This is a genomic window from Gordonia asplenii (assembly GCF_012933505.1).
Taxonomy (GTDB): domain Bacteria; phylum Actinomycetota; class Actinomycetes; order Mycobacteriales; family Mycobacteriaceae; genus Gordonia; species Gordonia asplenii.
The window spans coordinates 115,344-173,014 of sequence record NZ_JABBNB010000002.1; the positions used below are offsets into that span (position 1 = coordinate 115,344).

The 57,671-nt window shown below is 67.2% G+C and carries 45 protein-coding genes (2 of these 45 cut by a window edge); 29 read left to right on the forward strand and 16 right to left on the reverse strand.

Annotated features, from left to right (window positions below; all coding sequences use genetic code 11):
* From HH308_RS02555 to HH308_RS02565, 3 genes are all read right to left on the reverse strand, one after another.
* On the reverse strand, nucleotides 1–234 hold the 5' portion of the coding sequence (locus tag HH308_RS02555) for a cutinase family protein (protein ID WP_170192612.1). 477 nt of this gene lie to the left of the window's left edge; only the first 234 of its 711 coding nucleotides appear in the window; its start codon is at nucleotides 232–234; its stop codon lies beyond the left edge, outside the window.
* A gap of 509 nt (nucleotides 235–743) precedes the next feature.
* Nucleotides 744–1,325: a GNAT family N-acetyltransferase gene (locus HH308_RS02560; RefSeq protein ID WP_312870301.1), complete on the reverse strand. Its 582-nt coding sequence runs from the start codon at nucleotides 1,323–1,325 to the stop codon at nucleotides 744–746.
* Nucleotides 1,315–2,334, reverse strand: a complete 1,020-nt coding sequence (locus HH308_RS02565; RefSeq protein ID WP_170192614.1) for a pirin family protein — start codon at nucleotides 2,332–2,334, stop codon at nucleotides 1,315–1,317. Before HH308_RS02565 ends, HH308_RS02560 begins: the two co-directional genes overlap by 11 nt.
* 103 nt (nucleotides 2,335–2,437) lie before the next feature.
* Here HH308_RS02565 and HH308_RS02570 point away from each other — a divergent pair, with 103 nt between their 5' ends.
* From HH308_RS02570 to HH308_RS02590, 5 genes are all read left to right on the forward strand, one after another.
* Complete coding sequence (locus tag HH308_RS02570; RefSeq protein WP_170192615.1) at nucleotides 2,438–4,183, forward strand: PAS domain-containing protein; 1,746 nt, start codon at nucleotides 2,438–2,440, stop codon at nucleotides 4,181–4,183.
* A 56-nt stretch (nucleotides 4,184–4,239) separates the two neighbouring features.
* Complete coding sequence (locus HH308_RS02575; RefSeq protein WP_170192616.1) at nucleotides 4,240–4,905, forward strand: response regulator transcription factor; 666 nt, start codon at nucleotides 4,240–4,242, stop codon at nucleotides 4,903–4,905.
* Between the two features lie 16 nt (nucleotides 4,906–4,921).
* Entirely contained in the window at nucleotides 4,922–6,106 is a 1,185-nt protein-coding gene (locus HH308_RS02580; RefSeq protein WP_170192617.1) for a sensor histidine kinase, read from the forward strand.
* Nucleotides 6,103–7,185: a DUF8320 family protein gene (locus HH308_RS02585; protein ID WP_170192618.1), complete on the forward strand. Its 1,083-nt coding sequence runs from the start codon at nucleotides 6,103–6,105 to the stop codon at nucleotides 7,183–7,185. The genes HH308_RS02580 and HH308_RS02585 overlap by 4 nt, the downstream gene beginning before the upstream one ends.
* 152 nt (nucleotides 7,186–7,337) lie before the next feature.
* Nucleotides 7,338–7,694, forward strand: a complete 357-nt coding sequence (locus HH308_RS02590) for a response regulator transcription factor (RefSeq protein WP_170192619.1) — start codon at nucleotides 7,338–7,340, stop codon at nucleotides 7,692–7,694.
* Between the two features lie 10 nt (nucleotides 7,695–7,704).
* On the opposite strand, the gene HH308_RS02595 is transcribed toward HH308_RS02590, so the two are convergent.
* Nucleotides 7,705–8,430, reverse strand: coding sequence for an acetoacetate decarboxylase family protein (locus tag HH308_RS02595; RefSeq protein ID WP_170192753.1), 726 nt, complete (start codon nucleotides 8,428–8,430; stop codon nucleotides 7,705–7,707).
* Nucleotides 8,431–8,562: 132 nt separating this feature from the next.
* Nucleotides 8,563–9,546, reverse strand: coding sequence for an alpha/beta hydrolase (locus tag HH308_RS02600; RefSeq protein WP_246284180.1), 984 nt, complete (start codon nucleotides 9,544–9,546; stop codon nucleotides 8,563–8,565).
* A 314-nt stretch (nucleotides 9,547–9,860) separates the two neighbouring features.
* Here HH308_RS02600 and HH308_RS02605 point away from each other — a divergent pair, with 314 nt between their 5' ends.
* The 12 genes from HH308_RS02605 to HH308_RS02660 all read left to right on the forward strand — a co-directional run bounded on the left by HH308_RS02605 (nucleotide 9,861) and on the right by HH308_RS02660 (nucleotide 19,103).
* A complete protein-coding gene (locus HH308_RS02605; RefSeq protein ID WP_170192620.1) occupies nucleotides 9,861–10,169 on the forward strand; it encodes an urease subunit gamma in 309 nt (102 codons plus the stop codon).
* A complete protein-coding gene (ureB, locus tag HH308_RS02610) occupies nucleotides 10,170–10,538 on the forward strand; it encodes an urease subunit beta (RefSeq protein WP_170192621.1) in 369 nt (122 codons plus the stop codon).
* A complete protein-coding gene (locus HH308_RS02615) occupies nucleotides 10,539–12,242 on the forward strand; it encodes an urease subunit alpha (protein ID WP_170192622.1) in 1,704 nt (567 codons plus the stop codon).
* A 77-nt stretch (nucleotides 12,243–12,319) separates the two neighbouring features.
* The gene (locus HH308_RS02620; RefSeq protein WP_170192623.1) at nucleotides 12,320–13,009 is read left to right on the forward strand and encodes an urease accessory protein UreF; all 690 of its coding nucleotides are present in this window, start codon (nucleotides 12,320–12,322) and stop codon (nucleotides 13,007–13,009) included.
* The gene (ureG, locus tag HH308_RS02625) at nucleotides 13,002–13,772 is read left to right on the forward strand and encodes an urease accessory protein UreG (protein WP_376767154.1); all 771 of its coding nucleotides are present in this window, start codon (nucleotides 13,002–13,004) and stop codon (nucleotides 13,770–13,772) included. The genes HH308_RS02620 and ureG overlap by 8 nt, the downstream gene beginning before the upstream one ends.
* Nucleotides 13,772–14,545 (forward strand): urease accessory protein UreD, encoded by a 774-nt coding sequence (locus tag HH308_RS02630; protein WP_170192625.1) that lies wholly within the window; start codon nucleotides 13,772–13,774, stop codon nucleotides 14,543–14,545. The genes ureG and HH308_RS02630 overlap by 1 nt, the downstream gene beginning before the upstream one ends.
* A 148-nt stretch (nucleotides 14,546–14,693) precedes the next feature.
* Nucleotides 14,694–16,424 (forward strand): purine-cytosine permease family protein, encoded by a 1,731-nt coding sequence (locus HH308_RS02635; RefSeq protein WP_211188110.1) that lies wholly within the window; start codon nucleotides 14,694–14,696, stop codon nucleotides 16,422–16,424.
* 121 nt (nucleotides 16,425–16,545) lie between these two features.
* On the forward strand, nucleotides 16,546–17,364 hold the full coding sequence (locus HH308_RS02640) for an endonuclease domain-containing protein (protein WP_170192626.1): 819 nt from the start codon (nucleotides 16,546–16,548) through the stop codon (nucleotides 17,362–17,364).
* A gap of 286 nt (nucleotides 17,365–17,650) precedes the next feature.
* Nucleotides 17,651–18,019, forward strand: coding sequence for a 50S ribosomal protein L14 (rplN, locus tag HH308_RS02645; RefSeq protein WP_170192627.1), 369 nt, complete (start codon nucleotides 17,651–17,653; stop codon nucleotides 18,017–18,019).
* Nucleotide 18,020: 1 nt separating this feature from the next.
* Nucleotides 18,021–18,338 (forward strand): 50S ribosomal protein L24, encoded by a 318-nt coding sequence (gene rplX / locus HH308_RS02650; protein ID WP_170192628.1) that lies wholly within the window; start codon nucleotides 18,021–18,023, stop codon nucleotides 18,336–18,338.
* Nucleotides 18,338–18,916: a 50S ribosomal protein L5 gene (gene rplE, locus HH308_RS02655; RefSeq protein WP_170192629.1), complete on the forward strand. Its 579-nt coding sequence runs from the start codon at nucleotides 18,338–18,340 to the stop codon at nucleotides 18,914–18,916. The genes rplX and rplE overlap by 1 nt, the downstream gene beginning before the upstream one ends.
* A 1-nt stretch (nucleotide 18,917) precedes the next feature.
* The gene (locus HH308_RS02660; protein ID WP_020791084.1) at nucleotides 18,918–19,103 is read left to right on the forward strand and encodes a type Z 30S ribosomal protein S14; all 186 of its coding nucleotides are present in this window, start codon (nucleotides 18,918–18,920) and stop codon (nucleotides 19,101–19,103) included.
* A 522-nt stretch (nucleotides 19,104–19,625) separates the two neighbouring features.
* Here HH308_RS02660 and HH308_RS02665 read toward each other — a convergent pair.
* On the reverse strand, nucleotides 19,626–20,798 hold the full coding sequence (locus HH308_RS02665; RefSeq protein WP_170192630.1) for a hypothetical protein: 1,173 nt from the start codon (nucleotides 20,796–20,798) through the stop codon (nucleotides 19,626–19,628).
* 691 nt (nucleotides 20,799–21,489) lie between these two features.
* Here HH308_RS02665 and HH308_RS02670 point away from each other — a divergent pair.
* The 6 genes from HH308_RS02670 to HH308_RS02695 all read left to right on the forward strand — a co-directional run bounded on the left by HH308_RS02670 (nucleotide 21,490) and on the right by HH308_RS02695 (nucleotide 29,969).
* Nucleotides 21,490–21,723, forward strand: coding sequence for a hypothetical protein (locus HH308_RS02670; protein WP_170192631.1), 234 nt, complete (start codon nucleotides 21,490–21,492; stop codon nucleotides 21,721–21,723).
* A gap of 334 nt (nucleotides 21,724–22,057) precedes the next feature.
* Nucleotides 22,058–22,372, forward strand: a complete 315-nt coding sequence (locus HH308_RS02675) for a hypothetical protein (RefSeq protein ID WP_170192632.1) — start codon at nucleotides 22,058–22,060, stop codon at nucleotides 22,370–22,372.
* Between the two features lie 363 nt (nucleotides 22,373–22,735).
* Nucleotides 22,736–23,698: a DUF559 domain-containing protein gene (locus HH308_RS02680; protein WP_170192633.1), complete on the forward strand. Its 963-nt coding sequence runs from the start codon at nucleotides 22,736–22,738 to the stop codon at nucleotides 23,696–23,698.
* Between the two features lie 30 nt (nucleotides 23,699–23,728).
* Nucleotides 23,729–24,376: a MarR family transcriptional regulator gene (locus HH308_RS02685; RefSeq protein WP_170192634.1), complete on the forward strand. Its 648-nt coding sequence runs from the start codon at nucleotides 23,729–23,731 to the stop codon at nucleotides 24,374–24,376.
* Nucleotides 24,376–28,014, forward strand: coding sequence for a helicase HerA domain-containing protein (locus tag HH308_RS02690; protein ID WP_246284154.1), 3,639 nt, complete (start codon nucleotides 24,376–24,378; stop codon nucleotides 28,012–28,014). The genes HH308_RS02685 and HH308_RS02690 overlap by 1 nt, the downstream gene beginning before the upstream one ends.
* Nucleotides 28,011–29,969, forward strand: a complete 1,959-nt coding sequence (locus HH308_RS02695; RefSeq protein ID WP_170192635.1) for an ATP-binding protein — start codon at nucleotides 28,011–28,013, stop codon at nucleotides 29,967–29,969. The genes HH308_RS02690 and HH308_RS02695 overlap by 4 nt, the downstream gene beginning before the upstream one ends.
* Nucleotides 29,970–29,981: 12 nt before the next feature.
* Here HH308_RS02695 and HH308_RS02700 read toward each other — a convergent pair whose 3' ends face one another.
* The 9 genes from HH308_RS02700 to HH308_RS02740 form a co-directional block, all read right to left on the reverse strand.
* Nucleotides 29,982–31,457: an SDR family oxidoreductase gene (locus HH308_RS02700; protein ID WP_170192636.1), complete on the reverse strand. Its 1,476-nt coding sequence runs from the start codon at nucleotides 31,455–31,457 to the stop codon at nucleotides 29,982–29,984.
* A gap of 24 nt (nucleotides 31,458–31,481) precedes the next feature.
* Nucleotides 31,482–32,261, reverse strand: coding sequence for an anti-sigma factor (locus HH308_RS02705; RefSeq protein ID WP_170192637.1), 780 nt, complete (start codon nucleotides 32,259–32,261; stop codon nucleotides 31,482–31,484).
* On the reverse strand, nucleotides 32,258–32,824 hold the full coding sequence (gene sigK / locus HH308_RS02710) for an ECF RNA polymerase sigma factor SigK (protein ID WP_170192638.1): 567 nt from the start codon (nucleotides 32,822–32,824) through the stop codon (nucleotides 32,258–32,260). The genes HH308_RS02705 and sigK overlap by 4 nt, the downstream gene beginning before the upstream one ends.
* A 105-nt stretch (nucleotides 32,825–32,929) precedes the next feature.
* Entirely contained in the window at nucleotides 32,930–33,712 is a 783-nt protein-coding gene (locus HH308_RS02715) for an ABC transporter permease (RefSeq protein ID WP_170192639.1), read from the reverse strand.
* Nucleotides 33,702–34,724, reverse strand: a complete 1,023-nt coding sequence (locus HH308_RS02720; protein ID WP_170192640.1) for an ABC transporter ATP-binding protein — start codon at nucleotides 34,722–34,724, stop codon at nucleotides 33,702–33,704. Before HH308_RS02720 ends, HH308_RS02715 begins: the two co-directional genes overlap by 11 nt.
* Nucleotides 34,702–34,971 (reverse strand): MbtH family protein, encoded by a 270-nt coding sequence (locus tag HH308_RS02725; RefSeq protein WP_170192641.1) that lies wholly within the window; start codon nucleotides 34,969–34,971, stop codon nucleotides 34,702–34,704. The genes HH308_RS02720 and HH308_RS02725 overlap by 23 nt, the downstream gene beginning before the upstream one ends.
* Nucleotide 34,972: 1 nt before the next feature.
* Nucleotides 34,973–48,394, reverse strand: coding sequence for a non-ribosomal peptide synthetase (locus HH308_RS02730; RefSeq protein WP_170192757.1), 13,422 nt, complete (start codon nucleotides 48,392–48,394; stop codon nucleotides 34,973–34,975).
* A 189-nt stretch (nucleotides 48,395–48,583) separates the two neighbouring features.
* Nucleotides 48,584–48,823, reverse strand: coding sequence for a DUF5652 family protein (locus tag HH308_RS02735; protein ID WP_170192642.1), 240 nt, complete (start codon nucleotides 48,821–48,823; stop codon nucleotides 48,584–48,586).
* 92 nt (nucleotides 48,824–48,915) lie between these two features.
* Entirely contained in the window at nucleotides 48,916–49,536 is a 621-nt protein-coding gene (locus tag HH308_RS02740; protein ID WP_170192643.1) for an LppX_LprAFG lipoprotein, read from the reverse strand.
* Between the two features lie 376 nt (nucleotides 49,537–49,912).
* Here HH308_RS02740 and HH308_RS02745 point away from each other — a divergent pair, with 376 nt between their 5' ends.
* The 5 genes from HH308_RS02745 to HH308_RS02765 all read left to right on the forward strand — a co-directional run bounded on the left by HH308_RS02745 (nucleotide 49,913) and on the right by HH308_RS02765 (nucleotide 56,678).
* The gene (locus HH308_RS02745; protein ID WP_170192644.1) at nucleotides 49,913–51,409 is read left to right on the forward strand and encodes a fatty acid desaturase; all 1,497 of its coding nucleotides are present in this window, start codon (nucleotides 49,913–49,915) and stop codon (nucleotides 51,407–51,409) included.
* Between the two features lie 262 nt (nucleotides 51,410–51,671).
* Nucleotides 51,672–52,799, forward strand: a complete 1,128-nt coding sequence (locus tag HH308_RS02750) for a type III polyketide synthase (protein ID WP_246284186.1) — start codon at nucleotides 51,672–51,674, stop codon at nucleotides 52,797–52,799.
* Between the two features lie 22 nt (nucleotides 52,800–52,821).
* Nucleotides 52,822–54,738: an ATP-binding cassette domain-containing protein gene (locus HH308_RS02755; protein ID WP_170192646.1), complete on the forward strand. Its 1,917-nt coding sequence runs from the start codon at nucleotides 52,822–52,824 to the stop codon at nucleotides 54,736–54,738.
* Between the two features lie 123 nt (nucleotides 54,739–54,861).
* Complete coding sequence (locus HH308_RS02760) at nucleotides 54,862–55,293, forward strand: MarR family winged helix-turn-helix transcriptional regulator (protein WP_170192647.1); 432 nt, start codon at nucleotides 54,862–54,864, stop codon at nucleotides 55,291–55,293.
* The gene (locus HH308_RS02765) at nucleotides 55,290–56,678 is read left to right on the forward strand and encodes an MFS transporter (RefSeq protein WP_170192648.1); all 1,389 of its coding nucleotides are present in this window, start codon (nucleotides 55,290–55,292) and stop codon (nucleotides 56,676–56,678) included. Before HH308_RS02760 ends, HH308_RS02765 begins: the two co-directional genes overlap by 4 nt.
* Nucleotides 56,679–56,824: 146 nt before the next feature.
* Here HH308_RS02765 and HH308_RS02770 read toward each other — a convergent pair whose 3' ends face one another.
* Nucleotides 56,825–57,586 carry a DUF2127 domain-containing protein gene (locus HH308_RS02770; RefSeq protein WP_170192649.1) on the reverse strand — a complete coding sequence of 254 codons (762 nt, stop codon included), beginning with the start codon at nucleotides 57,584–57,586 and terminating at the stop codon, nucleotides 56,825–56,827.
* A gap of 54 nt (nucleotides 57,587–57,640) precedes the next feature.
* Here HH308_RS02770 and HH308_RS02775 point away from each other — a divergent pair, with 54 nt between their 5' ends.
* Nucleotides 57,641–57,671 carry the beginning of an EthD domain-containing protein gene (locus HH308_RS02775; RefSeq protein WP_170192650.1) on the forward strand. Its footprint extends 647 nt past the window's final position, so the window shows 31 of its 678 coding nt (coding positions 1–31); the start codon lies at nucleotides 57,641–57,643; its stop codon lies off the right edge, out of view.

The window sequence follows — 57,671 nt, forward strand, 5'->3', positions numbered from 1 at the left end:
GGCATACGGGACGCCGTAGGACACGACGGATTTACCCGGCACCTGCCCCCGCAGGGCTTCGGTGTACGCCAGTCCGGTGAGCCCGACCGGCGGAGCCGATTCGACGGTGCCGCGCGCCCACACCACCTCGACGTTCGGGCAGCCCGGCGCCGCGCTCGCGGCGGGAGCCGTAGCGACGAGCGTCGCCGCCACCGCAATGAACAGGCCCGACACGATCGCAAAGATACGCTTCATGCCAGGAATGCTACCGGTGATGGCCGACACTCACACGAGTGCTGAACTACTTGGTGCGCGTTGGAGCGTCAGACCCGGGCGGGTGGGCGGCAGCGGAGGCGGTTCCGCAGCTGGTTGAGTCGGGCCGGAGCGCCATCGAAGGCCCGTGTCGAAACCACGTAGGCCGAAGCTCCCAGCGCGCCTGTCACCGAACCGGCTCTATTCGCGAGTTTCGACTCGTTGCGCTCACACTGTAGCCAGCGGGGTAGTGCGCTTGGTTGATCAACGAATCGTCGTTACATGTGGCCCGCTCCTGGTCTCAACACGAAAACTCACCGTCAACACGGTTGGAATGGTGTTGAGCGGTACATGAAATCTGTTGTGTCGCCGTGGTTTCGACACGGACCTTCGCTAGCGCTTCGGTCCGGCTCAACCAGCGGGGATGGCGCTTCGGTCCGGTTCAAACGGCAGGGACTGCGCCTCGGCCCCGGCTCAACCAGCGGCAGCGCGGCGTCGGTCGACGAGAAGCCCTACACGACCTTCCGCATCACCAGTCGCGGCAAGCCGCCCGCGACCGCGCGTGTCGTCCCGACGACCTCGAAGCCCGCGGCGTCGAACATGGGCTTCACTCCAACGAAGGCCATCGTGAGGTCCATCCGGCCGGGCGGATCCACCGGGTACACCTCCACCGCGGGCGCGCCGCGGGACGCCGCGTATGCGACGGCGCCGTCGATGAGGGCGCGGGTCACGCCGCGCCTGCGGTATCCGGTCCGCACGATGGTGCACACAATCGACCACACGGGAGTGTCGTCGACCGGTGTGATCAGCTTCGACGAGTTCAGCCGGGTGATCGATGCGCGGGGGCCGATGTTGCACCAGCCGACCGGGACGTCGTCGACGTAGGTCAACACGCCGGGCGGTTGCGCCGACGCTGCCAGTGCCCGCATCGCCTCCTCCCGCCCGCCGTATGCGTCGATCTCCTTCGGCGACAACCGGTGGGTGGTGCACCAGCAGTGGGTGGTGCGGCGATTCTTGTTCACGACATCGGCGAAATCGTCGAACCGGTCGGCGGTCAGCGGATGGGTGTCCCAGGAGCCGGCGTCAGTGCTCACGCGCGTTGCCCGGCACATTCTCCCGTGACTTCAACCTCGTTCCGGGCAGAACCGGCGCGGGCAGATGCTGCACATCGCCCTCGTAGCCGTGCACCTGACCGAACCGCTCGGAGCGGGCCATCCACTCCTCGCGGGCGGCGACGATCTCCTCGTGGGTCCGGCCGACGAAATTCCACCACATGATGATGTCCTCGCCGAGGGGTTCGCCGCCGAGAACGATCAGGCGGGCCGGTTCGTCGGCGGTGTTGGTCAGCTCGATCGCCTCGGCACCCAATCCGATGTAGGCCATCTCGGTGCGCGCGACGTCGAGCGGCTCGGTGGCGTTGTCGATGCGCAGTGCTCCGGCGTCGACGAGGATGCCGTGCTCGAACACCGGGTCGACGTCGAGGGTGATGCTCGCCCCGGCGTCGACGACGAGTTCGGCCCCGAGCAGCGGACTGAAGGTGTCGACGGACGAGCGCGAGCCGAACAGTTCGCCCAGGAACACTCGTGCGGTCACGCCGACACGCTCGACGGGAACCGGCACGTAGTGGGCGAAGTCGCGGTGCGTACCCGCGGCGTCGGCCGGCAGTGCCACCCACAGTTGAACCCCGTGCAGCACAGTGGTTTGCGGTGTCGACACCTCGGTGTGGGCGATGCCGTTTCCCGCGGTCATCAGATTGAGCTCGCCCGGTCGGACCATCGCATGCACGCCGTTGGTGTCGCGGTGCTCGATCTCGCCGCTGAACAACCAGCTGACGGTCTGCAATCCGATGTGCGGGTGCGGCGGCACATCCATTCCGGGCACGTCACCCACACTGACGTCCTGCGGACCGTAATGGTCGGCGAAGCACCAGCCGCCGATCAACGACCGATCGCGCTGGGGGAGCGTGCGATGGACCGTCATCGCGCGTGGACCGCCGAGTGGGACGTCACGCGAGGTCAGCAGTTGCACTTTCAGGCCGGCGGCGTCGGTGGCCGCGGTGGGGCAACAGGTCATCTCGACGGGGGCTGTTTCGAGATTGCTCATGCCGATCAGGGTAGTCCGGTGAATTCGGCCGATACCGGTTGATCGGGGAACGGCGGCGTCGCAGCAGGTGGGTATCGCGGGGCTCTTCCATTAACATTACAAAGTGCTTCTCAGCTCTCTCAAACAGCTCGCGGCGAAGGTGTCGCGACGTGCGGCTGCAGACACCGACATCGCGCGGATGATGGAGCATTCGGTATTCGCGGTCGGCATCGGCGACGCGACGGGCACGGTGCTCAGCGCCAACCCGGCACTCGCCCGAATTCTCGGGATGCCGCGCGAGGACATCATCGGGCGACACATCGACGATCTGCTCGCTGGGAATCGTGATCGCGGGTATGCGGTCGAGACCTACTCCCGTCTCGTCGAGGCCGGATCGCTCACTACCCGAATCGAAGTGTTTCACCCCGACGGCGACAAGTCCGGCCGGTGGGTCGTATGGACCCTGACCGCGATCCCGGCCACTACGACAACACCGGTCCGTGTGCTGGGAATCGGCGAGGACGTCACCGAACGGCGGATGGTGAACGACGAATTGCGGCAGATGGCATTGCATGACCCGCTGACCGGATTATCGAATAGGGCGGGATTACTCGATCTTCTCGGCGACACCGACGAGAACAACCAATCGGCGTCGGATCTCGACGGCGAAATCGGCGCGCTGGCCTATTGCGATCTCAACGAATTCAAAGCGATCAACGATACCTACGGCCACTCGTTCGGTGACACGGTATTGCGGACGGTCGCGCTGCGCTTTCAGCGCTGCATCGGACCCGGCGATCATCTGGCTCGCATCGGCGGCGACGAGTTCGTCGTCGTATCGTCGACGCCCGACGCCGAAGAACTCATCGCGAATCTGCACCTCGGGCTGCGCAGTCCGGTTCTCACGCCCACCGGTCAAGCGCTGCGCGTCACCGCGACCATCGGCGGAACCGCCTTGACACGCAACGATACTCGCGGCATCGATGACCTGATTCACGACGCCGACATCGACATGTACCGCAGACGGGGTATCGATGTGGGCGCGCAGGTCCGACGCGACCGCCCACGTCCCGATTTCGGCGTGGTGGAGTCGCTGCGAACGGACCGGGCGTCGAAGCCGACCGTGGAAATGCTGCAGCAGATCATGGATGCGGCGCCGGATCTGATCTTCGTGAAGGATCTGCACGGTCGATATGTGTTTCTGAACAAAGCCGCCGCGCGGGTCAAGGGGCGTCCGGTGAATGAAGTGATCGGCCGTGACGACACCGCATTCTTTCCACCTGAATTCGCCGCGATACTGCAGCGCAATGATCGCAGCATCATGGAGAGTGGGCGCGCCGTCGAATTCATCGAGAACCCCGTCGTCGGGGGAGAGCTCCTGACCTATGTATCGAATAAGGCGCCGTACTTCGACGAACACGGGAAAGTGGCCGGAATCATCGGAGTATCGCGGAATGTGACCGCGGCGCATGCGACCGAGAGTGCACTGCGTCGGACGCAGGCGCGCTGGCAGGTCGCCATCGACTGCTCCGGCGTCGGGATCTGGGACTGGGACGTGCGCAGCGGCGAGGTCTTCTACTCACCGCGATTCGCCGAACTGCTGGGCTATTCCGACGACGAGATCGGTACGTCCATCGAGGAGTGGGCCGACCGGATCCATCCGGACGAGGTCGACGACTGCTGGTCGCATATCGCCGCGCACGGCGGCGGGGCGGGCACCGATTTCGCCTTCGAGCATCGTCTCCGGACCAAGAGTGGGGACTGGCGCGGCGTGTGCTGTCAGGGGCGGGTCATCGAGCGCGACGCGGACGGCAGCCCACTGAGGTTGGTCGCCACGCTGTCGGCGGCGGACATTCACGTCCAGAACTGAATTCGTGAGTCTTGCTGACTATATTTCTGAATCGGGTGCGACCTATCCTGATAGACATGCTAGGGGCGAGCGAGATCCGAGTGGGGATGGTCGAAGACCATCGTGCGCCGGTGTGGGGAATCGAGCGGATCTTCGAGGAGCACGACGACCTGTCGCTGGTCGCGTGGGCGCCGACGGTCACCGAACTGCTCGCCATCGTCGTCGACCTCGACGTCGCCATCCTCGACCTGCGCCTCGGCGACGGCACCACGCCGATGGAGAACGTCGCGCACCTCACCGAGGCGGGCGTCAAGACCATCGTGTACACCTCGGGCGAGCATCCCGCGTTGCTGCGGTCGGCCGCGAAAGCGGGCACCCTCGGGGTCATCCTCAAGTCCGCACCGCAAGACGTCATCGTCGACGCCGTGCGCGCGGCCGCCGCCGGACGTGAAGTGCTCACCACCGAATGGGCCGCCGCCGTCGACGGCGACCCGAACCTCGACGCCGTCGACCTGACTCCGCAACTGCAGCGTGTGCTCGCCCTCTACGCATCGGGCGGGACGTCGGCGAGCGTCGGGCACACGATGGGGCTCTCGGCCGACACCGTCAACGAATACCTCAAGCGCATCCGGCAGAAATACGTCGACGCCGGGCGGCCGACGCAGACCAAACTCGACCTGTTCAAGCGGGCCGTCGAAGACGGGTGGCTGCCTATTCCGCGGCGCAATCGGCCGACGTCGTAGACCGACCGTGCCCTCGTTGACCTCTCAGGCGCGTCGTCGACGCCGAATGATGGCCCGCTTCGTCGGGAGCGGTTACGTCGTGTTCGCGTTCGTGGCGATACCGCAGTTCGCGGTGTCGGCGCCGGCCGTTGCCAGCTGGTTCGACCCGGTCGCGGCGCTCGCGGTGTTCGGCCCGGGCTTCGCCCTGCTGGCGGCGACCTTCTACGGGTCGATGCGACCGCTGACCTGGTTGTCGACCTGCTGCGTGCTCGGGTACTTCGTGGCGATCGGGCTGTGGTTCGTTGCCTTCACCGGCAACCGCGGCGTCGACCCCGAAGTTGTGTCGTGGCTGACCAGTATCACCGACCTGCCGCCGCTGGTGGCGATCCTGTCCCGCCCGTTCTGGCAGGCGGGGGTGGTGCTCGCCGGTTCGGTGGGTGGGCGCATCGCGATACTGGCGGTGGGCCGAGGCGGCGGATTCGACGAGCGCGGGATCATCGACTCGCTCAACGTCGGCGTCTTCGGAGCATTCTTCATCCTCGCTTTCGCGATCGCGCTGCGCAGCGGCGAGATGTTCGACGACTCACGCATCGAGGCGCTCGCGGCGTCGTCGCGTGCGGCCGCGGCGACCGCTCGCAACGCCGAGCGGGCCCGCTTCGACGGCGTCGTGCACGATTCGGTGATCGCGGTGCTCAACGCGGTGCGCGCGGACACCCATGATCCGCGGCTGCCCGCCCAAGCGGCGGCGGCGATAGCAGCGCTCGACGCGGTGGCCGCCCCGCAGTCGAGCGAGCAAGCGGTACCCCGGGCCGAGGTGCTCGCGCGGCTGAGGACCATCGCGACCTCGGTGGACGAGCGCATCCAGTTGCAGGTGTCGCAACGCAGCCCCGACGAGACGACGAGTGACTTCGTCGAATTCGGATACCCGTCGGACATCGTCCAGGCGATCGTCGAGGCGGCCGGCGAGGCGCTGCGCAACAGTGTTCTGCATGCGGGCGAGCAGGCATCGCGCGCGATGCTGGTCGACACCGACTCGGACTCGGTGTGGGTGTCGGTGGTTGACGACGGCGACGGGTTCGATCCGGATGCGGTGGCACCCGAACGTCTCGGTCTGCGGGTGAGCGTCGCCGAACGCATGGCCGGAATCGCGGGCGGCAGCAGCACCGTCACCAGCGCCCGAGGCGAAGGCACCGTCGTCGACGTGATGTGGACGCGGCCATGAGTGCGCGCCGGTGCAAGTCGAAGTTGCCCGCGACCACCGTCGAGGCGCTCGGTCGTGCCGACGGCACCACGGTGATCGGGCTGGAATCGGCCTGGACGTGGCTGGCGATGGCGGCGTTCTGGGCGTCGAACGTGATCCTCGCGATCGCCGGTGGTGCCGTCGCGCGGCCGGTCCCGTATGCGGTGTCGGTGTTGCTGATGGCGCTGCTCTTCGTGGTTCTCAACGCGGCTCGCGGTGATCGACTGCCCGGCTGGGCGACGACGCTGGTGATCGTGTTGCCGCCGCTGATGACGGTGCTGGGAATCACCGCGGTCGACTACGCCCAGCCCGGCATGGCCTACTACTTCATCACCCAGGGGACGTCGGTGATCTTCGGATTCGCCTGCCTGCGCGGGCGGATTCCGGCGGCGCTGATCGGATTCGTGCTGTGCACCGCGGTCACCGTGCTCGCCAACGCGCGGGAGTGGATCGCCCCCGACCAGTTGATGCGCGGATACGTCAATGCGCTCGCGGTGATGGCGATCGGTGTCTTGTTCACGGTCACGGTCGGTCGCGCCGCCCGCGGCATCTACCAGTTGCGGGTCCGCACGCTGGCCGAGGTGTCGCAGCGCGCGGCGCAGACGGCGATTCTGGCCGAGCGCGACGTGCAGTTGCGCCGGTTGGACGCCACCGCGAGGCCGATTCTGAAACTGATCGCCAGTGGGGCGGCGCTCGCCGAGTCCGAGGCGCTGCGCGCGACCCTGATCGAAGGGCAGCTGCGGGACCAGATGCGCGCGCCGGGACTCGACACGCCGAGGCTCGCCGACGCCGTCGCCTGGGCCCGGGCCCGTGGGGTGCGGGTCACGCTGCTCGACGACTCGGTGGCGCGCGAGAGCCCGACCGAGACTCCGCCGGACGATCCGGCGTGGAATCAGGTGATCGAACGGGTCGCCACGGTCGCGATCGCGGAATTGGCCGCGGCGCCGGAGGGGACGTCGATCACCGTGCGACTCCTGCCGCGCAATCGGGAATCGATCGCAACGATGCTGGTGAGCGACGGTGTGCACGTTACACATCGAGAATTCAAGGCTCCGCAGTAGTCTGTTATGGCCTCGTGACGGTTCCGTGGTCGTCCCGTGTCCCCACAACTGGGACTACCAGTCTCAAACGGAACCGCCGAGAATCTTAGCTGAGTGAGCGAAATGGTCGCTTTTGTGTAGAAGGCAGATCATGTCGGAATTGGAGCGGGGTCATGACAGCAAGCGTTGAGCACATTGAACTGGACCTGGGGACGTCGAACGTACTACCGATGCCGCCGCGCGTCGAACTGAGCGTCGTCGACGATTTCGCGATCGACGACGTCGTCGTCGTACGCCGGGTGCCCCGGCCGTCGCTGTCCAAACGGGAGGTGGAAGTGCTCCTCGCGTGGCTGGCGACCGAATCCAAACGCGACGCCGCCGAGGCGCTGTTCATCTCGCCCGCGACGGTGAGCACTCACGTGTCGCGTATCCGTGACAAGTACGCCGAGATCGGTCGTCCCGCGCCGACCAAGGCGCACCTGCTGATTCGTGCGCTGCAGGACGGATTCACCGCCATCGAAGACTGGTGATGATCTCGGACTAGCGACTCGGGGTGATGATCTCGGGCTCCTCGAACGTCATCGCGAGGTGATCGACGGACGAGGCCAGTAGTGCGTGCCGGGACAGTTTGAGGGCGCGCAGTTCGTCGGCGATGGGCCCGGAGCCCAGTTTCAGCGCTGCGCCGCCGATCCGCGAGCGCGTCCCCGACGTCGCGCTCAGCCGCCAGTCGGTGCTGCGCGTGACGCCGTCGAGATGTGAATAGGCGTGCAGTACGACGTCGTCCGACGACGGCGAGTCGGGTACCGGAATGCCTTTGCGTACCTTCAGATCGACGACCAGTCTGCCGTCTTGATGCACGACGCCGTGCTTGGTCTCGGCGTCGTGGGTGACGCTGAACTCGGCGAGGGTCTTGGGGAAACCCCAGATTCCGCGCCCGGCGGCGAGGGTGAATTCGCCGTCGACCGGTAGGTGGTGAACCAGTGCGCGGGCGTCGCCCGCGATGAGCGACCGCAGCGCGGACCGATCCGACGCGGCGTCGTCGGGCGAGTCGACGAGGAAACACACGCCGAACTCGTTGTACGGTCCCAGATCGCCGTCGATGTAGTCGACGAAGACGAGCATGCACATGGTGCGGCCCGCGCCGGTCAGTCCGGGTCGTATGCGCAGGGGAGTCAATCCGGTGTGCGCGATCGCGGTAGCCACGGCCCGGGCGTCGGCGGTGAACGCCGCGACGAAGCAGCGGGCGTCGCGGATCTGCACGGGCATGGTCACCGTGGTTCCGGCGATCCGATGCTCGACGGGGGTGAACGGCACGCGGAGACTCCTGTGGCTGCGGTGTGAATGATCCGGCGTCAGCCTACAGGTAGAACGAGAACGAGTTCTAGTTCGGGTGGTGTTTCAGCTCGCCAGATCGCGTGCCAGGTAGGGCCAGGTGTTGTGCAGATCGTCCTGCCAGTAGCCCCACGAGTGCGTTCCGGTGGGTCGTTGGGTGACGTGCGCGGGGATGTGCAACTGGGCCAGCCGAGCCGCCATCTGCCTGGTGCACTGGTCCATCGCGACCTCGATGATCCCGCCGACCGCCGCCTGGTTGACCAGTTTGAACGCGTCACCGTCGATGCCCTCGGAGTTGAGGGTCTCGTGTGATCCGGACGCACCGGTTCCCGCGGTCATGTAGATCTTCAGGCCGCGGAGTTTCTCGGCGTTGAGGTAGGGGTCGTGCGCGCGCCAACCGGGCCCGTCGAGCGGACCCCACATGTTCACCGGGTTGCCATTGCCGCGGGTCTCCACAACCAAGCGGATATACGCCTGCCCGACCGGGTCGCTGGTGCGTGCGCAGCCGCTGAACGCGGCGACCGAGCGATAGAGCTTGGGGGCGGCGATCGCGAGATTGAACACCGAGGTGCCCGCCATCGAGATGCCGGCGACCGCGTTGACCCCGGACGTCTTGTAGTGCGTGTTGATCAGTGCGGGGAGTTCCTTGGTCAGGAATGTCTCCCACTTGTTGACCCCGAGCACCGGATCTTTGCGCTGCCAGTCCGCGTAGTACGAGAAGGCCCCACCGATCGGCGTCACCACGTACACGTTCTTCTTGGCGAAGAACGTGGTGTAGTCGGTCCGCGCGGCCCATGTCGCCGAGTCCTCGCCGCCGCCCGCCCCGTTGAGCAGATACAGCGTCGGCGCGGGCTTGGAGGGGTCGTGCGGCTTGAGGATGGTCACCGGAATCGATCGATTCATCGACTGCGAGTACACCAGCGCGGTGTCTTGCTGAGGCGTGTCGTGGTCGACGGTGAGGATCGCGCTCGACGGCGCCGCGTGCGCGGGCACCACACCGCTGACGACAGCGGCGAATGCGGTCAGAGTCACCGCGGAGAACGCGAGCAGACGATGTAACGGGTTCACGCGTGGCCTTTCGATCGGTGCCCATGAGTGTAAGCGGTGGCCGTGACACCGCTATGACCCCGGCGGTGCAAGCGTTGTTCAGCCACGATGTTTCGCTTCGGTACCGACCGTCGCGTGTCTTCCGCAGTGCCTATCGGCCCCGACGTCCCGGTTCGTTACGACCCGTCCGATCCGATGTCCGATTCCGGCGGCTCGCCCGCGACTGCGTGCGCTCGGCCTGCGCGGGGTATGGGATCGGTGGCACACTCATCGACACACGCACCGCGTCGGGCGGTGCCGGTGGGAACGGACTCCCGATGCATCTGACTCCCGGGGACACCGAGAAGCTGTTGCTCTCGGTCGCCGGCATGGTCGCGCGCGACCGGCTCGAGCGTGGCGTGCTGTTGAACTATCCCGAAGCGGTGGCATTGCTGTCGACCTGGGTGATCGAACGGGCCCGCGACGGTCTCACCGTCGCCGAGCTCATGGAATCCGGACGCGGGGTGCTGCGCCGCGATCAGGTGATGGCGGGAGTCGCCGACATGATCGCCGACGTTCAGGTGGAGGCCACCTTCCCGGACGGACGTAAGCTCGTCACCCTGCACCATCCGATCGAGGAGGCATAGATGGCCGCCACTTCCGCCACCGGGCCCGGCGCCGTTCGGGTATGTCCGGGTGAGATCGAACTCAACGCTGATCGCACTGCGGCGCAACGGATTTCACTCGTAATCGTCAACACCGGGGATCGGCCGGTGCAGGTCGGATCGCACGTGCACCTGCCCGACGCCAACGGCGCGTTGGACTTCGACCGTGCCGCTGCACACGGTTTCCGGCTCGACATCCCGTCGGGGACGTCGCAGCGCTTCGAGCCCGGGGCCTCGCGCCGGCTCGACGCGGTGACCATCGCGGGTGCGCGCCGGGTGCCGGGACTGCAACCGGGAAACGCCGCGAACCCGAACCTCGACGGTGCGACTGCCGATGGGGGTGAGCGCTAGATGGTATCGATCAGTCGCGAACGCTATGCCGCGATCTACGGGCCGACCGCGGGCGACCAGGTGCGCCTGGGCGACACCGATCTGTGGATCGAGATCGAGGCCGACCACACCGTCGGCGGCGAGGAAGCCGTCTTCGGCGGCGGCAAATCGATCCGCGAATCGATGGCGCAGTCGGTGGTCAGCCGCGCGGGCGGAGCCCTCGACACGGTCATCACCAATGTCATCGTGCTCGACTGGTGGGGCATCGAACGCGCCGACGTCGGGATCCGCGACGGCCGGATCGTCGGACTCGGGCGGGCGGGCAACCCCGACGTCGCCGACGGCGTCGACCCGGCACTGATCATCGGTCCGTCGACCGATGTCATTGCGGGCGAAGGGAAGATACTCACCGCGGGTGCCATCGACACCCACGTGCATCTGCTCTCGCCGTCGCAGCTGCATGAGGCGCTGGCCACCGGGATCACCTCCATCGTCGGCGGCGGCACCGGCCCGTCGGAGGGGTCGAAGGCCACCACCGTGACGCCCGGAGCCTGGCATCTGTCGACGATGCATCGCGCCTTGGACGCCGTCCCGCTCAACGTCCTGCTGCTCGGCAAGGGCAACACCGTCTCCGTCGAGGGGCTCGCCGAAGAGGCGCTCGGCGGTGCGGCCGGGTACAAGGTGCACGAGGACTGGGGATCCACGCCGGCGGCCATCGACGCGGCGCTCACCGCGGCCGGCGAATGGGGCCTTCAGGTTGCGCTGCACTCGGATTCGCTCAACGAGACGGGGTTCGTCGAGGCGACCATCGACGCCATCGCCGGCCGGTCGATCCACGCCTTTCACATCGAAGGCGCCGGCGGCGGGCACGCACCCGACATCCTGTCGATCGCCGGACTGCCGAATGTGCTTCCCGGATCGACCAATCCGACGCTGCCGCACACCGTCAACACCGTCGCCGAACACCTCGACATGCTGATGGTGTGCCACCATCTAAATCCCGCCGTGCCCGAAGACCTCGCCTTCGCGGAGTCCCGGATCCGCGCGACAACCATTGCGGCCGAAGACATTCTGCACGATATGGGTGCGCTGTCGATCACCTCGTCGGATGCGCAGGCGATGGGCCGCATCGGAGAGGTCATCACGCGCACCTGGCAGGTCGCCCACGTCATGAAGCACCGTCGGGGATCCCTGGGCGAATCGATGCCCGCCGACAACGAGCGGGCCCGTCGATATGTCGCCAAATACACGATCAACCCGGCGATCGCCCACGGCATCGACTATGAAGTGGGGTCGATCGAAGTCGGCAAGCTCGCCGATCTGGTGCTCTGGGAGCCGAAGTTCTTCGGCGTGCGGCCCGCGGTCGTGCTCAAGGGCGGCGGATTGGTGTGGGGCGCGCTCGGCGACCCCAACGCGTCGATTCCCACGCCGCAACCGGTCCTGATGCGCCCGACGTTCGGCGCCGGCATCGGCGCGGACCTCTCGGTGTCGTTCGTGTCGCCCGCGGCGCTCGACGACGGCCTGGCGGAGCGTCTCGGTCTTCGACGACGCCTCGCACCGCTGCGCCCCACGCGCGACGTCGGGAAGGCGGATCTGAAGAACAACGATGCGCTGCCGCGTATCGACATCGCGCCGGACACCTTCGAGATCAGCATCGACGGCGATCGCGTCGAACCGGCCCCGGCGTCGGAATTGCCGCTGGCACAGCTGTATTCGTTGTTCTGAGATGGGCTTCGCGGTTCTGAGAAGTGCTTCGCGGTGGGCGATCGGGTATTCGTGTCGGCTCTCGGGGTGGTGCTGCGATGACTGAGTTGCCCTATCCGCTGCCCTCGACGGCGGTCGCCATGCTGCTCGCCGACGCGCGGCTGCCGTCGGGTGGGCACGCGCATTCGGCCGGGCTCGAACCGGCATTGCGCGCCGGCATGGCGGTGGCCGACGTGCCCGCGTACTTGTTGTCGCGCGCGCGGTCGACCGGTCTCGTCGAGGCGGGGACCGCCGTCGTCGCGCGGCATGTGGCACTGACCGATCCGGCCGGGCTGCCCGCGGTGGTGCAGGCGTGGGCGGCACGAACGCCGTCGAATGTGCTGCGCGGCGCTTCGCGCCAGTTGGGCCGTGGCTATCTTCGTCTGGCACAACAGTTGTGGGCGTCGTCGCAGGTGCTCACCACGGTGCGGTCCTGGCCGGATCCGGCGCCGCGCGCGGTGGTCCTCGGTGTGATCGCAGCCGAGGCGGGTATGGACCCGCGAGATCTGGTTCGGTTGGTCATCTACGATGAAACCGCCAGTGCCGCTGCGGCATTGCTGAAATTGGAGCCACGTGATCCAGCCGAGGTGACCGGTTGGGTGCTGCACGTATGCGCCGTCGTCGACGCCGTCGTCGACGAACTGGCTCTTCTCGTCGAACCGGCCGCCATTCCGGCGGACGGCGCCCCGCAAGCCGAGGAATGGGCGCACGCCCACGCCCTCCTGACGCAAAGGTTGTTCCGTGCCTGAAAACGATTCTGTCCCTGGTACTTTCGACGCCGTGCCGAGTTCGGCACCCGCGCGTGCGCTCCGGCTCGGGGTGGCCGGGCCGGTGGGTACGGGAAAGTCGTCGCTGATCGCAACGGTCTGTCGGGCGCTGGCCGGCGAGTTGCGGCTCGGCGTCATCACGAACGACATCTACACCGACGAGGACGCGCGATTCCTGCGGTCGGCCGGGGTGCTCGACCCCGAACGCATCCGGGCCGTCGAGACCGGCGCCTGTCCGCACACCGCGATCCGCGACGACATCACCGCGAATCTCCTTGCCGCCGAAGACCTGGAGAGTGATTTCGCGCCCCTCGACGTCGTCATCATCGAATCCGGTGGCGACAATCTGACCGCGACCTTCTCGCCTGCGCTCGTCGACGCGCAGATCTTCGTACTCGACGTAGCCGGTGGCGGCGACGTCGCGCGTAAGGGCGGGCCCGGCATCGCTCGCGCAGATCTGTTGGTAGTCAACAAGACCGACCTGGCGCCCTATGTCGGCGTCGACGTGGCGCAGATGGTCGCCGACGCGACGTCGGCGCGGGAGGGTGGGCCGGTGCTGGCACTGTCGCGCACCGACGAGGCGTCGGTGGCGCAATTGAAGGCGTGGGTGCGCGCGGTGCTGGCGTCGTATCGGGCGGGCGAGCACACGGCGATCGATCCGGGCCCGATGGCGCCGCATTTTCACGCCGAGGAGGGTGGCTACACCCACTCGCACGACGGTTCCGCGCACACTCACACGCACTGATGCAGGTCACACGCGTCGCGATCCGAGCCGGTGAGCAGGTCGCCGCGGTCGAGTTGGTGGCGGGATTGATTGTGCCGCGCCTGATTTCGCGCACGGCGTCGAGCGCCGAGGTGGCGCTGGTGGCCGGTGGAGCACTCCTGCTCGGCGGTGACCGCGTGGACATCGAGATCACCGTCGGCGCAGGCTGCCGACTCGAGTTGGCCGACGTCGGCGGCACCGTCGCCTACGACGCGCAAGGTGATCCGTCGTCGTGGTCGGTGCGGATCGTCGTCGACGACACCGCGTCGCTGTATTGGCACGGCCTGCCGATGGTGGTCGCCGACGGCGCCGACGTCGAGCGATCGACGCGAATGGCCTTGGCGCCCAACGCACATGCGGTGCTGCGGGAGACGGTCGTGTTGGGGCGCTCGGGCGAGGTCGGCGGCCGGCTGCGGACCCGGACCGACGTCGAGCGCGGTGGGGTGCCCGTCGTCGTCGAATCGGTCGAGGTGCGACCGGGACGTCGGGAACCTGGAGTTCTCGGCGCGCATCGCGTGCTGGACACCGTTCTGGCCGTCGGGTTCCGGCCACCGGTGGGGGCGGCCGACCTGCGGCTCGAACAGCCCGGGGCCCTGGCCCGCTTTCTGGGATCGCAGACGCACCGCAGCGAGCTCGACGAGGTGTGGCGGCGCTGGCGGGACGCGGCCGGGGTCGTCGACGGTGGGGTGGGCGGAGGGGATGCGACCGGTGTCGTCGACGGTGGGGTCGGCGCGGACTGCGCGACGGCGAGTTGAGCGTCGACTGGCCTGGGTGTTCATCGCGATGCGACGTAACCCGGCTTGATGTTTCCTGCCGGAAACATTTCCGACGCACGTCCACAACATCGGATTCATAAGTTCGTCTCGTTGCGGCGATAAGCCGCGCATGACGGACAGGACGCCGATGACTGAACAAATCGATACCGTCGCCGCGACGGGCGAAGCCCCGTCGATCGTGGGCAGTAAGACGGGCGGTAAATCAGCAGTTGCCGACCCCGCCGAGCGGACGGCACTGAAAGAAACACTCGAAGATTACACGTTGCGGTTCGCGCCGCGCAGTTACCGCAAATGGGGCCCCGCGGTCGTCGCGACGTCGGCGCTCGGCGGTATCGCCTATCTCGCGGATTTCTCCATCGGCGCCAATATCGGTATCGCCAACGGTACCGGAAACGCGTTGTGGGGAATTCTGTTCTTCGCCATCGTCGTGGTGATCACCGGTTATCCGCTGGCGTTCTACGCTGCGAAATACAATATCGACCTCGATTTGATCACCCGCGGCAGTGGATTCGGCTATTACGGATCGGTGCTGACGAATCTGATCTTCGCGTCGTTCACCTTCATCTTCTTCGCCCTCGAAGGTTCGATCATGGCGCAGGGCCTCAAGTTGGGGCTGGGGATACCGCTGTCGATCGGGTATCTGGTGTCGTCGATCCTGATCATTCCACTGGTGATCTTCGGAATGAAGGCACTGGCCAAACTGCAAGTGTGGACCACTCCGCTGTGGTTGATCATGATGGTCGGACCGTTCCTCTATCTTCTTGTCGCGCACCCGGATTCGGTGTCTACGTTCCTCGGATTCAGCGGTGTCGATGCCGACGGCCACCCACTCGGGAAGGGCGTCAGTTTCGCCGGAATCATGCTCGCCGCCGGTGTGTGTCTGTCGTTGATCGCGCAGATCGCCGAACAGATCGACTACCTGCGGTTCATGCCGCCGAAGACCCCGGACAACAAGCGTCGCTGGTGGACCGCGGTACTGCTCGCCGGTCCGGGCTGGGTGCTCTTCGGTGCGATCAAGCAGGTCGTCGGATTGTTCCTGGCCGTGTACCTGATCGCGAACGTGTCGGGTGGATTCGGCTTCGCCAATCAGCCGGTGCACCAGTTCCTCGCCATTTACGAGGACATGATGCCGCACTGGCTGGCCTTGACGCTCGCGGTCGTTCTGGTGGTCATCTCGCAGATCAAGATCAACGTCACCAACGCCTATTCCGGATCGTTGGCGTGGACGAATTCATTCACCCGCGTGACGAAGACCTACCCCGGACGACTGGTATTCGTGATCGTCAACGTCGGAATCGCGATCATTCTGATGGAGGCCGACATGTTCAGCTTCCTCAACAGTTTGCTCAACTTCTACGCGAACTGCGGTATCGCCTGGATCGTCGTGGTCGCGACCGACATCGTCGTCAACAAATACCTGCTGAAACTGTCGCCGATGGCGCCGGAATTCCGCCGCGGAATGCTGTATGCGGTCAACCCGGTCGGGTTCGTGTCGGTGATCGTCGCGGCCGGGGCGTCGATCGGAGTGTTCTTCGGTCTGTTCGGTTCGGCCATCGAGCCGTACTCACCGCTGGTCGCGGCCGCCCTCGGTGTGGTGCTGCCGCCGCTGATCGCCGTGGCCACCAAGGGCAGGTACTACCTGCGCCGCACCGATGACGGCATCGACCTGCCGATGTACGACGAGAACGGGAACCCCAGCGACGTCAAGCTGCTGTGCTGCGTCACCGGCGTCGAGTTCGAGCGTCCCGACATGATCGCGTCGGCCGTCCCCGGCCCCGACGGTGAGAAGCAGTACATCTCGTCGCTGGCGTTGTCGTGCGACAAGACCGGCGAGCACGTGTTGCCCGCGCAGCCGTAGTCACGTCGGCTGAAGTCCGCACCGATTGGAGCCGTCGAGGGCATGAAACCCTCGACGGCTCCAATCGGTGCGTTTCTCAGCAGGGTGGAACCGTCGACAACGGTCGTTGCGTCCAACATCCATGGACCGAGACCGGGGCGCCTACCGAACCGCGCAACTGCTCAAGGCCGGTGAAACGGCCGCCTCGATACGCGCCGCCGCACGCGCGGGCGGCCTCGACGACATCGGGCCGGGTTGGTGGGCGGTGCCGACCGCTGATCGCGACGTCGTCGCGGCAGTGCGCGCAGGCGGCGTGCTGAGCTGCGTATCGGCGTTGAAGCTCTACGGACTGTGGATTGCGCCGGGCTACCCGGGACTGCACGTGCGGTGCAGCAGACACGGAGAGGAAAACGGTAAGCGTCGGTGCTCGCCCTTCGGCCGCCAGCCGCCGACGCGTCACGCCGTGGACGACCTGCCGACCGCGCTGGCCTGTGCCACCAAGTGCATGTCGGACGAGGACTGGATAGCTGCAGTCGACAGCGCTCTGAATCAGAAGCTGACCACCCTCGAAGCGCTGCAGCGGGCGTGGCCGCGGATCCCGCGCCGGGTGCTGAACATGCTGGGAAAGTGCGATGGCAGGGCACAGTCGGGTACTGAGACGATAGTACGGTTACGACTGCGGGCACTGGGTTTCCACGTCGAGGTGCAAAAGTGGATCGACAACGTCGGGTGGGTGGACCTCGTAGTGGGACGGTTGGTCATCGAATGCGACTCCAGGGGGTTTCACACCTCCAAGGAGGCGCGCACCAACGACGCGAGACGTGATCGGCACACCCAGATCGGCAATCGAATCGTCGTGAGAATCATGTACGACGAGGTGCTGTACTGCTGGCCGGAGGTGCTCGCGGACATCCGTGCGTTCACCGACGCGGATCGACACCGGGACCGTCGGCGACGTTGACCGCTGGAAACCGCACGGAAGCGTTCCTCCGAGGGCAGGCCGCCCCCGGCGGCCCCGCGCGGTGCGGTTCTCAGTGCTGGCCCGCCGATTTGGTCCCGACCTGCGGTTTCGCCTAGACTAGAGCGGTTGCCTGCGGCGTGATGCGCCGCGACTCGGCTCGCGAACCCACTGGGTTTTGTGCCTGACGGTGCAAAGCCCCAGGCAGGCGCGTGTTTCGAGGGCAGCGAGGCCGTGCACGTCGGGTCGGTATCCGGCGGGCATATACACATCGGTTCAAGGAGAATCAGTGATTCAGCAGGAGTCACGCCTGCGGGTCGCCGACAACACCGGTGCCAAGGAAATCTTGTGCATCCGCGTGCTCGGAGGCTCGTCACGGCGCTACGCCGGCATCGGCGACGTCATCGTCGCCACTGTCAAGGACGCGATCCCGGGCGGCAACGTCAAGAAGGGTGAGGTCGTCAAGGCTGTCATCGTGCGCACGCTCAAAGAGCGTCGCCGGCCCGACGGCAGCTACATCCGCTTCGACGAGAACGCCGCGGTCATCCTCAAGAACGAGAGCGACCCGCGCGGTACCCGCATCTTCGGACCCGTCGGTCGCGAGCTGCGTGAGAAGAAGTTCATGAAGATCGTTTCGCTGGCTCCGGAGGTGCTCTGACATGAAGGTGCACAAGGGCGACACGGTCATCGTCATCTCGGGCAAGGACAAGGGTGCTAAGGGCAAGGTCATTCAGGCTTTCCCGAAGACCGAGCGAGTCCTCGTCGAGGGCGTCAACCGCGTCAAGAAGCACACCCCGAACTCCGCCAACGAGCGCGGCGCGGCATCGGGTGGCATTGTCACGCAGGAAGCGTCGATCCACGTGTCGAACGTGATGGTCGTCGACTCCGATGGCAACCCCACCCGCGTGGGCTACCGGACCGATGAGGAAACCGGCAAGCGCGTGCGCATTTCCCGCAAAAACGGGAAGGACATCTGATGACTACTTCTGAGAAGATCCAGCCTCGGCTGAAGCTGCGCTACCGCGCAGAGATCAAGGACTCCCTCAACAAGGAGTTCAACTACGACAACGTCATGCAGATCCCGGGCGTCGTCAAGGTCGTGGTGAACATGGGTGTCGGCGACGCCGCCCGTGACGCCAAGCTGATCAACGGTGCGGTCGCCGACCTCGCTCTGATCACCGGCCAGAAGCCCGAAATCCGTCGGGCCCGCAAATCGATCGCACAGTTCAAGCTGCGCGAGGGCATGCCGATCGGCGCGCGCGTCACGCTGCGCGGCGACCGCATGTGGGAATTCCTCGACCGACTGGTGTCGATCGCCCTCCCGCGTATCCGCGACTTCCGCGGTCTGAGCGACCGTCAGTTCGACGGCAACGGCAACTACACCTTCGGTCTCAACGAGCAGTCGATGTTCCACGAGATCAACATCGACAACATCGACCGGCCGCGCGGTATGGACATCACCGTTGTCACGTCGGCCACCACCGACGACGAAGGCCGTGCGCTGCTTCGCGCGCTGGGCTTCCCGTTCAAAGACGCGAACGCGAAGGACAACTGATATGGCAAAGAAGGCTCTGGTCAACAAGGCCAACAAGAAGCCGAAGTTCGCCGTGCGTGGCTACACGCGCTGCAACAAGTGCGGACGTCCGCACTCGGTATACCGCAAGTTCGGTCTCTGCCGCGTGTGCCTGCGCGAGATGGCTCACGCCGGCGAGCTGCCGGGCGTGCAGAAGTCCAGCTGGTGATTGACTGAAAAATGCCCCGACCCGTTGTGGTCGGGGCATTTTTGTTTGTGTGAGTGCTGCTTGGGCGTCGGCGTGCGGAATAGTGGTGTGGTGCCGGGCAGGGTGCCGGGTGGTCTGTCGACAGTTTTGTGAAGCGGGTTATCCCCCGGGGGCGTCGTGCAGAATTCTGCGGAATAGTGGTGTGGGCAGTGCGGGTTGCTTCAAATGGCCGGGGACGCCAAATCGGGCTATACTTGCGCGATTCGCCCAAGGTGTTTGACCTTGGCAAACGTCACAGGCGATCTGACGGCGTCTCTTAGCTACACGAATAGATTCTTTTCGGCGCGTTTTGAAAACATCCCGAGTATGCCCTTGTGGGGGTGGTCTATTGACGGGTTTCTGTGTAATTGGGGGTGGTGGTGCGTGGGGGAGAATCAGAAATTCTGCGGACTAGTGGAGTGCCGGGAAGTGCGCCCTTGTGGGATCCTCTATTGACAGACTTCTGCAATGGGGACAGCCGATTCCAACCCCGTGGACTCCGAACTAAACCGCAACTTGCCGCACGACGCTTCCGTCGTATTTCACGGTGTGAGTCGCCGATGCGACGTAGATGTCGCCGTCAGCGTCGAGAATCGGTCCGCCGGTTACCTTTCCCGGGATGGTGAGCACTCCTTGACGGCCGTCGGGTGCGATCACCCATAACTCCTGGGGCGACGACCCGGCGTCGAGCGTGCCGTACACGAAGCCGCGGCCGACGGCGATCCGGCCGAGTAGTCGTCCTGTCCTGGTGTACGACCGGTTGATTCCGGTGTGGTGAATGACGGTGACTATGCTGCTCGGCTGGTCATCGGCGGTCACGGTGCACTGGTAGGCGGTCGTGCCGTCGACTATGACACCGCCGACCGCCTCCACGCCCGGCACGGTGTTTTGGATGGTCAGCCCCGGCGTCATGGTGAAGACGCTGATCTCCTGCTGGCCGAATACGCTCGTCGCCTGCGTCGTCTGGTACAACGACCCGTCAGAGCCGGCGTCGGGCGACCCGACGGGCGCTCCGTTGAGCGTGTCGACGGTGATCACCGTGCCGGTCGGGGCGACACGATGCACGACGGTCTTCCCGCAGCGATTGCGCGTCGCCTGATAGATGCCGCTGGGGGTGATCAGCGGACCCGACGTCGACCTCCCGGCAAGGGTCACCAACTCGTCGCGCGTTCCATCGGAGTCGATTCGCATGAGCGACGTCCGCGCCAGGCTCGACGCGTAGTACACGTCGCCGTCAGTGGTAGCCGCGAGGTCGCCGACCCGTCCGGGCGTCGGAACGTACCGCCTCGAACCGTCGGGCCCAGTCACCAGCACCGTCTCGGGGTATGGGCGATACGTCGAACCATTGACGCTCAGCGTGTCGCCGGGCGACGTCGACGGCGCATCGGCGACCGTCAGGGTGGGCGTGGGGTGGTCGGCGTCGACGACGATGTGAAACTTCTTGCCGTTGTTCGAGTCAGCGGTGTCGGGGTCGTCGAGAGGTGGGGTCTGGTTGATCAGCAGCGGGCCGCGCCGAATGAACCACACCATCGCCCATAGCATCGGACTGGCTGATGCGCCTGGCGAATCCGGGGTCAGGCCGAGGAATGCGAGGATGCCCAGCGAGACCGCGAACCGATCGCGGGCACCGTGCAGCCACATCGGCGCGGCCGTCGGAGTCGGTACCGCGAAGGTCATCAGTTTCGGTGATCCGCCAACCAAAAGTGTTGTGGGCGTGATGTATTGACTTCTCCTCGGCATGACACACGGATGATCCTCCGCGGTCGCGACGGCAGAGCTGACCGGAGGTCCGACGACACCCGTGGGGCGCTGACGGTCGACGTCGGGTGGCGGGCTTGCGGCCACCGGGACGGTCTTCGGATACACGCTCGCGCGCTGAGCGGGGGTGGCCGGAGATTCGCCGGGCGTCGGCGTCGGGGAGGGGGTCGTGGATTGCGTGGGCGTCGAGTCGACAGGTTCGGGGGCCGGTGTCGGCTCGGTGGTTGTTGGCGGCGTGGGTTCTGGGGTGGGTGTCGGACTTGTTGGACTAGGTGACGGTTCTGGGTCCGGTGTCGGAACCGGTGTGGGCTCGGTGGTTGCTGGCGGCGTGGGTTCGGGGTCCGGTTTTGGCGCGGGAGCAGAGTCCGGGGCCGCTGACGGCACGGTTTCTGGCGCCGGCTCGACGGTCGGTGGGGGAGCGGGATCTGGCGCTGGTGACGGGTCGGGTGCTTGCTGCGCCGCGGGCTCGGACGGACTCCCCGTGCTGGGCCAATGATTGGTGCCGTCGTTGCTCCAGCCGCCGTTGGTCGTTGAGTCTCCTTGCGGCACAGCTGTGTTCGAGGGTGGACGTTGAATCGAATCGTCGGTCGGCGGCGCAGGCGGCTGGGGTTTGTGGGGTTCGGTCGGGCCGTCGGTACTGGGTTGGGGAGTGTTGCCGGCGGTGTTGTCGGTCGTGTCGGTGGCCGAGTCGACGCCCGGTTCACCCGCCGTCGGCTCGGCGGCGGCGACGCTGAACGGCGTCAGTGCGATGCTGACTCCGGCAGCGAATGCCAGCACGCGACGCCAGGACTTCGTTGAGACCATGGTCGGGTTCCTCTGGCAGTCGGGGTCGCCTCAACGGTAGGGGGAACGGTCGGGTCAACAACACCCCCGCGGAGCCAGAAAGTGGTACTTGAGAACGAATTGGTGTGTTTGGACTACACCCGAAAGTAAGTGCCTGCACCGCGCACTCCAGTGAACGCGACGCGCCAATAGCATGACCGCCTCAGAAGCTAGGTCGCCACCCGCCCGACGCGATGCCATGGATGCTGCGACGCGCAATCTGAGCTCCAGACGTCGCGTGGTCGTCGGTCGGTTAGGCGTATGTCGCAGTTCCTTTTGCCGCTCTTGGCTGCGCGGCGCCGTCGGGGGTGATTCGACTCTGCCTGCTGAGCTGCGGCGAGGGAGATGTTCCCTCGGTGGGCGGGTCGGGACGGATTGCATTCGGTCTGTCGTTGGGGTTGATTCGACTCTGCCTGCTCAGCTGCGGCGAGGGAGATGTTCCCTCGGCGGGCGCCTGGGGGCAGAATGCATTCGGCGTGTCGTTGGGGTTGATTCGACTCTGTCCGCTGAGCCGCGGCGAGGGAGATGTTCCCTGGGCGGGCGCCTCGGGACAGATTGCATTCGGCCCGACGTCGGGGTTGATTCGACTCTGCCTGCTGAGCTGCGGCGAGGGAGATGCTCCCTCGGTGGACGGGTCGGGACGGATTGCATTCGGCCCGACGTCGGGTTGATTCGACTCTGCCTACTCAACTGCGGCGAGGGAGATGCTCCCTCGGTGGGCGCCTCGGGACAGATTGCACTCAGCACAGCCCGCACGAACCGCCGCACGATCCGGTGACCGCGTTCGACGGTCAGTCCATCGCAGCGAGAGCGACGCTGGACCGGGGTGGCTTGCGCCGTGCGCGGCGCATGATCAGGTGGCTGCATGAATCCTGCGATTTGTCGGACTTACCGACGCAACGGTAGGACGCCGGTATGACATCGACGCGGAGCCCGCGGCCAGATGGGGCGCGAACCCGCCATGGCGGCACCGTATTTCGTTACCGAGGGCGAACATCGGTGGATTGTCAGGGGGCGCTGGCACAATCTCACGCATGACCGATCTGCCCGAGTGGGCCCTGCGCGCCGGCCGCGTCCTGCGCGTCTCCGACGTCGCCGATCTCGCCGACGACGAGGCGGTCATCACGCTGTCGTGCCGTGGGTTCGACACCAGGACCACCCGCGAATTGGTCGACGGCATCGTCGGCGAGGTGACCCGCATCGTCGTCAACCTCTATCCGCGTTGGCTCGACGACGACGAACCGTCGGACACCCGAAATGTTCTCGACGTCGCCGCGGCCGAGGTGCGTGCCCGACGGTTGTGCCGCGATTCCGACAACTTCGCGCCGTTCGTCATCGCGTTGGCGCGGGCGGCGGCCGGTGGCACCGCCTATCGCCGCACCGAGCCGGTCGAAGTCAGATGGGCGGGGTTGATGCGCCTGCTCCGTCGCGCCTATCGCCGCGACGCCGTGGTCGTCTACCTCACCCCCGACGCCGCGGTCGGCACCGTTGCGACGGCGGCCGAGTGGCTCGCCCATCACGGCGGTGTCGCGGTGTGGCTCGACGACCGACCAGGCCTGGACAGGTACTCGTTGCTGCGGACCGTCGAACCACACGTCACCGAGATCGCACAACCTCAACCCAGTGCGGTGACGATCAGCCGATGCGCGGGGATGCCGGCACCGCATAGCGCGGCCGAGCAGCATCTGGAACGTGCGCTGGCGCGCTGCGAATGGGCGGCGCAGCGCCGCTGGAATCGCGGCGTCGCGGGTCTCGGTTCGCTGGCGCCGACGATAATCGCCGACCTGCACTGGTCGGTGGAGCGAGTCGTCGTCGAAGTCGATGGTCCGGACCATCGTGCACCCGCCAAATACAGTGCCGATCGGATTCGTGACAACATATTGCAGGAGTCAGGATTCATGGTGCTGCGCTACACCAACGAGCAGGTCCTCGACGACGTCGACGTCGTCGTCGCTGGGCTGCGCCGAGTGATCGCAACACGCACGGTGCCGAGCTAGGTACCGGTGAGACGAGAAGGGTGCAGCACCGTGGAGCACGTACAACTGGGGGTTGCCGAGAGCGCCATCATGTTTGCGCTGATGGCACATGGCGAGGAGATCACGAACCCTAAGCTGAAACTGATTGCGCCGGAAGTGACTCCGGATCGCCGCAGAAAGCTCAACGAGCTGGGGCTGGTCGAGTCGCGTCAGGTTGGCAGGCCTTTCGTCCACAGCCTTACCGATGCCGGGTGGGCCTGGTGCGCAGCCGAACTCGGAGCACCGCCTCCCAAGGGATCGCAGGGGCGCGACAAGACCCTCTATGCCGTCCTCGCCGGCGTCGGACGTTATCTGGCCGCGTCGGACACCCGGCTCTACGAGGTGTTCGGGGCGGTTGCCGAACCGGAGGCCGACGAGGTTGCCGCCGCCGGTGGTCTACCGCTGCGCGCCCGGATCGTCGACGCGTACCGTGCCCTTGCCCGACGCCCCGGCGCGTGGGTCACGATCGCCGACCTCCGCCAAGCGCTGCCCGACGTCGAGCGGTCGGAGCTCGACACCGAGTTGGTGGTCTTCCAACGTGAACCCGGTGTCAGCCTGATTCAGCAGGAGAATCGGGCGTTGCTCACCGACGCCGACCGAGCCGCCGCCGTGCAGGTCGGCGCACAGGCATGCCATCTGCTCGCCATCGAGGAGTCCTGATGGACGACACGACCCGTGCGGCGCTCGAATCGATCCGGCTCGACTGGGCCGTCACCCCGGACGATGTATGGGAGCCGCAAGCGGCTCTGCATGTTCCAGGGCTGCACGAGGCCGTACTCGACGACGTGCTGCGAGCGTTCGGTGATGCTGAACGCAGCGCGGCAAGCAGCCCGTTGGGCGTGGCGGTGCGGGGTCCGGCCGGGTCGGGAAAGACGCATCTGCTCGGCCAGGTCCGCGAACGGGTGCAGGCGGCCGGCGGCTACTTCTTTCTGGTCAAACTGCTTGACGGAGAAGACTTCTGGCGATCGATGCTGGTCGCCCTGCTGGAGGATTTCGGCAAGCCGACGCCGACCCACCGGTCGCAGCTCGCGCAGCTGCTCGACCGGCTCGGCCGAGACGCCGGTGTCGACGCAGACACATTGGCCGCTGTCGCGGGTGACGCCCCGCTGACCCGCGCGGCGCTCGACGAGTTCGTGATCGCGGTGTACCGCAAGCATCCGCGGCACCGCCGACGTTCGCAGCACATTCTGCGGGCGTTGGCCCTGACCGAGGCCGATGAGTTCTACCAGCAAGACATCGGCACCGCGCTGCTGCTGATGGACCTCGACGACACCGACGACTTCGCCGCGTGGGGAATTCAGAACGCACGTCTGGGCTACCAGGAGATCGTCGAGAACATCTCCCGGGTGATCGCCATGGACGGCGCAACGGTGATGGCCGTGGACCAGATCGACACCATCGTCGCCGCTGCCGAGGAGTCCGAGGAACCCGACGGAGCCGAGGGACGCACGGTCAACCGCGTCGCGCACGGTCTGATGTCGTTGCGGGAGACCATGAGTCGCACGACGTCGGTCGTGTCGTGTGTGTCGGCGGCGTGGCAGTACCTGGAGGATCACGCCCCGCAGGCGGTCGTCGACCGGTACCGGACCCCCGCGATCCTGCAGCGTCCGGCGTCGATCGAATTCACCCGGGCGTTGCTGACGAAGCGCTTCGCCGTCTTCTACGACCGGATCGGCTTCACCCCCGACTATCCCACCTGGCCGATCACCGAGGAGGCGCTGGCGACCTCGATCGACTTCACACCGCGTGACGTGATGCGCGCCGTCGACCGATACGTGAGTGCGACGCTGAGCTCGGGGGAGTTCGCCGAACTCACGGGATTCACCTTCGGTGCGCTGAACGCGCCTGCGCGACCGACGAATTCGGACCCGTTGAAGATCGATCAGCTCGGCCAGCTCGATCGGCATTTCGCGGAGCTGGTGGCGGCGGCCGATCCGTCGACGGCGTTCGATCCGCAGGGCGAGGACGTGGTTGTGCCGCAACTGCTTTCGGCCGGGCTGGCGTCGTGGGTGGATGCGCGGCCGAACGACGCCGACCTGTTCAAGCAGGATGCCAGGCCGGGGCATAATCCCGCACTGCACGCCCGGCTGCGACGCACCGTCGACGAGGTCACCGACGCCGAACAGTCGTGGGCGTTCCGGGCGATCGCATCGCCGCATTATCGGGCGGTGCAGGCTCGGCTGGAGAAGGCAGGCACATCGGCGGGCGTCAATGCGGACTCGCCGTTGCGCTCACTGGTGCTGCTGCGCCGGGACAAGTGGCCCCGCGGCGCGAAGACCGAAGAGATGCTCAATGACTTGGCGGTTCGCGGAACGCGGTTCGTCAATTGGACGGCCGACGATGTCAAGGTCCTGATCGCGCTGAAGACGATGCGCGAGGAACGCTCGGAGTTCCTCTCCGGCTGGCTCGTGTCTCGTAATCCGGCCAGCCAGGTGGGTTTCCTGGCGGAGCTGAGCGCGTCGGTCGTCGCAGGCACTCGCCCCGTCGACGCCGACGTGGCACCGCCGGTTCCGACGCAGCTGACCTTTCCGAGCTCGGCGGACGTGCCGGGGACCGATGCGTCGTCGTCGAACGATGCTCCGCAGCGCGGGGTACCGGCGGCGGCCACGGCAGCCGGACCCGCAGCTGCGGTGCGGCCCACGGCGCAGCCGGCCGTCGGGCCACGGTCGGAGCCGTCTGCCGCGCCACGGCCGGAGCCCGCCGTCGCGCCACGGTCGGAGCCGTCTGCCGCGCCACGGTCGGAGCCGTCTGCCGCGCCGCGGTCGGAGCCCGCGGTGCGCCGCAGCGCTTCGGCGTCGCCCGGGCTCGCCTCGGATCTGTTCGGCTCGGGGTTGTCGGCATCGGCTGCGGCAGAACTGTTCTCGACCGGACCGGCCGGTTCGTCGGATCCAGGCGTGGCAGCTGCCCAGCGGTCGGTGCAACCGAGTGTTCGGCCGACGCCGGGCGCGCCGACCCCGGCGCCGCAGGTCCGGCCGAGTGTCACACCGCATGTGAGTCCTGCTGCAGATTCGGTGTCGGCGCAGCGAGCGCCGATCCAACAGGCACCTACCCCGGCGTCGAATATCGTGATCGGTACCGCCGTCGACCGCGCCGGCCGGCACGGCATCCCGGTCACCGTCGAACTCGAGGCGCTGCGCAAGCACACCGCGATCTTCGCCGGGTCGGGTTCGGGAAAGACGGTCCTGATTCGCCATCTCGTCGAACAGGCTGCGCTGCAGGGTGTTTCGTCGATCGTGTTGGACATCAACAACGATCTCGCACGACTCGGCATGGGCTGGCCAGACGGTCAGCGGACCTATACCGACGCCGAGCGCAAGCAGGCGCAGGAGTATCTGCGCAACGTCGACGTCGCGGTGTTCACGCCCGGCCGAACGTCGGGGCGGCCGTTGGCGTTCGCGGCGCTGCCCGATTTCGCGGCCGTCGTCGACGATCGAGACGAGTTCGATCGTGCGGTGGACGCCGCGGTCGGCGGGCTGGCGCCCCGATTGAGTCTCACCGGTCGGTCGCGGCGAGTGGTCAATCAGAAAGCGGTGCTGACCGAGGCGATGCGGGCGTTCGGGCGCGACGGCGGGTCGTCGATGCCATCGTTCATCGACTTCCTCGAAGAGCTCCCGGAGTACGTGAGCACGATGGGCGACGCGCAGAAGTTCGCCGCCGAGCTGGCCGAAAGCCTCAAAGCCGCAATGATTTTGGACTTCAGCTATGGCGGGGAGACCGCCGATCCGGGATTGCTGCTGACACCGCCGCCGGGCATGCGAGCCCGCGTATCGGTGATCAACCTGGCCGGGCTCGGCTCCGAGGAGAAGCGCAACAACTTCGTCAACGAATTGCAGATGGCGCTGTTCGCGTGGATCAAACGTCATCCGGCGGGTGACCGACCGCTGGGTGGTCTGCTGGTGCTGGACGAGGCGCAGAATTTCGTTCCGCAGGGCCGGTCGACGACCTGCTCGGCGAGCGCGCTCGCCTTGGCCTCGCAGGCTCGAAAATACGGGCTGGGCTTGATCTTCGCGACGCAGGCGCCGAAGAACCTCGACAATCGCCTCACCGGAAATGCGTCGACGCAGTTCTTCGGCCTGCTCAACGCACCCGCGCAGATCGCCGCGGCGCAGGGAATGGCGGCGGCGAAGGGCGGCAAGGTCGGCGACATCGGCCGACTGCCGACCGGCACGTTCTACGCAGCCGTCGAGGGCGGCATGTTCAGCAAAGTGAAGACACCGCTGTGCCTGACGTACCACCCGAAGAGCCCGCCGACCGAAGACGAGGTGGCCGAGATCGCCCGGGGTGAAGGACCGCGATGATCGACGACAACACCCGCGGAGCCCTCGAATCGATCCGCCTCGATTGGGCGGTCACCCCCGACGACGTGTGGGAACCGCAAGCGCCGCTGCATGTTCCGGGGCTGCACTCCGGAGTGCTCGACGACGTGCTGGCGGCATTCGGCGACGCGCGACGCAGTTCGGAGGCGAGCCCGCTCGGCGTCGCGATTCGGGGACCCGCCGGCTCGGGTAAAACGCACCTGCTCGGGCAGATCAGGGAAGAGGTGCAGGCGGCCGGTGGCTACTTCTTCCTGATCAAACTCCTTGACGGAGAAGATTTCTGGCGCTCGGTCCTCGTGGCGATGCTGGAGGATCTGAGTCGGCCGTCGCCGACGCACCGGTCGCAGGCGGCGCAGCTGCTCGACCGGCTCGGGCGGGATGCCGGCGTGAAACCGCGGGTGCTCGCGTCGGTGACCGGCGCGGCGCCGTTGACCCGAAAAGCGTTGGACGCCTACGTGTCCGCCGTATACGACCGTCATCCGCGGCATCGCCGGCGCTCACAGCACATCTTGCGGGCACTGGCGCTGACCGAATCCGACGACTTCACCCAGCAGGACATCGGCACCGCACTGCTGCTCACCGACGTCGACGAGATCGACGATTTCGCGCAGTGGGGCATCGTCAGCGCTCGCCTGGGCTACCAGGAGATCGTCGAGAACATCTCCCGGGTGATCGCGATGGACGATGCGTCGGTGGTCGCCGTCGACCAGATCGACACGCTGATCGCCACCAACCATGCCGACGCGGAGGCCGATGAACGAGCCGTCAGCCGGGTGGCGCACGGCTTGATGTCGTTGCGGGAGACCATGAGTCGCACGACGTCGGTGGTGTCATGCCTGTCGGCGGCATGGGACTACCTGGAAGCCCATTCCGAGCGGGCCGTCGTCGACCGGTACCGCACACCGCCGCGGTTGCAGCGCCCCGCGTCGATCGAGTTCACTCGCGGGCTGCTGACCAAGCGGTTCGCGCAGTTCTACGCGCGGGCCGCGTTTGTGCCGCCATACCCGACGTGGCCGGTCACCGAGGAGGCGTTGGCGACGTCCATCGACTTCACGCCCCGCGACGTGATGCGCACCGTCGACCGGTATGTGTCGACGACGCTGCGGTCCGGGGAGTTCGCCGAGCTCACCGAATTCGTCGCCGCCTCGGACGCGGAAGTGTCAGTGCGGCAAAGTAATTCAGACCCGACGCAGATCGACCAGGTAGGGCAGCTGGACCGGCGCTTCGCCGAGTTGGTCGCTACGGCCGACCCGGCAGAGGCGTTCGACCGGGTGCTCGAAGACACCGTGGTACCGCCGCTGCTGTCGGCTGGGCTGGCGACCTGGATCGACGCGTTGGCGTCGGGCGGCGACATGTATCAGCAGGACGCCAAACCCGGCAAGAATCCGGCGCTGCACGCGCGCTTGCGTCGGACCATCGATCCACTGACCGACGCCGAGCGCTCTTGGGCGTTTCGCGGCATCGCGGCGTCGAATTCCCGCGCGGTGCAAGCACGATTGGAGAAGGCGGGGATAGCGGCCGGTATCAGCGCGGATGCGTCGATGCGGTCGTTGTTGCTGCTGCGTCGGGGCCCGTGGCCGACGGGCCGCAAGACCGAGCGCATTCTCGCTGACCTGACCGATCGTGGTGCGACGCTCGTCAATTGGACGGCCGACGACGTGAAGGTGTTGATGGCGTTGTCGACGATGCGGGCGGAACGGTCGGAATTCCTGGCGGAGTGGATCGCGACCCGCAACCCGGCTCAGCAGGTGGGCTTTCTGGCCGACATCACTCCCGCGGCAACGGAAGTCATTGCGCCGACGGCGGCCGTGCGACGCAGCGCGCGAGGCAGGGGAGCGACGATGGCGTCGCGCATGGCCGACGCGGTGCGGGCCGGGGGACTGTCGGCGGCTGCGGCGGAACATCTGTTCGCGGGCAGCGAGGGACGGTCGGCGTGAGGTGAATCGTGTTCACCGCGTGCGTGTTTCATCCTCGACGGCTTGTGCCTGACCGGTGATGTTGCGGGCCATACCGCTGAAGATGATGTTGTGGAACGGGACGATCGACGCCCAATAGGCTTGTCCCGCAAGACCATTGGGCCGGAATAGGGCGCGTTGGTGGTAGGTCGCGCCGCCGTCGTCGGTGGGGATCACCGACAGTTCCAGCCAGGCGTCGCCGGGGACCTTCATCTCGGCGCGCAGTCGAAGCAGCCTAGGCCGTTCGAGTGCTTCCACCCGCCACCAGTCCAACGCCTCGCCGACCCGCAGGCGACGCGGGTCGCGTCTTCCGCGCCGTAGCCCCACGCCGCCGGTGAGCCGGTCGATCCAGCCGCGAACACTCCACGCGAGCGGGAACGAATACCAGCCTTCCTCGCCGCCGATCGCTTCGATGACGTCCCACAGCGCCTGGGGTGACGCCGTCGTCGTCATCTCCCGTTCGTCGGTGTAGAGCGACCCACCCGACCAGTCCGGGTCGGACGGGAGCGGGTCGGACGGAGCGGGCGACGTCGTAGCATCCGACCAGCGCGTCGGTACATCGAGGTTCTTGATGCGGGCCAGCGCGAGCTCGACGGCGCGTTCGTAGCCGGTCAGGCCATCAGGCGGGTCGGGGATGTAGCGGGCGATGTCGTGTTCGCCGCACACCACTTCGTGGACTAGAGACTCCATCAGGGGCACCGCGATCGACCTCGGCACCGGGGTCACGAGGTTGATCCACTGGGCAGACAGCCAGGGCGTCAGCACCGGGACGGGAACCACGACGCGTCTGGGCAAGTTCGCGATCACCGCGTACTTGCGCATCATCGTCAGGTAGGTGAGAACGTCGGGACCGCCGATGTCGAAGCTGCGATTGACATCGTCGGGCAAGTGCGCCGCCCCGACCAGATAGTGCAGCACGTCGCGTACGGCGATCGGTTGGATCCGATTCTTCACCCACCGGGGCGTGATCATCGCGGGAAGTCGCTCCGAGAGGTATCTGAGCATCTCGAAGCTTGCCGAGCCTGATCCGAGGATGACGGCGGCCCGCAGCTCGGCGGTGGGTACGCCGCTTTCGCGCAGGATTTCACCCACCTCGGCGCGTGAAGCCAGATGCGGTGACAGTTCGTCATCGTGCGGGACCAACCCACCCAGGTAGACGATCCGGCCGACGCGGGCGGCGTGTGCCGCCGCTGCGACGAGGCGCGCCGCGGTGCTGTCGATGTCGACGAAGTCCCGTTGCACCAGCGAATGCACCAGGTAGTAGAGGACATCCTGGCCGTTGAGGGCCTCCGCGACCGCAGCGGCGTCGGTGACGTCGCCCCGAACGACCTCGACGTCGGCGCGCCACGGGACGTCGTCGAGTTTGGCGGGTGTGCGGGCCATCACACGCACCTGGTGGCCGGCATGGAGCAGCTCGGGGACGAGGCGTCCACCGATATAGCCGGTGGCACCGAAAACGACCACATGCACTTGTTCAGACCTCCCGGTGATACGTCACAACCGCACCTCGGTCAGCAGCGGCGTCGTCGGAGCCGACGAACCGCCGCGCGGTTCGAGAGTGACCGCGAGAACCGCGGAACCGTCCACCTGATCGATCAGCACCGGAGGCGCGGACGCCGAGTCGACGATGCCCGCCGATACCGGCGACGCCTTCTTCCCGACGAGCCACAACTGCAGACTTCGGTCCGTCGGCACCGCTGTCCCCCCGCGTAACAGGGCGACCGCCTGATTGCGCTGCCGCGACGTGACGACGACGATGTTGCCGCGACCGTCACTGAGCCGCCCGTTGGCGACCGCGGCGTCGGGTGCCGACAATACCGCGGCGACACCGTCGGCCTGGGTGGATTGCGACGTCGGTGCGGTCGCTCGCCCGATGAGAACACCTCCGCCGATCGCGGCCGCGACCACCACCGCCGCAGCCGCGACGAATGCGGCGACTCGTCGCCACCGATGCGACGAAGTGATCGGGGTGACCACCTCCGGGCGGGCATGACGAGGTCTTGGCGAAGATTCGGCGGCACCGGTGGCGGTGGGCACGCGGCGTTCGAAATCCGCGAGCACCTGGCGACGCACCTGTTCGGGAGCATTCACGGCGTACCGGCTCGCGTAGTCGGCGATCGTCTCCTGCGTCTCGACGATGCGCGCGTCGTACTCCTCGCGTCGGGCGGCAGGCAGGCCCGCCAACTCCTCCGCGACGCGACGTCGTTCCTCGACGGGCAGCCCGTCGATCGCATATAGCTCGACGTGTTCGTCGAGCCAGTCGTCGTCACTCATCGCTCGGCGCTCCTCACGCACTGTCGCAGCCGACGCAGACCGTCCCGCATCCGCGACTTGATCGTCGGGAGCGGAGTGGCGGTGTGCGCAGCAACCTCCGGGTAGGTCATGCCGCTGAAGTACGACAGTTCGATGCTGCTGCGCTGCAGGTCGGTCAACCGGCCGAGGCACTCGCGCAAGGTCAGCGACTCCTCGTTCTGCACGACGAGATCAAGCGTCGTCGGCTCGGGCACCATCATGTTCGACGCCGCGTACTGCTCGCTGCGGCGTCGGGACAGTTCCTCGGACCGGATTCGGTCGACTGCTCGGCGGTGCACGATTGTCATCATCCAACTAATCACTGACCCACGCGATGTATTGTACTCATGGGCGTGTTGCCAATACTGAAGATAGGCCTCTTGGACCACTTCCTCGGCGTGAGTGCGATCGCGCACTACCCGCAGTGCGAGTCCGTAGATACGTGAACTCGTCAAATCGTAGAAACGGGTGAACGCCGCTCGATCGCCGTCGGCGGCGCGGGCCAGCAGAACGGAAAGATCGTGATCCTGGTCCCCTGTGCTCATCAACACTCCTGTCCTGAAACGTGTGGCCGTCACCGGATGGTTCGGCCGGCGTGGAGCCGGGTCGACAGACGGGGATACCACGTCCGGCCGGGACGTAAACGTCGATCACCGGTGCGCCGAGCGCCGGTACAGGGCCAGCGACGCCGGTACACAAATCGCGAGAAGTACGACGCACCAGATCACGGCGTACAGGAGTGCATGGTCGGCGGGCCATCCGTGCGCCGCGGGAAAGTCCGCGGGTGCGGCGTTTGCGAACAGGTTTCGGCACGCGGTCGCGACGGCGGTCACCGGATTCCATTCCGCGATGGTGCGCAGCGGTCCCGGTAAGCTAGCCGCCGAGATGAACGCGCTCGACAGGAACGTCACCGGGAACATCCACAGGAATCCCGCACTCTGCGCGACTTCGACGTTCTTCGCCGCCAGCCCGGTCACCGCTCCCACCCACGCCATCGCGAAGGCGAACAGAAGCAGCAGTGCGAACGCCAGCACGGCGTCGGCGACGCTTCCGCGAATCCGCCAACCGATGGCATAGCCGCAGGCCACCATCACCGCGAGCCCGACGGTTCCGAGCAGCATGTCCGAACTGACCCGCCCGGTGATCACCGCCAGCCGCGACATCGGCAGCGACCGCAACCGATTGACGATGCCGTCGGACATGTCGTTGGCGAGCCCGACCGTGGTGAACGCCGCGTTGAACAGGGCGGTCTGCGCGAAGATGCCCGCCATCAGGAACTCCCGATACTGGCCGCCGCCGAGGGTCGCGCCGAACACATAGGCGAACAGGAACACGAACATGAGCGGCTGCACCGTCGCACTGAGCAGCAACGTCGGGATGCGCCGGACGGTGAGCAGATTGCGTTCGATCAGCACCGCGGTATCAGAGAACATCGTCGGCCCCCGATCGCGCGTGCGCTCCGGTCAGTGACAGGAACACCGAATCGAGCGTCGGGGTACTGACGATTGCGTCGAGACATTCGACGCCGTGCGCGTTGAGCGATTGCACCGCGGCGACGGCGCTGCGTGTCCCGGCCGCCACGGGGATCTCCCAGGTCCCGTCGTCGAGTCGCGCCGGCGGGCCGGTCCCGATCTCGGCGAGCGCCGTACGCACCGTGGCGGTGCACGACTCGGGAGCCACCTCGACCTGCAGGCCCGCCTCGCCGAACCGTGCTTTCAACGAGTCCGCCGTTCCGCGCGCCTTCACGACTCCGCCGTCGATGACGGTGATCTGATCGGCGAGCTCGTCGGCCTCCTCGAGGTACTGGGTGGTCAGCAGAACCGTGGTGCCGGTGCTCACCAGCCGCCCGATCAGCTCCCAGATCTGGCGGCGCCCACGGGGATCGAGGCCGGTGGTCGGTTCGTCGAGGATCACCAGCGTCGGCCGGTTGATCACCGCCCCGGCCAGGTCGAGCCGACGTCGCATCCCGCCGGAGTAGGTGCGCATCGGACGGTCGGCCGCGGTCGACAGATCCAATTCGTCGATCAATTCGCGGGCGCGGGCGCTCGCGTCGCGCCGGGAGTGACCGTACAGCTGGGCGACCATGCGTAGGTTCTCGAACCCGGTCAGGTTGCCGTCGACCGCGGCGTACTGACCGGACACCCCGATGATGTCGCGCACCCGGTCGGGATGGCGCCGCGCGTCGATGCCGCCGACGATGATCTGTCCGGCGTCGGGTGCGAGGAGTGTGGCGACCATCGACACGGTCGTCGTCTTTCCCGCACCGTTCGGGCCGAGGAGCGCGTGTACGGTTCCGGCCGCGACGTCGAGGTCGAGTCCGGCTACGGCGACGTGCTCGGGCCCGCGCCCCAACAATCCCGATCGATAGGTCTTCCCGACGCCGCGCAGTGTCAACGCGTCGGACTGCGATGTCGTATCGGCCTCACCCATGCTGTGCCGTCCCATGGCTGCCCTCTCCCGACGTGTGCTCGCGTTGTGCGGCGGCTCGAGTCATCGCCGCGACCAGGCTGGCCGGGCGCATGTCGCGCCAGTTCTCCTCGACGTAGGCCAGGCACGGATCGTGCCCGTCCGGCCCGAAGACCCGCGTCCAGCCGTCGGGTACCGGCGCGAAATCGGGCCACAGCGAATGCTGTCCCTCGTGATTCACGAGCACCAGGAAGGTTCCGTCGGTGTTGTCGAACGGGTTTGTCATGTCAGTGTTCCTTTCGGTGTTGGGCGTTTCGACTCGGACGATGTCGCGTCTTCGTGACCGACAATTCGGACGCGAACTGTGTGACGTTGTCGGGCAACAACATTCGGGCGTGGCTGCAGTCCACCCGGATATCGGCTACCCGGCCGGTGATGCGGTCGACCCAGTCCTGGCGTGCTTGCCGATCGCGGGCCGGGCCGCCGGTCGCGCTCACGAAGACGGCGTCGCCGACGAAGGTGCGCGGCTGCCACGACGCGGCCAGTCCGCCGGCGGCGGTGAAGGCCGCGTGGATCGCGGACAGATCCTCGGGTGAGAGGTCGGTGAGCGGGCCGTCACCGTCGGCGACGGCGGCCAACGCGGTCGCGAGATCCGGCTCACCGGTCATCGCCGAGGTGTCGACTCCCAACTCGCCCAACAGTTCTCGGATCGATTCGGTGTGGTCGAGGTCGGGATGGTCGGCGAGGACGAACGAGTCCAGCAGAATCAGCTTGCCGACGTCGTCGCCGGTGCGCTGCAGTCGCACCGCCATCTCCTGGGCGATCAGCCCGCCGAGCGACCAGCCGAGCAGGTGGTATGGCCCGCGGGGCACCACCTCGCGGATCCGTGCGACGTAGTCGGCGGCCAGTGCACCGACGTCGGTCGCCGGCGCCGCGCCGCTGAGTACGGGGTTCTGCAGACCGTACACGGTCCGCTCGGCGTCGACGTGTGGCAGCAGGCTGGTGAAACTCCACGCCAGCCCGATCGCCGGGTGGACGACGATCAGCGGCGGGTTGTCCGCCGACGCCGGCGCGGTTCCCGCGCGCAAGGTGAGCAGTGGTGCCAGCGCGGGGGAGGTGCGGGTACCGGCGTCGGCGTCGAACGCCGCGGCGAGTTCGGCCGGGGTGGGAGCGGCGAACACGTCGGGTACCGTCACCTCGCAGCCCTGCTCGCGCAGCCGCGTCACGACCGTCGTCGCCAGCAGGGAGTCACCGCCGATGTCGAAGAAGTTGTCGTCGGCGCCGACGGAGCCGGCACCGAGGACATCGGCGAAGACCTGCGCGACCTGTGCTTCGGCGGACGACCGTGCTTCCCGGCCGCTCACCCGTGCCGGGGCGGGCAGCGCGGCGCGGTCGACCTTGCCGACGGCCGTCATCGGCACGTGGTCGACCGCGGTGATCGTCGCGGGAACCATATGCCGCGGCAGGGTGCGCGCCAGGGCGCGTCGCAGCTGCGCGGTGTCGAGCCCGGCGTCGTCGACGGTCACGTAGCTGTGCAACACCGTGGATCCCGACGTCGTGTCGGTGATCGTCACCGCCGAACGGACATCCGGGAGTGCACTCAGGGCGTTGTCGATTTCGCTGAGCTCCACCCGGAAGCCGCGCACCTGCACCTGGTTGTCGGCGCGGTCGACGTAGTCGAGCGTGCCAGTAGGTGTCCAGCGGACGCGGTCGCCGGTGCGATACATCCGCTGACCCGCGAACTGCCCGCCGAGCGTCATCGGTGCCGCAACGAACCTGGCGGCGGTGAGCGACGCGCGACCGTGATAGCCGCGCGTGACTTGACCGCCCAGCAGATACAAGTCGCCGACGACGCCGGTGGGCACCGCATGCAGCCGCTCGTCGAGGACCACGACTCCCACGCCGAGGTGCGGACGTCCGATCGTGACGTGATCGTCGACGCTCAGCGGCGCGGATTCGGTTGTGATGACGGTGGTCTCGGTCGGGCCGTACACGTTGCGCAGGTTGCGTCCCGGCGCCCAGCGTCGCACGAGGTCGGGGGAGACGGCCTCGCCGCCGACCGCCAGCGTGGTCAGTTCGGGCACCTCGTCGGGGGTCATGCTGGCCACCGCGGCCGGCGTGATGAACGCGTGCGACACGTGATGGCGGCTCAGGAAGCCGGCCAGATCGGCGCCGCCGAAGATCGTCGTCGGCGCGACCACGAGCGTCGCCGAACCGGCGGCGGCCAGCAGGAACTCCAGCACCGATGCGTCGAAACTCGGCGAGGCGAAATGCAGGACCCGCGCGTCGGGCGTGGGGGCCATCGCGTCGTCGAGCGCGTCGTGCACCGCCCCCAGTCCGCTGTGCGGCACGAGCACTCCCTTCGGGGTGCCCGTCGAACCGGACGTGTAGATGATGTAGGCCAGCTGATCCGGGTGGATGGCCCAGCCGCGTTCGGCGGCAGTCACCGGTGCCGTCGACATCGTCGAAAGTTGTTCTGCGACAGCCGGATCATCAAGCTCGACGGCGGTCAGCCCGCTCGCGCAGGCTGGGGCGTGCTGGCCGTCGGTGATGATCATCGTCGCGCCGGAGTCGCCGATCATGTGCTCGATCCGCTGGGCCGGGTAGGTCGGGTCGACCGGCACGTAGGCTGCGCCGGACCGCACGATCGCCCAGATCGCCACGATCGCGTCGATCGAACGCGACATCGCCATCGCCACAACCGTTTCCGGGTGGCGTGCGGCGCCGCGCGCGATCAGCAGCCGGGCGAGTTGATTGCTCCGCTCGGCGAGCTCCCGGTAGGTGAGGGTGACTGCGCACCCCGAAGCGGACTGGCCGACGACGGCGAGGCCCGACGGGTTGCGTCGCACCGCGTCGTCGAGGAGATCGGCGAAGGTGCGCGGCGCGGCGGCGGGTGGGCCGGTCACCGGGCACAGTGCGTCGACTTCGAGGGGATCGGTGATCCGGATGTCGCCGACGGCCCGCTGCGGATCTGCGGTGAGGGCGCGCACGACCCGCAGCAGCCGGACCCCGAAGAGTTCGGCACTCTCGCCCAGGTAGCGCCGGCGCGCGTAGGTCATCGACAACGTGGGCCGCGGAGCCGCGCCGCTCATCCCGGTGACCGTGAACTGTAGATCGAATTTCGATGTCGGCGAATCGATTTCGGAGATCTCCCCGGCGAGGTCGTCGACGATCCGCAGCTGCTGCCCGGTGATCGAGTCCGCGTAGTCGTGCACCGACAACGCCACCTGGAACAACGGATGCCGACCGGGCAGGCGCGGCGGATTGACACGGGCGATCACGTCGTCGAATGGGGCGTCGAGGTGCTCCCAGGTGTCCAGATCGGCGTCGCGCACCGCGTCGAGCAGGCTCTGCGCGGTCGCCGCCGGATCGACGGCGGTGCGCAGGGCTACCGTGTTGACGAACATTCCGACGATTCCGCGGTAGTCCTCGCCGGCCGCCGACCGATTGGCCACCGGGGACCCGACGACGATGTCGTGTCCGACGCCGAGCCGATGCAGGAGGATCACCAGTGCCGTGTGCAGCACGGTGAACACCGAGGTGGTGTTGTCGCGGGCGAACTCTGCCACCGCGTCGCGCAGATCGGGGTCGATGGGTAGCGATAGGGTCGCGCCGCCGGGTTGGTCGCATATTCCGTGGTCGGCGTCCGGACTGGTCTGCGCCGGTGCGCCGCGGAGCCGATCGGTGAAGAAGCGCAGGTCGTCATCGGCGCAGCGGTCATGCGACCGTACGGCGTAGTCGCGGTAGTCGATGCGGGCCGGTTGCCAGCCTCGTGTCCGCCCGCCGACGCGTTCGCGGTAGGCGGCGATGAGGTCGGCGACGACGATCGGCATCGACGCTCCGTCGGCCGCGATGTGATGCACCACCAGCACGACGGTGTGCGCGGTCCCGACCGAGGTGAGCCCCACCCGCAGCGGGGCGTCGGTGCGCAGGTCGAATGGCGTCACGGCGAGCGACTTGATCAGCGTCTCGGGGTCGTCGGTGGTCGGCGACAACTTGCCGACGACGTCGCCGGCATCGTCGAGTACCTCGCCGATCGGGCCGTCGGGCGTCTGCGGATACACCGTCCGCAGCACCGCGTGGCGCGTGACGACGTCACCGAACGCTCCGCGCAGCGCGTCGACGTCGAGGTCGCCGGTCAAGTCCAGCCGCACGCCGATCGCGTAATCCACCGAGTCGGGCATGCTCCGCTGCAGCGACCAGAGTCGTTTCTGCATGGGGGCCAACGGAATTCGCGTCGGTCGCGCCACGGTTTCGTCGGCGTCGACGACGGGTGCGTTCGACGACGCCTCGTCGACGTCGAGCAGTCGGGCCAGCTGCGCGACGACGGGGTTGTCGAAGACGTCGCGTACCCGGATCGGTTCGCCGCGGTGCACCTGGTTGATGCGGCTGACCAGGGTGGTCGCCTGCAGCGAGGTGCCGCCGGCGTCGAAGAAGTCGTCGTCGGCGCCGACGGTGCGGCCCAGCGCGTCGCCGAGCAGTTCGGTGAGAATCTTCTCGGCCGGTGTCGCCGGTTCCCGGGCCGGCGTCGATTCGACGGGTGTGGGAGCGGGCAGTGCGGCCCGATCGATCTTGCCGTTGACCGTCGTCGGCAGGGCGTCGAGGACGGTGATCGCCGACGGAACCATGTGACGGGGAAGGCGTCTCGCGACATGTTCGGCGAGACCCGATGATCCGCTTGCCCGCAGTGTCACATAGGACACGAGTCGTGCGGTGTCGCCGGCGCCGTCGACGAGCGTGACCGACGCCGTGACGTCGGAGTGCGACGTCAGCGCGGCGTCGACCTCGTCGAGTTCGATGCGGAATCCGCGCACCTTGACCTGACGGTCGCTGCGACCGTGATAGGTGAGCACTCCGTCGACGTCCATCGACGCGACGTCGCCGGTGCGATACATGCGCGCGCCGGCGGGGAGGCCCGGCAGGTCGGGTGCCGCCACGAACCTGCCGGCGGTGAGCGCTGCCCTGCCGAGGTAGCCGCGTGCCAGCCCGGGGCCGATCAGATAGAGGTCGCCGGGGGTGTGCGGGGGCAGAATGCGCAACTGCCGATCCAGGACGACGGCCCGGCAGTCGTCGACCGGGGTGCCGATGGTGATCGGCTCGCCGGGCGTCAACTCCGACATGGTGGCCACGATGGTGGTCTCGGTCGGTCCGTAGCAATTGAGGAACCTGCGTCCCGGCCGGCTCCACCTGGTCACCAGGTCGGTGCTGAAGGATTCGCCGCCGACGGCCAGGCAGCGCAGATCCGGCAGGTCGCGCGGCTGTGCCGGCGCCAGGGCGGCGGGCGTCACGAACGCGTGGGTCACCGCCTGCGTGGCCAGGATGTCGACGAGTTCGTCGCCGCCGTAGACGCTCGGCGCGGCGACGATCATCGTCGCTCCGGCGTCGACGGCGAGCAGCAGTTCGAGCATCGCGGCGTCGAAGCTGGGAGACGCGAAATGCAGGGTCCGATCCTCGCCGGTGACGCCGTAGCGCCGGGTCTGGGACCGGGCGAATGCGGCGAGACCGCGGTGCGTGACCGATACGCCCTTCGGGGTTCCGGTGGTCCCCGAGGTGTAGATCACGTAGGCGCAGCTGTCTGCTCGGCGTTCGCGCGGCGACTGCGCTGTGGACCGCTGATCGGTCAGGTCGTCGGTCGTCAGCCACCAGATGCCGCGCGGTACGGAGTCGAATTTCTCGCGCGAGGTGATGCCGAGTACCGCGCCCGAGTCGGCGATCATGTGGGCCACCCGCTGCTCGGGATAGCGCTGGTCGATGGGCAGGATCGCGGCACCCGCTTTGGTGACGGCCCACACGGCCAGTACCGACTCGATGGACCGGTCGAGCGCGACCGCCACCACGTCGTCGGCGCCGACGCCGAACGACGTCAGTACCCGCGACCAGGCGTCGGACAGTTCGCCCGCGGCACGATAGGACAGGGTTCGGGATCCGTCGTCGAGGGCGGGTGCGTCGCCGCGGCGGGCGACGGCGTCGTCGATCAGATCGGCGAGGTGGCGCGGCGGGATGCGGTCCGTGGTGGACACCGGTGCCGGGGCGCCGGGCAATGCGACGGAGTAGTCGCCCACCCGCCGAGCCGGGTCGGCGGCGACGCCACCGATCAGCGTGACGAAGCGCTGCGCGACGTCGGTGATCCGGGCATGGCTGAAAAGTGCTGTGTCGTAAGTGAATCGGGCGATGCCGGCGCGGATACGAACTTCCAGATCGAACCGCGAGCTGCCGGTCTCGACCTCGGCCGCCGACACCTGCAGGCCGTCGAAGGCGTCCGTGAGCCGCTTCGCGTCGAACAGCGCGTCGTCGACGGTGAGCACGATCTGGAACAGCGGGTGACGTCCGCTGCGTGCCGGGCCGACGGCGGCGACGAGTTGTTCGAAGGGCATGTCCGCATGGGAGAGGGCGTCGACGTCGGCGCGGCGGACGTCGGCGAGGAGATCGGCGAACGTCGCGTCGGAACGGACCGCGACCCGCAACGGCACGGAGTTGACGAACATGCCGACCAGATCGGCGAGTCGTGGGTCGGCGCGACCGGCGACCGGGGTGCCGATGACGATATCGCTTGTGCCCGAACCGATGTGGACGTCCGCGTCGGCGTGCATCCGATGCAACAGCACCGCCAGCACCGCGTGTGCGGTCATGAAAGCCGTTGCGCCGGAACCGTTCTGTGCGATCACCGCCTCGTGGAGAGCATCGCCGATCTCGACGTCGACGAATCCGGTGACGTCGTCGTCAGACGGTGCGGTGGTGACATCGGCTGCCAGTGCCGGACCGCCGTCGACGTCGGCGAGTGTGCCGCGCCACCACTGGGACAGTTCGTCGATCCGGCTGACCGCATCGTCGGACACCTGATCGGCGGTGCGCAGCGACTCCGACTGCCAGCGCAGGTAGTCGCGATAGGTCACCGGCAACGGCCGATCGTCGGGCGTGCGGCCCGCGTGCAGGTCGGCGTAGGCGCCGGCGATGTCGCGGGCCAGCGGGGTCAGCGACGCGCCGTCGGCCGCGATGTGATGGATCACGACGGTGAGGCGGTGCACGTCGTCGGCGCCGTCGAGGCGGTGCAGTGCAACCCGTATCGGTGCGTCGGTCGTCAAGTCGAACGGTGCGCGAGCCAGCGCACGCGACCGCTGCTGCCACGTCGGCTCGTCGACGACCTCGGCGTGCAGCCGGCCCACCACGGCGTGGGCGGGCCGAACATCCAGAACAGGGCGGCCGTCGGAAGCCGGATAGATCGTGCGCAACGGTTCGTGGCGGTCGACGGCGTGGCGCAGGGCCGCCCCGAGCGCGTCGACGTCGAGGTCACCGCCGAGTTCGAGGGCGAATGCGATGTTGTAGGACCCGCCCGCGTCGGCCGAGTCGTTCGGCCCGTCGAATTGGTTGAGGAACCACAGCTGTTGCTGAGCGGGTCCCGGCTCCACGTGTGCGTCGGGGTCGTGGGTCAACGGCACCGGAGCGGGCCCGGCGTCGGCGTCGGCGGGAGTGGCTCCGATCAGGCGGGCGATCGCCCAGACCCGCGCATCGTCGAAGAGCGCCCGGACCGGGACGCGCACCGACGCCTGTAATTCGAGTCCGGCGGCGAGCCGGGTCGCCAGCAGTGAGTTTCCACCGTTCTCGAAGAAGTCGTGCTCCCGGCCGACGGTGCCGACGTCGAGCCCGAGCACGTCGGCGACCATCGCTGCGACGGTGCGCTCGGCGTCGGTGCGGGGCGCGACGTAGTCGACGACGGGCAGTTCGGGGCTCGGCAGCGCCCGCAGATCCACCTTGCCGATCGGCGTGGTGGGGATCCGATCGAGTGCGACCACGGTGGAGGGCACCATGTGTTTGGGCAGCCGATCGGCCAGGCGGTCACGCAGCTCGCCGACGTCGCCCGCGCACAGCCCGGGCCCGGCGACGTAGGAGACCAGGCGGGCGTCCTCGCCCTCCCCGGTCACGACGGTGACGGCGTCGCGTACCTCGTCGACGGCGACGAGGGCGGCATCGATCTCGCCGAGTTCGATGCGGTGGCCGCGTACCTTCGTCTGATGGTCGGCTCGGCCGCGGAACTCCAGCGTGTGATCCGAGCGCCATCGGACCAGGTCACCGGTGCGATACATCCGCTCGCCCGGTTCGGCGTAGGGGTTGGCCACGAATCGTTTCGACGTCAGCGGACGCACTCCGTGGTATCCGCGTGCCAGGTGGGTTCCGCAGAGATACAACTCGCCGACGGTACCGGGTGCAACGGGACGCAGCAGCTCGTCGAGGACCAGTGCGGCGACACCGCGGATCGGGCGGCCGATCGTCACCGCGTCGGTGGGGGAGATGTCGTGGCTCATCGTTGCGACGACGGTGGCCTCGGTGGGTCCGTATGCGTTGAACAGATGTTTGCCCGCCGACCACCGCCGCACCGATTCGACGTTGGGATGTTCGCCGCCGATGACCAGCGTGTCGAGGTCGGGAAGATCGTCGGGGGACATCGTCGACAGCAGTGACGGCGTCAGGAACGCATGTGTCACGCGGGCATCGGCCATCACCTCCGCCAATTCTCGGCCGCCGACGATGCCGGGCGGCACGATGTGCATCGACGCCGCCGCGCTGACCGCCATCAGCGTCTCGAGCACCGATGCGTCGAAACTCGGCGAGGCGAGGTGCAGCGTGCGGCTCGACGGGGTCAGGCCCAGCCGCGACACCTGCTCGGCGGCGAAGTCGCCGAGCCCGCGGTGGCTGACCACCACGCCCTTCGGAACGCCGGTCGTGCCGGAGGTGTAGATGAGGTAGGCGGGCTGGTCGACGGCCGTCGGGGCGCGACGCTCATCGTCGGATATCCTTGTGTCCGAGCGGGATTCGCAGTCCGAGCGAGTCTGCGGATCGTCCAGATCGATGAACGTGACACCGTCGATCGAGGGCGCCTGCCCGCCGGCGGTGACCAGCAACCGGGCCCCCGAGTCGGCCAGCATGAACGCCGTGCGTGCTGCCGGATAGGCGGGGTCGATGGGCACCCAGGCCGCTCCGGTGCGCACCACCGCCCACACGGCCACCACCCAGTCGATGCCGCGCGGCAACGACAGCGCGACGAAGTCTTCCGGACCCGCGCCCGCGTCGATCAGCAACCGGGCCAAGCGATTCGACGCCGCGTCCAATTCGCGATACGACATCGCGGCACCGTCGGCGGCGTGCGTGACGGCCGTTCGCTCCGGCTCGCTGGTGACCGCGGCGGTCAGCAGTCGGGACAGGTGCTCGGCGCGGCGGGATCCGGTGCCGGTCGCGGGCACGAGGTCGAAACGTTCCGACGGTGCCAGGATGCAGGTGTCGCCGACACTGGTGGCCGGATCGTCGACGACCGTGTGCAGCAGCCGGATTAGTCGATCCGCCATCGCGGCGACGGTGTCTCGGTCGAAGAGCGCTGTGGCATAGGAGATCTCGACGACGGAGTCACTCGCGTCGCCGCGGTCGGTGAAGGTGAACTCCAGGTCGAATTTGGCTGTCTGCGTATCGACGCGGGCGGTCGTGGCCGACAGACCCGCGAAGTCGAGGTCGACCTGCGAGGTGCCTTCGACCGCCACGGACACGTCGAAATACGGTTGACCGCTGCTGCTGCGCGGCGGGTTGAGCTCGGTGACCAGACGATCGAACGGTACGTCGGCGTGGTCGAAGGCGGCCAGATCAGCGTCGCGGACGACGTCGAGCAGGGCGGCGAACGACGACTGCTTGTCCACCGATGTCCGCAGCACCAGGGTGTTGACGAACATGCCGACGAGGTCGTCGAGGTCGCTGTCGCCGCGCCCGGACACCGGGGTGCCGACGACGATGTCGTCGGATCCCGACATGCCGCGCAGCAGCGCCGCGACCGCGGCGTGGCACACCATGAACATGGTGACCGAGTGATCGGCCGCCAGTTCGGCGAGTGCGGAGCGCGTGCGCTGATCGATCTGCGCGCGCACCGTCGCGCCGCGTCGCTCGGCGAGTCCCGTCGGCGCCCGGTCGTACGGGAGGTCGGAGTCGACCGGGGCTCCGGCGAGTGCTCGCCGCCAGAAGTCGATCTGCTCGTCTGCACTCGACGCGGGAGCGTCGAGCCAGGCGCCACGGTCGGCGCTGATCTGGCGGTAGGTGGTCGGCAGCGCCGCGAACTCGGGTGCGCGGCGCTCGAGCCGGGACCGGTAGGCGGTCGCGAAGTCGTGTGCGAACGGCACCAGCGACCAGCCGTCGGCAGCGATGTGGTGTACCACCACCGCAAGAGTGTGGTCGTGGCTGCTGTGCCGGATCAACCGGGCGCGGATGGGCAACTCGACGGAGAGATCGAACGGTTGTGCCGCGAAATCGCGGATGCCGGCGGAATCGGCGGGGGTCGCGGTGATCGTGGGGACGTCGACGAGGTGGTCGTCGGCTGCCACGACATGTTGGCAGGCTTGTCCGCCGTCGTCGACGACCGTCGTCCGCAACGGCTCGTGACGGGCGACGACGTCGGCGAGGGCCGACCGCAGCGCCTCGACGTCGAGGTCGCCGACGAGCCGGACGGTGAACGGCATGTTGTAGGCGCCGGCCGCGTCGGGATCGAGCTGCCCGGCCAGCCAGAGCCGATGTTGTGCGGGGGACAGCGGTACCGGACCGTCGATGGATACGTGGGGCAGCGCGAGACCGCCCGCTCTCGGCGCGGTGGCAGAAGAGGATGCTTGGGCCGCGCGGACCGCTTCGGCGATGTCGGACAGGTCGGCGCTGTCGAATATCGTGCGTAGGCCGATCTGGACGCCGGTCGCGGCGCGCAGCCGCGCGGCGATCCGTGTCGCCGACAGCGAGTTGCCGCCCGATTCGAACACGCCCGCGGTCATCGAGACCGATTCCACACCGAGCACCGTGCACACGACGTCGTGCACGAGTGTTTCGAGTTCGCTTGCCGGCGAACGATTCTCGGCGCCGCCGAGATCCGGGGTCGGCAACGCCCGACGATCCAGTTTGCCGTTGGCCGTCGTCGGCAGGCTGTCGCAGATCAGCACGACGGCGGGCACCATGTGATCGGGCAGCAGGGCGGTCAGCTCGGTGCGCAGATTCCGGCCGGCGAGCCCGTCGCCCGCGACGTAGCCGACGACGACGGCGTCGGCGGCCAGATCCTCGCGCAGCACGACGGCAGCGGCACGCACGCCGGCCAGGGTGGTCAGCGCCGCCTCGATCTCGCCGAGTTCCACCCGCTGTCCGCGGATCTTCACCTGGGAATCGCTGCGGCCCAGGTACTCCAACTCGCCGTCGGGGCGGCGTCGGGCCAGATCACCGGTCCGGTAGAGGCGTTCGCCGGTGCCGAAGGGATCCGCCACGAAGCGACCGGCCGTCAGGTCGGCCCGGCTGCGGTAGCCGCGCGCCAGCTGAACGCCGCCAAGGTAGAGGTCGCCGACCGCGCCGTCGGGCATCGGCACCAGCCGGCGGTCGAGGACGTGCACCGTCGTGTTCCAGACCGGGCGGCCGATGGGAATCGCGGAACCCGTTGCCGCGCAATGATTGTGGTAGGTGACGTCGATGGCCGCCTCGGTGGGGCCGTACAGGTTGTGAATCGGGGCCGCGGTGATCTCGGCGGTCGCCGCGACCGTGCGCTCGGTGAGCGCTTCGCCACTGGTGAAGATCATCCGCAGGCTCGACAACGCCGAGCGTGCGTCGGTGTCGGAACCGAGGACGTCGGCGAAGGTGGACAGCATCGACGGCACGAAATGTGTTGCGGTCACCTGCTGCTCGGCGATGATCCGGCGCAGATACCACGGGTCGCGGTGCCCGCCGGGTCGTGCGACGACCAGTGCCGCGCCGCTGATCAGCGGCCAGAAGTACTCCCACACCGAGACGTCGAAGGTGCACGGCGTCTTGAGCAGCACCCGGTCCGACGGCGTCAGGTCGTAGGTGTGTTGCATCCATCGCAACCGGTTCACGATGGACCGATGGCTGATCAGCACGCCCTTCGGGGCTCCCGTCGATCCAGACGTGAACAGCAGGTAGGCGCCGTTGTCGGGTCGCGGCGACGCTTCGGGTGCGGCTGAGCGGGTGTCGCTCAGGGCGCCGATCGCGGCGGTGGGCACCGGGAGTTCTCGCGTGGCGTCGTCGGCGGTGATGACCAGTGCCGGTGTGGCGGTGCCCAGGATGTGGGCCAGGCGCTCGTCCGGTTCGGTCTCCTCGAGCGGCACGAACACCGCACCGCGGGCGATGATCGCGTGCAGGGCGACGACCTGCTCGACGCTGCGTGGAAGCATCACGCCGACAACGGTTTCCGGACCGACTCCACGCTGCGCCAAGGCGTCGGCGACGTCGGCGACGCGGGCCCGGAACTCGCCGTAGGACAGCGTCGTTCCGTCGGGATCGATGACGGCGGGCTGCGGCCCGAATCGATCCGCTGCGGCGGTGAGCAACTCGGTGAGCGTGGTGTCGCCGATGTCGACGATGTCACCGGCGGAGCGTTCGGTCATCGACGCGGTCTCGGCGTCGGACACCAGGCGCACGTCGAGGGCGGGCGTCGTGCCGGCGGCGGCGACGAAGCGGGTGAGGAAGTCGAGCAGGCGCCCGTGGTGTGCGGCGACCTCGTCAGCGTCGTACACGTTGGGGTTGGCTTCCAGGTCGAGCCGCATGTCGCCGGTCATGCAGTCGTAGACGTTGACCGAGGCGTCCTCGACGGGCCCGGTGGACAGGATGTTGAGCGCTCCTGGCAAGGAGCCGAAGTCGATGTGCTCGAAGAACAACATCACGTTGACCATCGGGCCGAAGAATCCCCGCCGCCCGTTCGCCGCGCCCAAGACCTCGCGGGTGATGTCCTCGTGGCGGAAACGCTGGTGACGCAACGCCTCCTTGATCTCTCCGTTCATCTCCCGCACCAGCTCGCCGAGCTGCTGGTCGGCGCGGATGCGGCTGCGGATCGGGATGACATTCGACGTCAGACCGGCGCTGGTGCGCAGTATCGCGGTGTCCCGGACCGCGACGGGCAGGCTGATCATGGCCTCGTCGGTGTTGTTGTGGCGAGCCAGGTACAGGGCGACCGCCGCGGTGAGCACCGACGCCGGGCGGACCCCGAGGTCGTCGGCCAGCGCGCGGACGCCGTCGGCGACGGCAGCGGGAAGCGTCGTCGAGCGGGTGAGGGCGACCGGTGCCGCGGCGTCGGAGCGGGCGGAGAACGACGTGGCCTGCGGCTCGTCGGCCAGGTGCGCGCGCCAGTGGTCGCGGTCGTCGGCGAACCGTTGTGAGCGGCGGTAGTCGTCGTCGATCGCGGCGATCTGTGCCATTCCCGCGACGTCGACGTCGGGAACGTCGTGGCCGGTGGTGAAGGCGGTGTAGCGCTGGGCGACCCGGACCATCATGAACATGGCCGCGTAGCCGTCGAAGGCGAGATGGTGACCCCAGCAGTACCAGATGCTCCGTCCCGCGCCGAGATGCAGCAGATAGGTGGCCAGCAGCGGGTCGTCGAACAGGTCGACGGTGCGCGAACGATGCTCGTCCATCCACCGCGACGCCGCGGCGCGGGGGTCGTTCTCGTCGGAGAAGTCGCGGTGGCCCAGTCGGATCCGACTGTCGACGTCGACGACGACCCGCGGTTCGGCCTCGTCGTCGGCGGCGCGGACGAGCCGGATGAGAGCTGCCTCGGTCTCCACGGAAGTGTCGGCGACAGCGCGCCCGAGCACGTCGGCGTCGATGTCGCCGTGGAACTCCACGAACGCCGCGACCGACATCGGCACCCCGGGGTCGATCTGTTGCGCGTAGAAGATCCCCCGTTGCGCCGCGGTCATCGGCAGAGTGCGGGCCTCGTCGTTGGATTGTTCGTCCCTCACGCGATCCTCCTTGTGTTCGGCCGGTACACAAGTGCTTCGCGTGGGAGTTGGGTTCGGATGGGTCCGATTTCAAGAAAATTGCATGTTCGCAGGTCAGCGACGGTTTATTCGGTCGACGTCATACAACTCTTTAAGTGCGACACACCGCTAGTGACTGCTAACTGCCTTCCGACGTCCCACCACCAGATAGACCACCGGCAGCACCCCCGCCGAGTTCACCAGTGCGAGTCCGGTGCCCCACAGCCACTTCGGGCCGTTGACCTCCTCGCCGCGACGGCTGGCCAGATCGGCGCCGGCCCAGGCGCGCAACCCAGCGTCGACCGCCGCGGCGGCCACAATGGACCCGCGGGCGGTGGGGGAGAGATCTTTCCAACTCTTACGTGCCATGACACTCCTCGTCGATTCGAATCACCGCGAATTCAAACGGCCCGCCACCCTCCCGAAACGGGTTGGCGACGGGCCGAAATGACCTGTTGAATCTACACCGGTTTGACGATGTCGACCTTCTCCTGCCACTTGTCAGTGGTCAACGAGATGTCTCCGTTGTCTGTCGTGATGCTCAGCTGGACAAGGTTGTTCGGAGCCGCCTCGGCGATCCACACCGTTGCCGGATGCTCGCCCTTGAGCTGCCCGGGACCACGCGTCGGGAAGATCGAGTCGAAGTCGGTGGAATTGAGCATTCCGGTGATCTTCACCGCCTTCACGCCGTTCTTGGTCTCGGTTCCGGCGATCTTCGGGTCGGTCATCTTGGCCAGAACATTGCCGATGCCCTTGTTCTGGTCGAGGACCACCGACGGGTCGTACGACTTCGCGCCGCCACCGGTGATGTCACCGGCCTCTTCCCAGTTGGCACCGGCCTTCTTGGTGTAGAGCTTTCCGCCGACGATGACGAAGTCGATCGCCTCGTACTGATCCTTGATGCGGAATTTGCCGGAGCCCTTGGCCGCGGGGGACGGCTTGGTGATGACGGTGCCGTCGAGTTCCTGGACGGGCAGGCCCTGAACCTTGGGATCGACAGTGAGCTTGAGGTGCACCGCCTCGGTGAGCTGTGTGGTCTTCGACGCCTGGTCGAGCAGGCTCCGGGCATCAGTGGTCGACACTGACGGCGGGGTTCCCGAACGAGTGGTGTCCGAAGTGGCGGGAGCCGAAGACGGCGCGCCGGTCGAATCGGTCTTATCGGCCGTCGAACAGCCGGTCAAAACCGCTGCAGCAACAGCTGCAGCCGCGACGGTCGGGACCGCCATGCGCTTGAGTCGAGCCTTGATTGATGATTCAGCAGGTGTCACGCGTCGGTACACTACCCCAGGAAGGGGCGGTTATGGCCTAGGCTTGAGCAGGTTGTGGATAGATACGTCAACCGAATGATGCCTGTTGATAAGGCTAATTCGGGTGAATGAGCTCCCGAGCGGGGTAGTCGATGATGGGTGCAGTGAGGCGTCGATCGCCGGCCCTCGCCGAGCACGGAGGAATCGGATAATGACAACGGATGACGCGGTCGCCGAACCGTCGGACACGACGTCGGACACGGACCGTCCAGATCCCGATCTCGGTCGTAAGCCCGGGCCGGGCGGTGGGCCGCAACTGTCGAATGTATGGGTTTACAACGGTCGGGCCTATGACCTGACGGACTGGATCTCCAAGCATCCCGGCGGCGAATTCTTCATCGGGCGGACCAAGAACCGCGACATCACGTCGATCATCGGGTCGTATCACCGCGATCCCGCCCGGATCGAACGGATGCTGGAGCGCTTCGCCCTGCATCGCGACGCCGTGATCGAGGACGTGCACCCCAAGGCCAATGCCCCCGACTTCCTGTTCAAGGAGGGCTTCGACAGCTGGCGGGACACGCCGCACTATGATTTCAGCCGCAAAGACGATCTGCTGCACGCGGTGAAGAGTCGACTCGCGCAACCGGAAATGGTCGCGAAGGTCAAGCGAATGGATCGCATCTTCGACGCCGTGGCGCTCACCTTGTTCATCGCCTACTTCGCGGTGCAGGGACTTCGGTTGTTCGACACCTCATGGATGCCGCTGCCCGCATTCGTGTTGCTGATGGTGTTGTTACGCAGCTCACTCGCCGGTGTCGGGCATTACGCCATTCACCGTGCGCAGAAGGGCTGGAACAAGATATTCGTCAATGCCTTCGATATGAATTACGTCGCATTGTCGTTCGTCACCGCCGACGGTCACGCGCTGCTGCATCACCCGCATACGCAAAGCGATGTGGACATCAAGAAGAATGTGTTCACCTTCATGATGGATCTCCCGCGACTGTGGCGGATCCCGATTCACACGCTGCACAAGCTCGGCCACACCGTCACCGGTATGATCATTCGGCTGCTGGAGATCTGCAAACTCACCCGCCAGGTCGGCATCGCCGACATGTACGGTTCGTGGAAGGGGGGCCTGCCGCACTTCATCGGAGCGTTCGGGATGCGGTTCCTGCTCCTCGGTGAGATGATCGTTTTCATTGTGGCCGGGGACTTTTGGGCGTGGTTGCTGCAGTTCGTCGCGACCATGTGGGTGTCCACCTTCCTGGTGGTCGCCAGCCACGACTTCGAGTTGGAGACCGAGGAGATCGAATCCGACACCGACGACTGGGCGGTCAACCAGGTCGAGCAGGCCTACGACCTCAAGGTCATCGGAAACCGCTATGTCGACTGCTTCCTGTCCGCGGGACTCAGTTCGCATCGCGTGCACCACGTCGTCCCGTATCAGCGCAGCGGATTCTCCAATATCGCGTCGGAGAATGTGCTGCGGGAGGAAGCGGCGAAATTCGGCGTCGAATGGCTGCCGCCGAAGAGTTTCTTCACCGATCGGTTCCCGAAACAGGTGAATACCTATCTGATCGCCAAGTCACGGCCGGCGCAGGATAATCAGTGGGGATTCTTCCGTGAGCACTTCTCGCCGTCGGCGCTGAAGACATGTGGCGAATACACGATCAAGGGATTCACCGGTATCGGCACGGTGTGATTCATCCGATTCATCCGATTGGCCGACAAGACGGCTCATTCGCGGAATCGACATAGCTTGTCAGCGCCCCGCGGCCCGGCGGATCATTGACCTACCAACAAACGTGAGAGAGGACGACGCCATGGCGCAGCATTTCCGCCCGGACGCGACATTCGCCGGCCACACCGAAGCACCCGGTGGTCCGCTCGGAACGCTCCCGGTTCAATCGGCCCCGCTCGCTACGCTGCCGACGCCGATCGACCAGCCCGACGAGTTCGCCACGATGCCCGCCCCGCCGACGACGGTCGCGGTCATCGAGTCCATCGCCACCGGCGCACCGACGACGATCTACTCGCAGGCCGCCGCGGCCGACAGGGTCGCCGCATTGTTCGACGACCCCGCCCAGCAGGCGCGGATCCCGCGGATCTACGCCAAGACCCGCATCACCACGCGGCACCTGGCGATCGACCCGCTGGATCCGGAGTTCCTGGAGTACAGCCGTAAACCCGCCACCATCCGCGAGCGGATGAACCGTTACTACGAGCTGGCGGTCCCGATCGCCGTCGACGTCGCCCGACGGGCCGTCGCCGGCCTCGACGATCCCGCCGCTGACATCGGTCTGCTGATCTTCGTCACCAGCACCGGATTCATCGCCCCCGGCGTCGACGTCGCGGTGATCAAGCAGCTGGGTCTGGCCCCGACCGTCGGGCGTGTCGTCGTCAACTTCATGGGCTGCGCCGCCGCCGTCAACGGAATCCGCACGGCCACCGACTACGTGCGTTCGCACCCCGACCGCAAGGCATTGGTCATCTGCCTCGAGCTCAGCTCGGTCAATGCGGCCTTCGGGGACAACGTCGTCGACGTCATCACCCACAGCCTCTTCGGCGACGGCTGCGGCGCGGTCGTCGTCGGAGCCAGCGAGGTGGGTCATCACCTGCCCGTCGGCCAGGTGGTCATCCGATCGACGTTCAGCCATCTCCTTGACGACGCCGAGGACGGAATCGTCTTGGGCGTCAACGACAACGGCATCACCTGTGAACTGGCCGAGGAACTTCCGCAGTACATCGTCGACGGCGTCGGGCCGGCCGTCGACGCCGAGTTGCACGCGCACGGCATGGTGCGCGACGACGTCGAGCTGTGGGCGATCCATCCCGGTGGACCCGCGATCCTGGAGTCATCGGCGCGGTCGTTGAATCTGGCTCTGGAACGGGCGCGGCCCAGCTGGGACGTGCTCGCCGAGTACGGCAACATGCTCAGCGTCTCGTTGATCTTCGTTCTGCAGCAGATGGTCGCCGAGAGTTGCTCCGACAGCCCGGACGCAGGTGAGCGCCCGGTGGCCCCGGGCGTCGCATTCTCCTTCGCCCCGGGCGTGACGCTCGAGGGCATGATCTTCGACATCATCCGCCGATAGTGGCTTGCGAAAGGTCACCCCTATGAAGCTGATTCGCTTTCTATTCTCCGTCTCCTGGTTCGGCATTCTGTCGGCGGTGACGATGGGCCTCATCGGCGGCGCGGCCAATGCGTATCTGGTGACCCAGATCAACGCCGTGATCGGGCCGGACGGCGGCGCGGGGACGTGGGAGAAGTTCGCGCTCACCGCGGCGGTGGTGATCGTCGCCGGCCTGGCGTCGCAGATCCTGCTGATCCGGCTGGCCCAAGACGCCATCTACCAGCTGCGAGCCAAGCTCAGCGCCGGTGTGGTCTCGGCGCCGCTGGAACATCTCGAACGCCTTGGCACGCACCGCCTGCTGGCTACGCTCACCGAGGACGTGCGGTCGTTGTCGATGGCGGTCAGCGCCATCCCGAGCATGTGCGTCGACGCCGCCACGATCATCGGCTGCCTGGTGTTCCTCGCGGTTCTGTCCGGGCCGTTGTTCGCCATCACCGTCGGGTCGACGCTCATCGCGATCGGGTGCGTGGAGACGGTGCTGAAATACGTTCGCTCCCTGTTCCATTCGGTGCGCGAACACGAAGACGACCTGATCAACTCGTTCCACTCGGTGAGCGTCGGCATCAAGGAGCTCAAGCTGCACCGCGGCCGGCGTCGTGACTTCATGGACGACAAGCTGCTCGGTACCGCAGAACAGTTGCGGCGCAAGAACATCGACGCCGGATCGAAGTTCGCGATCGGGCAGAGCCTGGGCATGGTGCTGCAGTTGGCGACGATGGCGGCGATCCTGTTCGGCGTCGCCGTCGCGTTGGAGATGCCGCAGGAGACGTTGGTCGGCTACGTGATCGTCACGACCTTCCTGGCCATGCCGATGCAGAACTTCATGCACCGCATCCCCGACCTGTTGCGCGGCGACGTCGCGCTGAAGAAGATCCAGTCGCTGGAACTGTCGATGGAGGCACTGCACGACGAGGAGGCGCTGCCCTACGTCGAGCGGCCGGTCGTCGAATCCGCTCGGCTGGAGCTGGCCGGACTCACCTACACCTACCTCACCGAGCAGGCGCCGACCGGACCTCCCCCGCCCGGGGGCGACCCGATGGGGCCCATGGGACCGATGGGGCCGCCACCGCAGGGCAACGCCCACCCCGACGTGAACGGCTCCGACGGCGGGCGGGGTGAGAGTGTTCCCGACGGCCGACTGCCGCAGCGGCCAGGCGGTGCCCCCGCCGGGCGTGGACGTGGCGGGCGTGGTGGTCGTGGCGGCCGCCCGGGCGGTCCGCCGCCGGGACGTCAGGGCCCGCCGCCGCCCGATGGCCGGGGACCGGGCGGACCGCACCTCGGCGGACCGCCGCCCGGACACGGTTTCCATCTGGGGCCGATCGACGCGGTGTTCGAGCCGGGCGCCGTCACGTTCATCGTCGGCGGCAACGGCAGCGGAAAGTCGACGCTGGCCAAGCTGCTCACCGGACTCTATGTGCCGCAGGACGGTTCGATCAGCCTCAACGGCGAGCGCATCGACCACGACAACATCGAATGGTTCCGGCAGAACTCGGCGGCGATCTTCACCGACTTCCACCTGTTCGACGACTACCTCGGGTTCGACCGCCCCGACCTCGACGACGAGGTGCGCCGCTACCTGCGGATGTTGAAGATCGACGACAAGGTGAGCGTGCAGAACGGACACCTGTCGACGGTCGCGCTCAGCCAGGGGCAGCGCAAGCGGCTGGCGCTGGTGACCGCGCTGTTGGAGGACCGTCCGATCTATCTGTTCGACGAGTGGGCGGCCGACCAGGAACCGCAGTTCCGCGACACCTTCTACCGCGAGATCCTCACCGACCTCGCCGCTCGCGGCAAGACCGTGATCGTGATCACCCACGACGACCGCTACTTCGATCTCGCCGACCGGCTGATCAAGCTGGAGGTCGGCGAGGTGGTCGAGGAGTCGGGCGTGCAGGTGTAAGCAGGACTATCTCGAATGACGGGTCCCGGCCGGGTCGGCCGGGACCCGTCTGTGTTTGCGCCCGGGGCATGCGATGCGTACCGAAACTAGTCAGTCCAAACTGATCAGTCTAGACTTACTATTATGGCTGATTCCCACTCGTCGCCGCTGGCCGTCGCCGCCGAACTGCGCGTGGTCTTCTCCCGTCTTCGACGCCGCTTCCGCGACGTCGCACAGGTGGACGAGCTGACGCCCACGCAGACCGCGGTGTTGTCCAGGCTCTCGCGTGCGGATCTGTCGTCGAGCCAGCTCGCCGCGGCCGAACGTGTCCGGCCGCAGTCGATGGCGACGACGGTGGGAGTCCTCGTCGAGCGTGGCTTCGTCGAACGCACCCCGGATCCGGCCGACGGGCGGCGACTGGTGCTGTCGTTGTCGTCGGCTGGGCGTCGCATGGTCGAGGGGACCCGTCGGGACCGGGACGAATGGTTGGCCCGGGCGATCGCCGAGCGGTTCACCGACGACGAGCGGGCCACCCTCGTCGCCGCACTGCCGTTGATGGCGCGGCTGGCCGAATGATCACGCGCCCGCTGTCGCGTCGCCGCCCCGATCGCCCGGCGTCGCCGGAGGTCTTCGATCGGCGTCTGCTCACGCCGATGTTGGCGGCGACGGTCCTCAATCCGATCAACTCGGCGATCATCGCGGTCTCGTTGATTCCGATCGCCCGCGCGTTCGGCGTCCCGTTGGCGCACGCGCAGTGGCTGGTGTCGGGGTTGTACCTGGCCACGGCGGTGGGGCAGCCGGTGGTCGGGCGGATCGTCGATCTGTTCGGGCCGCGCAAACCCTATCTGGTGCTGACCGGGCTCGTCGGCGTCGCAGGCGTGCTCGGCATGCTCGCGCCGAATCTGGATGTGCTGATCGCGGCCCGCATCCTGCTCGGCGTCGGTACGTGCGCGGGCTTTCCGGTGTCGATGTACCTGATCCGATCCGAAGCTCGCCGGACCGGCAAAGACAGTCCGGCGGTCGTGTTGACGGCGCTGTCGGTGTGCGCCCAGGCCGTCGCGGCGCTGGGTCCGTCGCTCGGTGGCGGGTTGATACTGCTGGGCGGCTGGCGGGCGAGTTTCGCCGTCAACATTCCGCTGGCCCTGTTCTGTCTGTATTTCGGCGCCCGGCGGCTGCCGACGGTACGCGGCGACGCGACTATCCGCGCGATCGACTGGCCCGGCGTCGTGCTGTTCGGCGGCGCACTGTCGGCGGCACTGTTGTATCTGATGAATCCGCAACTGTCGCAGGCATACCTACTCGCCGTCGCGGTAGTTCTCGCGGTCGTGCTGGTCGTCGTCGAACGTCGCCGCGACGACCCCTTCCTGGACCTGCGGGTGCTCTCGGGCAATCGGCCGTTGATGGCTACCTATACGCGAAACATGGTGGCGTACATCGTCAGCTACAGCTTCCTGTACGGGCTCGCGCAGTGGATGCAGGACGGCCGGGGCCTGTCGCCGTCGGCGGCGGGGCTGCTCCAACTGCCGCTCGCGACGGCGTCGATCGTCGTGGCGTCACTCACCGGACGGTCGCCGCGCATCTGGGGCAAGCTCGTAGTCGGGGCGGCGTTTCAGGTGATCGCCGCCGGTCTGCTGTTGACCCTGCATTCGGCGAGCGGTGTGGGGTTGCTCGTCGTCGTCGCGGTATGCGCGGGAATTCCGCAGGGGCTCAACGGACTAGGCAATCAGAACGCCGTCTACAGCCAGGCCGATCCGGCCCGCATCGCGGCGTCGGCCGGTCTGCTGCGAACGTCGATGTACGTCGGCGCGATGACGTCGTCGGTGGTGCTCGCGCAGGTCTTCGGCGCAGACGCGACAACCGGCGGCCTGCATCGGCTCGCGTACGTGCTGCTCGTCGTCGCGGGGCTCGGCGTGCTGATGGTCGTCGGCGATCGCTCGCTGCGGCGGATCGGATCCGGTTAGCCTGCCCGGCCGAGCGTCGCCAGGATCCGGGCCGGATCGGGAAAATCGGGAAAATAGCTGGTCAGCAAGGGCAAAGTGCCCTCGGAGGCCCGATATTCGGACGATTTTCTCCCAGTCGGCAACAACACCAACCCTCGCCAATCGCCTCAGGCCGTCCGGCTGAGCGCTGCCCGCTCGACGGTCAGCAGACTCTCCGAATGATGAAGTGCCTCATAGGCTTTCGCTCCGCCGCGGACGCCGAAGAGGTGTTTGCTCCAGATCAGCCATACCACTGCGGCGACGTTCACGATCAGCAGGCAGATGCGTAGGATGGTCACCTTCTCGACGATCTCGTAGACCTCCAGCGGAATGAACAGGCTGGTCACCACCACCGCGAAGTATTCGCCCCAGCGCTTCATCAGCCACAGGCCGGTCGCCTCGATGAACTGGGAGACCGCGTAGGCCAGGATCAGCGCGGCGACGATCGTCAGGGTCGACGTCGACAAGGTGAACGATTTCTCGATGTATCCCACGAACTTCGAATCGTCGATGTTCCAGCCGAGTTGGTCGGCGATCGGGCGCAGCAGCGGCATCTCGGCGTCGAACTTCGCTCGGAACGCTCCCTGGCTGGTACGGAATTTGAAGACCACGAAGGCGGCGAACAGAAGGAAGAGCCCGCGGATCGCCCGTTCGCAGGCGAGCAGCCGCATGATCACACGATCGCGCAGCATCGCGCCGCGCGGCACTTCGGGAGCGTGGTCGGCGGGTCCGCTGCCGTGCGGGTCGCCGACGACGAAGGTTCCGCAGCGCAGACAGCGCCAGGCACGGCCGGCCGCGGTGTCGACGGTCAGCCGGGCACGCAGGTCGTCTTCGTCGGGGGCGTAGGTGAAATGACCGTGCGAAGAGCACGCACGCAGAGACCAGTCCATGGACAAGACGGTAGACCCTCACGTCCGCGCCGGCAGGCCCAATACGATTGTCGAATGACCTCTGACGACCCTCGGGTGATCGGCG

Coding starts and splice junctions, on each gene's coding strand:
- HH308_RS02705 (WP_170192637.1), bottom strand. CDS start 32,261: ATGAGTGACGACGACTGGCTCGACGAACACGTCGAGCTATATGCGATC.
- HH308_RS02620 (WP_170192623.1), top strand. CDS start 12,320: ATGACTGAGTTGCCCTATCCGCTGCCCTCGACGGCGGTCGCCATGCTG.
- HH308_RS02575 (WP_170192616.1), top strand. CDS start 4,240: ATGCTAGGGGCGAGCGAGATCCGAGTGGGGATGGTCGAAGACCATCGT.
- HH308_RS02765 (WP_170192648.1), top strand. CDS start 55,290: ATGATCACGCGCCCGCTGTCGCGTCGCCGCCCCGATCGCCCGGCGTCG.
- HH308_RS02715 (WP_170192639.1), bottom strand. CDS start 33,712: ATGTTCTCTGATACCGCGGTGCTGATCGAACGCAATCTGCTCACCGTC.
- HH308_RS02660 (WP_020791084.1), top strand. CDS start 18,918: ATGGCAAAGAAGGCTCTGGTCAACAAGGCCAACAAGAAGCCGAAGTTC.
- HH308_RS02680 (WP_170192633.1), top strand. CDS start 22,736: ATGACCGATCTGCCCGAGTGGGCCCTGCGCGCCGGCCGCGTCCTGCGC.
- HH308_RS02585 (WP_170192618.1), top strand. CDS start 6,103: ATGAGTGCGCGCCGGTGCAAGTCGAAGTTGCCCGCGACCACCGTCGAG.
- HH308_RS02730 (WP_170192757.1), bottom strand. CDS start 48,394: ATGACCGCGGCGCAACGGGGGATCTTCTACGCGCAACAGATCGACCCC.
- HH308_RS02605 (WP_170192620.1), top strand. CDS start 9,861: ATGCATCTGACTCCCGGGGACACCGAGAAGCTGTTGCTCTCGGTCGCC.
- HH308_RS02565 (WP_170192614.1), bottom strand. CDS start 2,334: ATGAGCAATCTCGAAACAGCCCCCGTCGAGATGACCTGTTGCCCCACC.
- HH308_RS02615 (WP_170192622.1), top strand. CDS start 10,539: ATGGTATCGATCAGTCGCGAACGCTATGCCGCGATCTACGGGCCGACC.
- HH308_RS02630 (WP_170192625.1), top strand. CDS start 13,772: ATGCAGGTCACACGCGTCGCGATCCGAGCCGGTGAGCAGGTCGCCGCG.
- HH308_RS02595 (WP_170192753.1), bottom strand. CDS start 8,430: ATGCCCGTGCAGATCCGCGACGCCCGCTGCTTCGTCGCGGCGTTCACC.
- HH308_RS02720 (WP_170192640.1), bottom strand. CDS start 34,724: ATGGGACGGCACAGCATGGGTGAGGCCGATACGACATCGCAGTCCGAC.
- HH308_RS02745 (WP_170192644.1), top strand. CDS start 49,913: ATGACAACGGATGACGCGGTCGCCGAACCGTCGGACACGACGTCGGAC.
- rplE (WP_170192629.1), top strand. CDS start 18,338: ATGACTACTTCTGAGAAGATCCAGCCTCGGCTGAAGCTGCGCTACCGC.
- rplX (WP_170192628.1), top strand. CDS start 18,021: ATGAAGGTGCACAAGGGCGACACGGTCATCGTCATCTCGGGCAAGGAC.
- HH308_RS02770 (WP_170192649.1), bottom strand. CDS start 57,586: ATGGACTGGTCTCTGCGTGCGTGCTCTTCGCACGGTCATTTCACCTAC.
- HH308_RS02665 (WP_170192630.1), bottom strand. CDS start 20,798: ATGACCTTCGCGGTACCGACTCCGACGGCCGCGCCGATGTGGCTGCAC.
- HH308_RS02735 (WP_170192642.1), bottom strand. CDS start 48,823: ATGGCACGTAAGAGTTGGAAAGATCTCTCCCCCACCGCCCGCGGGTCC.
- HH308_RS02695 (WP_170192635.1), top strand. CDS start 28,011: ATGATCGACGACAACACCCGCGGAGCCCTCGAATCGATCCGCCTCGAT.
- HH308_RS02760 (WP_170192647.1), top strand. CDS start 54,862: ATGGCTGATTCCCACTCGTCGCCGCTGGCCGTCGCCGCCGAACTGCGC.
- HH308_RS02635 (WP_211188110.1), top strand. CDS start 14,694: ATGACTGAACAAATCGATACCGTCGCCGCGACGGGCGAAGCCCCGTCG.
- HH308_RS02590 (WP_170192619.1), top strand. CDS start 7,338: ATGACAGCAAGCGTTGAGCACATTGAACTGGACCTGGGGACGTCGAAC.
- HH308_RS02690 (WP_246284154.1), top strand. CDS start 24,376: ATGGACGACACGACCCGTGCGGCGCTCGAATCGATCCGGCTCGACTGG.
- HH308_RS02750 (WP_246284186.1), top strand. CDS start 51,672: ATGCCCGCCCCGCCGACGACGGTCGCGGTCATCGAGTCCATCGCCACC.
- sigK (WP_170192638.1), bottom strand. CDS start 32,824: ATGAGCACAGGGGACCAGGATCACGATCTTTCCGTTCTGCTGGCCCGC.
- HH308_RS02755 (WP_170192646.1), top strand. CDS start 52,822: ATGAAGCTGATTCGCTTTCTATTCTCCGTCTCCTGGTTCGGCATTCTG.
- HH308_RS02640 (WP_170192626.1), top strand. CDS start 16,546: ATGGACCGAGACCGGGGCGCCTACCGAACCGCGCAACTGCTCAAGGCC.
- HH308_RS02725 (WP_170192641.1), bottom strand. CDS start 34,971: ATGACAAACCCGTTCGACAACACCGACGGAACCTTCCTGGTGCTCGTG.
- ureB (WP_170192621.1), top strand. CDS start 10,170: ATGGCCGCCACTTCCGCCACCGGGCCCGGCGCCGTTCGGGTATGTCCG.